At 63.3% G+C, this 56518-nt stretch carries 50 protein-coding genes and 3 tRNA genes (2 of these 53 running past the window's edge); 34 read left to right on the top strand and 19 right to left on the bottom strand.

The genetic code is table 11. The features are described 5' to 3' along the window. Positions 1–2239: the 5' portion of an ATP-binding protein gene (locus ACODSZ_RS03345; RefSeq protein WP_175343886.1), read on the bottom strand. The gene continues 1199 nt to the left of window position 1, outside the view; 2239 of the gene's 3438 nt are visible here — the first part of the coding sequence; it begins with the start codon at positions 2237–2239; its stop codon lies beyond the left edge, outside the window. A 502-nt stretch (positions 2240–2741) separates the two neighbouring features. Here ACODSZ_RS03345 and urtA point away from each other — a divergent pair. From urtA to ACODSZ_RS03305, 8 genes are all read left to right on the top strand, one after another. Next, positions 2742–3998 carry an urea ABC transporter substrate-binding protein gene (urtA, locus tag ACODSZ_RS03340; protein WP_008329498.1) on the top strand — a complete coding sequence of 419 codons (1257 nt, stop codon included), beginning with the start codon at positions 2742–2744 and terminating at the stop codon, positions 3996–3998. A gap of 118 nt (positions 3999–4116) precedes the next feature. Continuing rightward, entirely contained in the window at positions 4117–5034 is a 918-nt protein-coding gene (gene urtB, locus ACODSZ_RS03335) for an urea ABC transporter permease subunit UrtB (protein ID WP_008329495.1), read from the top strand. Between the two features lie 43 nt (positions 5035–5077). After that, on the top strand, positions 5078–6283 hold the full coding sequence (gene urtC / locus ACODSZ_RS03330; RefSeq protein ID WP_488927095.1) for an urea ABC transporter permease subunit UrtC: 1206 nt from the start codon (positions 5078–5080) through the stop codon (positions 6281–6283). After that, positions 6280–7047, top strand: a complete 768-nt coding sequence (gene urtD / locus ACODSZ_RS03325) for an urea ABC transporter ATP-binding protein UrtD (protein ID WP_175343887.1) — start codon at positions 6280–6282, stop codon at positions 7045–7047. The genes urtC and urtD overlap by 4 nt, the downstream gene beginning before the upstream one ends. A 25-nt stretch (positions 7048–7072) precedes the next feature. Further along, complete coding sequence (gene urtE, locus ACODSZ_RS03320; protein WP_008329487.1) at positions 7073–7762, top strand: urea ABC transporter ATP-binding subunit UrtE; 690 nt, start codon at positions 7073–7075, stop codon at positions 7760–7762. 29 nt (positions 7763–7791) lie between these two features. Further along, the gene (locus tag ACODSZ_RS03315) at positions 7792–8823 is read left to right on the top strand and encodes an aliphatic amidase (protein WP_488927034.1); all 1032 of its coding nucleotides are present in this window, start codon (positions 7792–7794) and stop codon (positions 8821–8823) included. A gap of 50 nt (positions 8824–8873) precedes the next feature. Continuing rightward, positions 8874–10052, top strand: coding sequence for a formamidase (fmdA, locus tag ACODSZ_RS03310; RefSeq protein ID WP_175343888.1), 1179 nt, complete (start codon positions 8874–8876; stop codon positions 10050–10052). Between the two features lie 82 nt (positions 10053–10134). Beyond that, a complete protein-coding gene (locus ACODSZ_RS03305; RefSeq protein WP_175343889.1) occupies positions 10135–10431 on the top strand; it encodes a zinc ribbon domain-containing protein in 297 nt (98 codons plus the stop codon). A gap of 21 nt (positions 10432–10452) precedes the next feature. Here the strand turns inward: ACODSZ_RS03305 and ACODSZ_RS03300 are convergent, their stop codons facing one another. Together ACODSZ_RS03300 and ACODSZ_RS03295 are read right to left on the bottom strand one after the other, a co-directional pair. Further along, entirely contained in the window at positions 10453–10689 is a 237-nt protein-coding gene (locus ACODSZ_RS03300) for a hypothetical protein (protein WP_488927033.1), read from the bottom strand. Positions 10690–10701: 12 nt separating this feature from the next. Further along, on the bottom strand, positions 10702–11574 hold the full coding sequence (locus ACODSZ_RS03295) for an HDOD domain-containing protein (RefSeq protein WP_175343891.1): 873 nt from the start codon (positions 11572–11574) through the stop codon (positions 10702–10704). Positions 11575–11713: 139 nt separating this feature from the next. Between ACODSZ_RS03295 and ACODSZ_RS03290 the strand changes: the two genes are divergently transcribed. Next, positions 11714–14068 carry a DUF3141 domain-containing protein gene (locus ACODSZ_RS03290; RefSeq protein ID WP_175343892.1) on the top strand — a complete coding sequence of 785 codons (2355 nt, stop codon included), beginning with the start codon at positions 11714–11716 and terminating at the stop codon, positions 14066–14068. A gap of 24 nt (positions 14069–14092) precedes the next feature. Here ACODSZ_RS03290 and ACODSZ_RS03285 read toward each other — a convergent pair whose 3' ends face one another. The 4 genes from ACODSZ_RS03285 to phnX all read right to left on the bottom strand — a co-directional run bounded on the left by ACODSZ_RS03285 (position 14093) and on the right by phnX (position 18802). Continuing rightward, positions 14093–14638: a glycerol-3-phosphate responsive antiterminator gene (locus ACODSZ_RS03285; protein ID WP_008329474.1), complete on the bottom strand. Its 546-nt coding sequence runs from the start codon at positions 14636–14638 to the stop codon at positions 14093–14095. 174 nt (positions 14639–14812) lie between these two features. Beyond that, positions 14813–16339, bottom strand: a complete 1527-nt coding sequence (locus ACODSZ_RS03280) for an FGGY family carbohydrate kinase (protein WP_488927032.1) — start codon at positions 16337–16339, stop codon at positions 14813–14815. Continuing rightward, on the bottom strand, positions 16326–17798 hold the full coding sequence (locus ACODSZ_RS03275; RefSeq protein WP_175343894.1) for an MFS transporter: 1473 nt from the start codon (positions 17796–17798) through the stop codon (positions 16326–16328). Before ACODSZ_RS03275 ends, ACODSZ_RS03280 begins: the two co-directional genes overlap by 14 nt. Before the next feature lie 176 nt (positions 17799–17974). Next, positions 17975–18802, bottom strand: a complete 828-nt coding sequence (gene phnX, locus ACODSZ_RS03270) for a phosphonoacetaldehyde hydrolase (RefSeq protein ID WP_175343895.1) — start codon at positions 18800–18802, stop codon at positions 17975–17977. Positions 18803–18960: 158 nt separating this feature from the next. Between phnX and ACODSZ_RS03265 the strand changes: the two genes are divergently transcribed. From ACODSZ_RS03265 to ACODSZ_RS03250, 4 genes are all read left to right on the top strand, one after another. Further along, on the top strand, positions 18961–19821 hold the full coding sequence (locus tag ACODSZ_RS03265; RefSeq protein ID WP_008329467.1) for a LysR substrate-binding domain-containing protein: 861 nt from the start codon (positions 18961–18963) through the stop codon (positions 19819–19821). A 73-nt stretch (positions 19822–19894) separates the two neighbouring features. Continuing rightward, entirely contained in the window at positions 19895–20197 is a 303-nt protein-coding gene (locus ACODSZ_RS03260; RefSeq protein WP_008329455.1) for a Dabb family protein, read from the top strand. 7 nt (positions 20198–20204) lie between these two features. After that, positions 20205–20639 carry a PaaI family thioesterase gene (locus ACODSZ_RS03255; RefSeq protein ID WP_008329454.1) on the top strand — a complete coding sequence of 145 codons (435 nt, stop codon included), beginning with the start codon at positions 20205–20207 and terminating at the stop codon, positions 20637–20639. A 42-nt stretch (positions 20640–20681) separates the two neighbouring features. Next, positions 20682–21113: a GNAT family N-acetyltransferase gene (locus tag ACODSZ_RS03250; RefSeq protein WP_175343896.1), complete on the top strand. Its 432-nt coding sequence runs from the start codon at positions 20682–20684 to the stop codon at positions 21111–21113. Positions 21114–21126: 13 nt separating this feature from the next. On the opposite strand, the gene ACODSZ_RS03245 is transcribed toward ACODSZ_RS03250, so the two are convergent. Further along, positions 21127–22710: a methyl-accepting chemotaxis protein gene (locus ACODSZ_RS03245; protein WP_488927031.1), complete on the bottom strand. Its 1584-nt coding sequence runs from the start codon at positions 22708–22710 to the stop codon at positions 21127–21129. Between the two features lie 310 nt (positions 22711–23020). Between ACODSZ_RS03245 and ACODSZ_RS03240 the strand changes: the two genes are divergently transcribed. Then, positions 23021–24346, top strand: coding sequence for a dicarboxylate/amino acid:cation symporter (locus ACODSZ_RS03240; protein WP_008329451.1), 1326 nt, complete (start codon positions 23021–23023; stop codon positions 24344–24346). An 89-nt stretch (positions 24347–24435) separates the two neighbouring features. On the opposite strand, the gene ACODSZ_RS03235 is transcribed toward ACODSZ_RS03240, so the two are convergent. Then, positions 24436–25347, bottom strand: a complete 912-nt coding sequence (locus tag ACODSZ_RS03235) for a LysR family transcriptional regulator (RefSeq protein ID WP_488927030.1) — start codon at positions 25345–25347, stop codon at positions 24436–24438. Positions 25348–25481: 134 nt separating this feature from the next. Between ACODSZ_RS03235 and ACODSZ_RS03230 the strand changes: the two genes are divergently transcribed. Continuing rightward, positions 25482–26180 carry a type 1 glutamine amidotransferase domain-containing protein gene (locus tag ACODSZ_RS03230; protein WP_488927029.1) on the top strand — a complete coding sequence of 233 codons (699 nt, stop codon included), beginning with the start codon at positions 25482–25484 and terminating at the stop codon, positions 26178–26180. Positions 26181–26371: 191 nt separating this feature from the next. Here the strand turns inward: ACODSZ_RS03230 and ACODSZ_RS03225 are convergent, their stop codons facing one another. Genes ACODSZ_RS03225 through ygfZ form a run of 3 tightly spaced genes read right to left on the bottom strand, consistent with a single transcriptional unit; the run spans position 26372 to position 28628 of the window. Beyond that, on the bottom strand, positions 26372–27220 hold the full coding sequence (locus ACODSZ_RS03225) for an NRDE family protein (protein ID WP_175345015.1): 849 nt from the start codon (positions 27218–27220) through the stop codon (positions 26372–26374). Continuing rightward, positions 27211–27510 carry a DUF4936 family protein gene (locus tag ACODSZ_RS03220; RefSeq protein WP_488927028.1) on the bottom strand — a complete coding sequence of 100 codons (300 nt, stop codon included), beginning with the start codon at positions 27508–27510 and terminating at the stop codon, positions 27211–27213. Before ACODSZ_RS03220 ends, ACODSZ_RS03225 begins: the two co-directional genes overlap by 10 nt. A gap of 44 nt (positions 27511–27554) precedes the next feature. Beyond that, positions 27555–28628, bottom strand: coding sequence for a CAF17-like 4Fe-4S cluster assembly/insertion protein YgfZ (gene ygfZ, locus ACODSZ_RS03215; RefSeq protein WP_175345013.1), 1074 nt, complete (start codon positions 28626–28628; stop codon positions 27555–27557). Positions 28629–28773: 145 nt separating this feature from the next. Here ygfZ and mltG point away from each other — a divergent pair, with 145 nt between their 5' ends. The 7 genes from mltG to ACODSZ_RS03180 all read left to right on the top strand — a co-directional run bounded on the left by mltG (position 28774) and on the right by ACODSZ_RS03180 (position 35018). Then, on the top strand, positions 28774–29754 hold the full coding sequence (mltG, locus tag ACODSZ_RS03210; protein WP_175345012.1) for an endolytic transglycosylase MltG: 981 nt from the start codon (positions 28774–28776) through the stop codon (positions 29752–29754). Positions 29755–29796: 42 nt separating this feature from the next. Next, a complete protein-coding gene (gene tmk / locus ACODSZ_RS03205; RefSeq protein WP_008329443.1) occupies positions 29797–30405 on the top strand; it encodes a dTMP kinase in 609 nt (202 codons plus the stop codon). A 10-nt stretch (positions 30406–30415) separates the two neighbouring features. Further along, positions 30416–31453, top strand: a complete 1038-nt coding sequence (locus ACODSZ_RS03200) for a DNA polymerase III subunit delta' (protein WP_175345011.1) — start codon at positions 30416–30418, stop codon at positions 31451–31453. A gap of 74 nt (positions 31454–31527) precedes the next feature. Then, the gene (locus ACODSZ_RS03195; protein ID WP_175345010.1) at positions 31528–32856 is read left to right on the top strand and encodes an ATP-binding protein; all 1329 of its coding nucleotides are present in this window, start codon (positions 31528–31530) and stop codon (positions 32854–32856) included. Between the two features lie 79 nt (positions 32857–32935). Continuing rightward, entirely contained in the window at positions 32936–33484 is a 549-nt protein-coding gene (locus ACODSZ_RS03190) for a response regulator transcription factor (RefSeq protein ID WP_175345009.1), read from the top strand. A gap of 86 nt (positions 33485–33570) precedes the next feature. Beyond that, the gene (locus tag ACODSZ_RS03185; RefSeq protein WP_488927027.1) at positions 33571–34350 is read left to right on the top strand and encodes a TatD family hydrolase; all 780 of its coding nucleotides are present in this window, start codon (positions 33571–33573) and stop codon (positions 34348–34350) included. After that, complete coding sequence (locus ACODSZ_RS03180; RefSeq protein ID WP_008329438.1) at positions 34347–35018, top strand: ankyrin repeat domain-containing protein; 672 nt, start codon at positions 34347–34349, stop codon at positions 35016–35018. The genes ACODSZ_RS03185 and ACODSZ_RS03180 overlap by 4 nt, the downstream gene beginning before the upstream one ends. Positions 35019–35104: 86 nt before the next feature. On the opposite strand, the gene ACODSZ_RS03175 is transcribed toward ACODSZ_RS03180, so the two are convergent. From ACODSZ_RS03175 to hpnD, 3 genes are all read right to left on the bottom strand, one after another. Further along, complete coding sequence (locus tag ACODSZ_RS03175) at positions 35105–36247, bottom strand: alpha-hydroxy acid oxidase (RefSeq protein ID WP_175345007.1); 1143 nt, start codon at positions 36245–36247, stop codon at positions 35105–35107. A 150-nt stretch (positions 36248–36397) separates the two neighbouring features. Then, a complete protein-coding gene (hpnE, locus tag ACODSZ_RS03170; protein WP_488927026.1) occupies positions 36398–37729 on the bottom strand; it encodes a hydroxysqualene dehydroxylase HpnE in 1332 nt (443 codons plus the stop codon). A gap of 15 nt (positions 37730–37744) precedes the next feature. Next, positions 37745–38578, bottom strand: coding sequence for a presqualene diphosphate synthase HpnD (gene hpnD / locus ACODSZ_RS03165; RefSeq protein ID WP_008329435.1), 834 nt, complete (start codon positions 38576–38578; stop codon positions 37745–37747). Positions 38579–38903: 325 nt separating this feature from the next. Here hpnD and ACODSZ_RS03160 point away from each other — a divergent pair, with 325 nt between their 5' ends. After that, positions 38904–39743, top strand: coding sequence for an HDOD domain-containing protein (locus ACODSZ_RS03160; RefSeq protein WP_008329433.1), 840 nt, complete (start codon positions 38904–38906; stop codon positions 39741–39743). Positions 39744–39819: 76 nt separating this feature from the next. On the opposite strand, the gene hpnC is transcribed toward ACODSZ_RS03160, so the two are convergent. From hpnC to ACODSZ_RS03140, 4 genes are all read right to left on the bottom strand, one after another. After that, on the bottom strand, positions 39820–40629 hold the full coding sequence (gene hpnC, locus ACODSZ_RS03155; protein ID WP_488927025.1) for a squalene synthase HpnC: 810 nt from the start codon (positions 40627–40629) through the stop codon (positions 39820–39822). A 12-nt stretch (positions 40630–40641) separates the two neighbouring features. Continuing rightward, positions 40642–40926 carry a hypothetical protein gene (locus ACODSZ_RS03150; RefSeq protein WP_008329431.1) on the bottom strand — a complete coding sequence of 95 codons (285 nt, stop codon included), beginning with the start codon at positions 40924–40926 and terminating at the stop codon, positions 40642–40644. Positions 40927–41181: 255 nt separating this feature from the next. Continuing rightward, positions 41182–43185: a calcium-binding protein gene (locus ACODSZ_RS03145; RefSeq protein WP_488927024.1), complete on the bottom strand. Its 2004-nt coding sequence runs from the start codon at positions 43183–43185 to the stop codon at positions 41182–41184. Between the two features lie 511 nt (positions 43186–43696). Then, positions 43697–43783, bottom strand: a tRNA-Leu gene (locus tag ACODSZ_RS03140). Positions 43784–43987: 204 nt separating this feature from the next. Here ACODSZ_RS03140 and ACODSZ_RS03135 point away from each other — a divergent pair. From ACODSZ_RS03135 to ACODSZ_RS03085, 11 genes are all read left to right on the top strand, one after another. Then, a complete protein-coding gene (locus tag ACODSZ_RS03135) occupies positions 43988–44182 on the top strand; it encodes a DUF1653 domain-containing protein (protein WP_175345002.1) in 195 nt (64 codons plus the stop codon). Between the two features lie 136 nt (positions 44183–44318). Further along, positions 44319–44816 (top strand): CreA family protein, encoded by a 498-nt coding sequence (locus ACODSZ_RS03130; protein ID WP_175345001.1) that lies wholly within the window; start codon positions 44319–44321, stop codon positions 44814–44816. A gap of 283 nt (positions 44817–45099) precedes the next feature. Further along, on the top strand, positions 45100–46449 hold the full coding sequence (gene tig / locus ACODSZ_RS03125; RefSeq protein ID WP_488927023.1) for a trigger factor: 1350 nt from the start codon (positions 45100–45102) through the stop codon (positions 46447–46449). A 51-nt stretch (positions 46450–46500) separates the two neighbouring features. Further along, positions 46501–47127, top strand: coding sequence for an ATP-dependent Clp endopeptidase proteolytic subunit ClpP (gene clpP, locus ACODSZ_RS03120; RefSeq protein WP_008329424.1), 627 nt, complete (start codon positions 46501–46503; stop codon positions 47125–47127). Positions 47128–47392: 265 nt separating this feature from the next. Continuing rightward, positions 47393–48658 (top strand): ATP-dependent Clp protease ATP-binding subunit ClpX, encoded by a 1266-nt coding sequence (gene clpX, locus ACODSZ_RS03115; RefSeq protein ID WP_008329422.1) that lies wholly within the window; start codon positions 47393–47395, stop codon positions 48656–48658. 293 nt (positions 48659–48951) lie between these two features. Next, on the top strand, positions 48952–51360 hold the full coding sequence (lon, locus tag ACODSZ_RS03110; protein ID WP_175345000.1) for an endopeptidase La: 2409 nt from the start codon (positions 48952–48954) through the stop codon (positions 51358–51360). 293 nt (positions 51361–51653) lie between these two features. Further along, positions 51654–51926, top strand: coding sequence for an HU family DNA-binding protein (locus ACODSZ_RS03105; RefSeq protein ID WP_008329418.1), 273 nt, complete (start codon positions 51654–51656; stop codon positions 51924–51926). Between the two features lie 48 nt (positions 51927–51974). Further along, positions 51975–52050, top strand: a tRNA-Val gene (locus ACODSZ_RS03100). Between the two features lie 25 nt (positions 52051–52075). Further along, positions 52076–52152: transfer RNA gene (locus tag ACODSZ_RS03095), tRNA-Asp, on the top strand. A 592-nt stretch (positions 52153–52744) separates the two neighbouring features. Further along, on the top strand, positions 52745–54376 hold the full coding sequence (locus tag ACODSZ_RS03090) for a methyl-accepting chemotaxis protein (protein WP_008329416.1): 1632 nt from the start codon (positions 52745–52747) through the stop codon (positions 54374–54376). Between the two features lie 238 nt (positions 54377–54614). Continuing rightward, on the top strand, positions 54615–56518 hold the 5' portion of the coding sequence (locus ACODSZ_RS03085) for a 2-oxoglutarate dehydrogenase E1 component (protein WP_488927022.1). The gene runs 688 nt beyond the window's last position; only the first 1904 of its 2592 coding nucleotides appear in the window; its start codon is at positions 54615–54617; its stop codon lies off the right edge, out of view.

The following is a 56518-nucleotide window of genomic DNA, read 5'->3' as shown; positions in this document are numbered from 1 at the left end:
TGTCGAGCAGGCCGTCGATGAGGCTCAACAGGTGTTCGCCACTGCGGCGGATGATGGCGATGGCTTCCTTGCGGGCCGGCGGGATGGTGGCGTCCACGTGCAGGATCTGCGCATAGCCGAGGATGCTGTTCAAGGGCGTGCGCAATTCGTGGCTCATGCCGGCCACGAAGCGGCTCTTGGCCAGGTTGGCCGATTCGGCCGCTTCCTTGGCGCGCTGCAGTTCGGCATCGGTCTGCTTGTGGGCTTCGATTTCCTGCAGCAACAGATTGGTCTGGCGCTCTGATTCTTCCTGGGCCACGGCGCGGCTTTCGTTGGTCAGCACCAGCCACCAGGCACCCACGCCGACCACCACCAGCAAGAGGCAGAACAGCTTGATGAAGACGCCGCGCAGCGAGTCGGGGGCTGAGAGCGTCAGTCCGGAGAGATCGGCCATCTGCTGGAAATACAGCATCCACAACACAATCGCCAGTCCGCCAGCCAGCAGACCGAACACGCTCAGGTAATGCCCGAGGCGGGTATTGAGCTTGACCGCGAAGCGCGCCGGGATCAGCTGGCGCAAGGTGTGCAGGATCTGGTTGGGCAACCGTGCGCGCGGTGTCTTGCAGCGGTCCTTGCAGCGCGCATCCAGCGAACAGCACAGCGAGCAGATGGCGCCCTGGTAGGCCGGGCAATGGGCCATGTCCGGTGTTTCGAAGGCATTGCCGCAGATCACGCAATCGAGCACTGAATGCGTCTGACCCGGCGTGACGGGGCGATAGTTCTGTTCGGACAGCGTATCGCGCCGCGCGATGTAGTAGCGGCTGCCGGTGGCCCAGGCAATGAGCGGGGCCGTCACCAGCGCGGTACCCAGGGCGATGAAGGGTGCCATGGCCGCCACCGTCTTGCCCAGCACGCCCGACATGGCCAGCGTGGAGAGCAGGGTGGCGATGGCCATCGAGCCGACGCCGACCGGGTTCACGTCATACAGGTGGGCACGCTTGAATTCGATGTGGGCCGGGCTCAGGCGCAGCGGCTTGTTGATGACCAGGTCGGCCACCACGGCGCCGATCCACGAGATGGCGACCAGGCTGTAGAGCGCCAGTACATGTTCCAGCGCATTGAAGACGCCCAGTTCCATCAGCAGCACCGCAATCAACACATTGAACACCAGCCACACCACCCGCCCCGGATGGCTGTGCGTGAGGCGCGCGAAGAAATTGGACCAGGCCAGCGAGCCGGCATAGGCGTTGGTGACATTGATCTTGATCTGCGACACCACCACGAACAGTACGACCGCCCCCAGCGCGAAGGCCGGATTGCCGAACACGTACTGGTAGCCGATCAGGTACATCTGGGTCGGTTCCACGGCCCGCGCCATGGGCACCTCGTGCTGGATGGCGAGGAAGGCCAGCAGCGTGCCGCCCAGCATCTTGGCCCCGCCCAGCAGGATCCAGCCAGGGCCGGCCAGCAACAGCGCACTCCACCAGCGCCCGCGATTGGCGGCGGTCTTCTGCGGCAGGAAGCGCAGGAAGTCGACCTGCTCACCCACCTGCGCGATGAGCGAGAAGGCCACCGTGGCAGCGGCCCCGAACAGGGTGAGATTGAAGGAACTGCCTTCCTCGGCGCGGCCGGCGAAGCTCAGGAGGTTCGACAGCGCTTCCGGTTCCTTGTAGAGCACGCAGGCATAGGGCAGCACCAGCAGCACCAGCCATAGCGGCTGGGTCCACATCTGCAGGCGGTTGATGAGGGTGATGCCGTAGGCCACCATGGGAATGATGATGAGCGAACAGAGCACGTAGCCATATACCAGCGGCAGACCGAAATAGATCTCGATGGCCTGGGCCATGATGGCCGCTTCCAGCGCGAAGAAGATGAAGGTGAAGCTGGCATAGATCAGCGAAGTGATGGTCGAGCCGATGTAGCCGAAGCCGGCACCGCGCGTGAGCAGGTCCATGTCCACCCCGTAGCGCGCGGCGTAGTAGCTGATGGGCAGGCCGGTGGCGAAAAACAGCACCATCACGCAGACGATCGCCCAGAAGGCATTGGTGAAGCCATAACTGAGGGTAATGGCGCCGCTGATGGCTTCCAGTGCCAGGAAGGAGGTCGCGCCCAGGGCCGTATTGGCCAGGCGGAATTCGGACCAGCGGCGGAAGGATAGCGGCGTATAGCGCAGCGCGTAGTCTTCCAGCGTTTCGTTGGCGACCCAGGTGTTGTAGTCGCGCCGGACCTTGACGATGCGTTGTGTGGCGGGATGGGTCACGTTGGCTCTTGGTGAGGTCGGGGATCCGGACGGTCGTTGTCGTCAGTGCCTTGTCTGTCTCGTTGCGCCGCACACGATCTGCGTTGTGCGTGTTTATGGTGAAGCAATTTTCAAACCATTCGCAGCGCGAGGGCATACGTCAAATGACGTAGATGCCGCATGGCATCCCATGGGAATTCACCAAAACGCAGCGGTTTTTGCAAGCCCTGTCGCTGCATCCCGACGCCGTGCGGCGGCAGTGCGCACCAACAGCAGGCAAATCGTGGGCGAAAGCTGTGCAGGCGCGTGTGGCGCACCAGCTGGGGGCTTACGTCAAACAACGTATTGTTGCGCTGCACCGGCGAACCTATTCTGCGTCCCAGAACGAAGGGCAGACGGCAGGTGCGGTGCGCATCTTTCTCACCTTGCGGGCAGTACCTCGCCGGGGCCTTCGTTTCATCGCCTGCATGACGCCACGATGGCCCAGACCGAGTCCAACAACAACGCCCGAAAGGAGTACCGCATGTCGCATTCCTCGTCTTCCAATCCTCCCTCGTTCCCGCGCCGCAAGATCTTGATGGGCCTGGCCGCCGGGGCGGCAGCAGCGGCCCTGCCGGGCATGGCCTCGGCCCAGCAGTATCCGACCGCCAAGGTCAACACCACCAAGCTGGCCATCACCGATACCGAAGTGACCGTCGGTCAGTTGCACTCGGCTACCGGCACCATGGCCATCAGCGAGACCGGTTCGATCCAGGCTGAACGCCTGGCGATTGACCAGATCAACGCGATGGGCGGCATCCTTGGCCGCAAGATCAAGATCATCCAGGAAGACGGTGCCAGCGACTGGCCGACCTTCGCCGAGAAGGCCAAGAAGCTGCTGGAGAACGACCGTGTGGCAGCTGTCTTCGGCTGCTGGACCTCGGCCTCGCGCAAGGCGGTGCTGCCGGTGTTCGAGAAGGACAACGGCCTGCTGTATTACCCGACCTTCTATGAAGGCCTGGAGCAATCCAAGAACGTGTTCTATACCGGGCAGGAGGCGACACAACAGGTGCTGGCCGGCCTGAACTGGGTGGCCAAGGAAAAGAAGGCCAAGACCTTCTTCCTGGTCGGCTCCGACTACATCTGGCCGCGCACCTCCAACAAGATCGCCCGCAAGCACATCGAGAACGTGCTCAAGGGCTCGGTGGTGGGCGAGGAGTACTACCCGCTGGGCAATACCCAGTTCGGTTCGCTCATCAACAAGATCAAGCTGAAGAAGCCGGACGTGATTTTCGCCGACGTGGTCGGTGGGTCCAACGTCGCCTTCTACAAGCAGTTGAAAGCGGCAGGTGTGACCGCCAAGACCCAGAACCTGCTGACCATCTCGGTGACCGAGGATGAAATGCTGGGCATCGGTGGCGAGAACGTGGAAGGCTTCTTCGCCTCGATGAAATATTTCCAGAGCCTGGACAACCCCAACAACAAGAAATTCGTGGCCGAGTTCAAGGCCAAGTTCGGTGCCAATTCGGTCATCGGCGACGTTACCCAGGCAGCCTATCTCGGTCCCTGGCTGTGGAAAGCGGCGGTGGAAAAGGCCGGCAGCTTTGATGTCGACAAGGTGGTGGCCGCTTCGCCCGGTATCGAACTCAAGACCGCGCCGGAAGGCTACGTCAAGGTCCACGAAAACCATCACCTGTGGAGCAAGACCCGCATTGGCGAAGCGCAGAAGGATGGCCAGTTCAAGGTGGTCTACGAGTCCGAGCTGATCGAGCCGAATCCTTTCCCGAAGGGCTATCAGTAAGGCGTATCGGCTGGTCAGGGACCAGCCCCTCGTGCAGCAAAGCGGCGGCGTCTGTTGTGACATGCGGGCGCTGCCGCCCCTTCGTCCTCTCTCCAACTCTGCCCCGTCGGGAGTCATCATGGTTTCTCTATCCGAATTCGGCGCCATCTTCGCCATGCAGGGCTTCAACGGCCTCTCGGTCTTCTGTGTGCTGCTGTTGATGGCATTGGGCCTGGCCATCATCTTCGGGCAGATGGGGGTGATCAACATGGCCCACGGTGAATTCCTCACCATCGGTGCCTACATCACCTACCTGCTGTCGCACCTGACCACGACCTATGCACCGGCCTTGCAGCCGTTCTATTTCTTTGCGGCCATCGTCCTGTCCTTTGTGGTGGCGTATGGCATCGGTTATCTCACCGAATTGTTGCTCATCAGTCGCCTCTACAAGCGTCCGCTCGATACGCTCCTGGCCACCTGGGGTCTGTCGCTGGCGATGCAGCAGACCTTCCGGTCCATCTTCGGCGCCAAGGAAGTCAGCGCTACCTTGCCGGACTGGCTCATGGGTTCCTTCAAGCCCACCGATGCCATCGACATTCCCTTGAATGGTCTCTTCATGATGGGTCTGACGGTCTTGCTGACCGGTGCCATCTTCGTGCTGCTGTTCCGTTCGCGCTGGGGTCTGCAGGTACGGGCCACGATGCAGAACCGGGTCATGAGCGGGGCGGTGGGCATCAACACCCGCAAGGTGGACCGTACCACCTTTGCGCTCGGCTGCGGGGTGGCCGGGGTGGCGGGTGCGGCCTTCACGACCATCGGCTCCACCGGTCCGACCAGCGGTTCGCTCTACATCGTCGATACCTTCCTGGTGGTGGTCTTCGGTGGCGCGCAAAGCCTGATCGGCACCATCGCCTCGGCCTTCTCGATTGCCCAGACCCAGTCTACGGCGGAGTTCTTCCTGACCGGTTCCATGGCCAAGGTGCTGACCTTGTCGGCGGTGATCCTGATCCTGATGTTGCGGCCGCAAGGACTGTTCTCGGCCAAGGTGCGCAAGTGATGAAGAGCCTCTACCGATCCCACAACATGAGCGAGGTCCGATGATGAATGCAGCCTATGAAAAACTGTTGGGTGGGCGCTCCGGTGCGCTCGGCCTGCTGGTCATGGCGGTGTTGCTGCTGCTGGTGTTTCCGCTGACGATGGACATGTTCCGTCTCAACCTGGTCGGCAAATATCTTTCCTATGCCTTCGTGGCGGTGGGCCTGGTGCTGTGCTGGGGCTATGGCGGCATCCTGAGCCTGGGGCAGGGCGTGTTCTTCGGCCTGGGTGGCTACTGCATGGCCATGTTCCTCAAGCTCGAAGCCTCCGACCCCATCAGCACCAAGATCCAGTCCACGCCGGGCATTCCCGACTTCATGGACTGGAACCAGATCACCGCCTTGCCGGCCATGTGGGAGCCTTTCCACAGCTTTGCCTTCACGATCCTTGCGGTGCTGGCGGTGCCGACCGTGCTGGCCATGCTGATCGGCATGGCGATGTTCAAGCGCCGCGTGGGGGACGTGTATTTCTCCATCGTCACGCAAGCCATTGCGGCCATCCTGTCCATCCTCATCATCGGCCAGCAGGGCTTGACCGGGGGTGTCAACGGCATCACCGACCTGCGCACCCTGATGGGCTGGGATATCCGCACCGACCACGCCAAGCTGGTGCTGTATTTCGTCAATGCAGGACTGCTGTTCGGCTGCATCCTGGTCGGCCGTTACATCCTCGGTTCCAAGCTGGGCCGCCTGCTGGTGGCCATGCGCGACAAGGAAGAACGGGTGCGCTTTTCGGGCTATGACGTGGCCAGCTTCAAGGTCTTCGTGTTCTGCGTGGCGGCCATGTTCTCGGCCATCGGCGGGGCCATGTTCACCTTGCAGGTGGGCTTCATGTCGCCGTCCTTCGTGGGCATCGTGCCCTCCATCGAAATGGTGATCTTTGCTGCGGTGGGTGGCCGTATGTCGCTCTTGGGCGCGGTGTATGGAACGCTGCTGGTGAACTTCGGCAAGACGTATTTCTCGGAGACCTTCCCGGAACTGTGGCTGTTCCTGATGGGCGGTCTCTTCATCGCGGTGGTGATGTATTTCCCCAATGGCCTCGCTGGTCTGTGGCAGACCCAGGGCAAGCGCCTGATGGGCAGGCTGCGTGGTGAACCCAAGCCGGTGATGCCGGCTGCGCCCGAACCGGTCAAGACTGCGGCCCGTCCGGCCAACCCTGAAACCAAGCGTGACGGCATCGAGCCGGGCGCCACCCTGGAGGCCAGCAAATGAGCGAGAACCCCATCGGTTTCGAATCGGATGCCCATCCGGTCCTGGCCATCGAAGACCTGACGGTCTCTTTCGACGGCTTCAAGGCAGTCGATCAGCTCAATCTCTACGTGCAGCGCAATGAAGTGCGCGTGGTGATCGGCCCCAATGGCGCAGGCAAGACTACGGTGCTGGACCTGATCTGCGGCAAGACCCGCGCCACCTCCGGCAGCATCAAGTTCAACAACCACGAACTGACCAGGATGAGCGAGCACGCCATCGTGCGCGTGGGGGTAGGGCGCAAGTTCCAGACCCCCTCCATCTACGAAAACCTTTCGGTGTTCGAGAACCTGGAAATGTCCTTCCCGCGTGGCCGCAAGGTGTTCGGCGCGCTGACCTTCAAGCGTTCGCCGGATGTGGTGGCGCGGGTGGAGGCGGTGGCTGCCGACATCTTTTTGGAAGAGCAACTGCACACCCAGGCTGATCTGCTCTCGCACGGCCAGAAGCAGTGGCTGGAGATCGGCATGCTGCTGATGCAGGAGCCGGAGTTGCTGATGCTGGACGAACCGGTGGCCGGCATGAGCGTGTCCGAACGCGAAAAGACCGCCGAGCTGCTGGGCCGCATCAGCCAGGGCCGTTCGGTGGTGGTGATCGAGCACGACATGGATTTCGTCAAGAGCATCGCGCACAAGGTCACCGTGCTGCACCAGGGCAAGATCCTGGCCGAAGGCAGCATGGAGAAGGTGCAGTCCGATCCCAAGGTGATCGATGTCTATCTCGGTCACTGAACGCCCATCACCCTCGGAGCCTGCCATGTTCAAAGTCTCGCAACTCGCTTCCGGCTACGGCCAGAGCAAGGTCATCCACGACGTCGATCTGTCGGTGGCCAAGGAAGAAATCGTCGCCGTCATGGGCCGCAACGGCATGGGAAAGACCACGCTGTTCAAGACCCTGATGGGCATCCTGCCGCTGCGCGGCGGCAGCATCAGCATCGATGGCGTGGAACTCGGCGGCCTGGAAAGCCACCAGCGCGTCGAGCGCGGCGTGGCCTACGTGCCGCAGGGGCGCATGATCTTTTCGCATATGACTGTGCTGGAAAACATCCAGACCGGCTTGCCCGCCTCGGCCAAGGGCAAGGTGCCCGACGAACTGTATTCGCTGTTCCCGGTGCTCTATGACATGCGCACCCGCAAGGGCGGCAATCTCTCCGGTGGCCAGCAGCAGCAACTGGCCATTGCGCGCGCACTGGCGACCAATCCTCGCGTGCTGCTGCTGGATGAACCCACCGAGGGCATCCAGCCATCCATCATCAAGGACATCGCCAGGAGCCTCAAGGAAATCCGCAAGATCCGCGCGCTCACCATCGTGGTCTCGGAGCAGGTGCTGAGCTTCACGCTGGAGATTGCCGATCGCTTCCTGGTCATCGACAAGGGCCGCTTCGTCTATGAAGACACGCGCGAGAACGTCGATGCGCCCACCATCAGCAAGTATCTGTCGGTCTGATCTGACCGTCTTTTCAGAGGAGCAAGCCCATGCGACATGGAGACATTTCAAGTAGCCGCGACGCCGTCGGCGTGGCCGTGGTGAACTACAAGATGCCGCGCCTGCATACACGCGCAGAGGTGCTGGAGAACGCCAGGAAGATCGCCGCCATGCTGGTCGGCATGAAACAGGGATTGCCGGGGCTGGACCTGGTGGTGTTTCCCGAGTATTCCACCCACGGCATCATGTATGACCGTGAAGAAATGTTCGAAACCGCCGCCACCATCCCCGGTGACGAGACCGCCATCTTTTCCGAAGCCTGCCGCATCGCCGGTGTGTGGGGCGTGTTTTCGCTGACCGGCGAGCGCCATGAAGAGCATCCGCGCAAGGTCCCTTACAACACGCTGATCCTCATCAACGACCAGGGCGAGATCGTGCAGAAGTACCGCAAGATCATGCCGTGGACGCCCATCGAGGGCTGGTATCCGGGCGATACCACCTATGTCTGCGACGGCCCCAAGGGCCTCAAGATCAGCCTCATCATCTGCGACGACGGCAACTATCCCGAGATCTGGCGCGACTGCGCCATGAAGGGCGCGGAACTGGTGGTGCGCTGCCAGGGCTACATGTATCCGGCCAAGGAACAGCAGATCATGGTCTCCAAGGCCATGGCCTGGATGAACAATCTCTACGTGGCCGTGGCCAATGCCGCCGGGTTCGATGGCGTCTATTCCTATTTCGGCCATTCGGCCATCGTCGGTTTCGATGGCCGCACGCTGGGCGAATGCGGCACCGAGGAGATGGGCATCCAGTATGCCGAACTATCGGTCTCGGCCATCCGCGATGCGCGCTGCCACTGGCAGTCGCAGAACCACCTCTACAAGCTGCTGCATCGCGGCTACACCGGCAAGATCAATTCGGGTGAATCGCCGGCGGGCGTGGCCGAGTGTCCCTTCGACTTCTATCGCACCTGGGTCAATGATCCGCAGGCGGCGCGTGCCCAGGTCGAGGCGCTGACCCGCAACAGTGCCGGCACGCCCGAATGTCCGATGCCGGGGATTCCTACCGAGCCGGCGGCCTGAGGCCCACTGTCCCAAGGTCGCCATCACACACCCACCACCAAGGAGATCGCATGCAGCACTTCAAGATCAAGCCCGGCGTCCCGCTGGCAGAGCAGGCCGAACTGGGCCATAACCGCTGGCATCCCGACTTGCCGTTCCTGGCCTCGGTCAAGCCGGGCGAATCCATCCTGATCGAGTCGCTGGACTTCCTCGACGCGCAGATTCAGGACACCGATGACGTCTCCGACGTCAAGAACGTCGACCTGACCCGCGCCCATCCGCTGACCGGTCCCTTCCACGTCGAAGGCGCCGAGCCGGGTGACCTGCTGGTGATCGACCTGCTGGACATCAAGCCGGTGACACCCGTCGGTTTTTCGGGCGTGTTTGCCAAGGAAAACGGTGGCGGCTTCCTGGCCGATTATTTCCCCGAAGCCGACAAGGCCATCTGGGACCTGAAGGGCTTGTATGCCACCTCGCGCCACATCCCTGGCGTGCGCATCGCCGGCCTGACGCACCCGGGCCTGATGGGGTGCCTGCCCTCGCATGACTTGCTGGCCGAGTGGAACCGCCGCGAAGCGCCGCTGGCCGCCAAGGGCCTGGCGCAGCCGCCCAACCCCAGCACGGCGGTGCTGCGCGGCTTGACCGGCGCCAAGTTCGAGGAGATGGCCAAGGTTGCTGCCCGCACCGTGCCACCGCGCGAGCATGGCGGCAATACCGACATCAAGGATCTGTCGGCGGGTACCCGCATCTTCTTCCCGGTGTACGTGAAGGGGGCCGGCTTCTCGATGGGGGACCTGCACTTCTCGCAGGGCGATGGCGAGATCGGCTTCTGCGGCGCCATCGAGATGGATGGCGTGAGCCACGTCGGCTTCGATCTCATCAAGGGCGGCATGGCCAAGTACAACATCACCTCGCCCATCTTCATGCCCAGCATCGTCAAGCCGCATTACGAGCAGTGGCTGACCTTCGAAGGCATCAGCGTGGAAAACGGCGTGAACTATTACCTCGATGCCACCGTGGCCTATCGCCAGGCTTGCCTCAAGGCCATCGACTACCTGACCCACTTCGGCTACACCGGCAGCCAGGCCTACATGCTGCTGACCGCAGCACCGGTGGAAGGGCGCATAGGCGGCATCGTCGACATTCCCAACTGTGCCTGTACGGTGGCCTTGCCGACCTCGATCTTCGATCAGGACATCACCCCCAAGGGCATGCTCAACGATAAATCCTATTGGGGTCGCAAAGCGTAGCGATCAACGCAGTGACGTGTGTGTTCCCGGCCGGGCGCAGGCCTGGTCAGGTTTTTTGTCGCAGATTCTTGAGGAGGACAACATGCCTTTGTACGACATCCGCTGCAGCCATTGTGAAGGCATTTTCGAACGGCTCATTGCCCTGCAGGGCCTGCATGGGCAGACCACCTGTCCTTACTGCAAGCAGGAGACCGCAGCCTCGCCCATGCCCACGGGTGGCCATGTGGGATTGCAGGTCAAGTATCGCTGGCAGCCGCGCAACGGGGCCGAACAACTGGCCGGGCAGGGCGCGACCGGGCCCGGCACGCATGCGGGCGCAGGGCGCAGCAGCGTACTGCACAACTGCAAGGGACATAGCTGCAGCATCTGTGCCACCTGAGGCGCAATCCGACGTGGCAGTTCAGGCGAAGAGATAGGCGGCCGGCACCAGCAGGCCCACGCCGGCGAGGAACCCGAACAGGGCGACCAGATCGAAATCCCCTGCCTGCGCACGCCAGTGACCCGCGCGCAGAGGCAGCCAGCGGGGATAACGGCCCAGCGTGAGCAGCTTGAGCAGACCGGCGCCGAGCAGATAGAACACGGTATTGAAGGCCAGGTAGCGCAGCAATCCCATGATCAGAGCGATGAGACTGTCCATGTCGGGTAGTCCTTATTCCAGCATGGCGTCCAGCCCTGCTGCCAGTTCGGTAAGCGAAGGCATGGCGCGCTCGGCCTTGTCGGCGGCGTGCTTGACCAGCACCGGCATCCACGCCGGATCCACGCCCAGTTTCTTGGCCACGGCAATCGGATAGGTGGCCAGCGCGGCCTCGTCATCGAGCGACAGCACGTTCACGCGCGCAGCCCATGCGCCCAGGTGGACCCAGGCAGCGGCGCGATCGAGGCGGCTGGCGGCCAGCGGATCGGGCACCGAACGCAGGGCGGTCACCAGTGCATCCGGGAAGTGCCAGATCGCCGCCAGTTCGGCCGAGACGTCGGCGTAATCGAAGCCCCAGGTCTGATTTTCCCGTGCGGCACGGTCGGCATCGAGTACATTGCACTGCTTGTCCAGCGAGGCGACGGTAGCAGCAGCGACCGCATGCAGTTGCAACTGGCCGATGCCGTGCATCATGCCGACCGTGAAGACGGCGTCGCCATTGTCCTCGCCGTTGATCCCGGCGTGCATGGCCAGCCAGCGCGCCGCCACCGCGGTATGGAGCGTATGGCGCCAGAACTGCGGCAGGTCCATGCCGCGCGTGCTCTTGAAGGCGGCCACCATGCCATTGCCCAGCACCAGGTTGCGCACCATGATGAAACCCAGCATGCGCAGCGCATCGTCGACCGTGCCGATGGTGCGCGAAGCATGAAAGAACGCTGAATTGGCCAGCCGCAATACCTTGGCCGTCAGTGCCGGGTCCGCCGCGATCTGCTGGGCGATCTCGTGGGCGGAGACTTCCTCGCTGTCGAAGCTGGCCATCAATTGCTGGACCACCTTGGGGATGGTCGGCAGTTTGCCAGGCTGGTCCACCAGGCTCTTGAGTTCCATGAAAGTTCCTCCGTGCAATGGTTTTCAGGGGATTTCATCCCCAATTCCGGGAATTGCGGTTCCATTGTCGCAGAGATCGAACGATTTGCTGACGATCTGCATCAGTATGATGGATGTCTCACTTGACCGGAGTGCACCCATGGCAAGCCGCAAGACCCCCGATTCCCCCGCCCTCGACCATCCGGCTGCCCCCGCTGCGGCCTGGAACGACGTGCCGCTGTATGTGCAGGATTGCGTACAGCGCAGTTTCCTGTTCCTCGATACCTTGCTCGACCGTGGCAATGACTATCTGCAACATCTGGAACAGGGTACGCCACCGCTGCTGAAGTTCGAGCATGAGCTGGTACTGGACGGCCACGACCTGCCGCAACCCTGCAACTACGCGCTGTTGCGCCTGCAGCCGCCGCCCGGGCTGGCGGTCGATGCGCAGGCGCGGCCGGTGGTGGTGGTCGATCCGCGCGCCGGGCATGGTCCTGGCATCGGCGGTTTCAAGTTCGATTCCGAAGTGGGCATGGCGATGAAGGCGGGGCATACGGTCTATTTCGTCACTTTCCGTCCCGAGCCGGAAGATGGACAGACGCTGGTGACGGTGATGGACGCCGAGGCGATGTTCCTGGAAGAGGTGATTCGTCGCCATCCGCAATGCCCGGCCAAGCCGGTGGTGATCGGCAACTGCCAGGCCGGCTGGGCCATGATGACGCTGGACGCAGTCCGGCCCGAACTGTTCGGCCCGCTGATGATGGTCGGGGCGCCGGCGTCCTACTGGGCCGGCAGCTCCACGCTCAATCCCATGCGCTACAGCGGCGCCACCCTTGGCGGGACTTGGCTGGCTTCGCTGGCGGCCGACCTCGGGGCGGATCGTTTCGATGGCGCCTGCCTGGTGGAGAATTTCGAGAAGCTCAATCCGGCCAATACCTTCTGGAGCAAGTACTACAACCTGTGGGCCGGGGTCGACCAGGAGGCGCCACGCTTCCTGGAGTTCGAACGCTGGTGGGGCGGTTTCTTCCGCATGACCGGTGCCGAGATCGAAGCCATCACCGAGAACCTGTTCGTGGGCAACAAGCTGGCGCGCGGCGAGCTGGAGGTCAGAGGCCGTTCAGTGAATCTGCGCGACATTACTGCGCCCATCGTGGTCTTCGCCTCCTGGGGCGACAACATCACGCCGCCGCCGCAGGCGCTGAACTGGATCATCGATGTCTGGGGTGACGAGCGCGCCATCGCCGCCGCCGGACGCACCATCATCTACGTGCTGCATGAAAGCGTGGGGCATCTGGGCATTTTCGTGGGCGGTTCGGTGGCGCTCAAGGAGCACGACCAGTTGGTCAGCTCGCTGGACGTGATCGAGAGCCTGCCGCCGGGCCTCTACGAAATGAAGCTGGAGCGCAAGGATGGCCGTCCGAGCCAGCGCTGGGATGCGCTGGAGCCAGGCGACTATACGGTGCATTACCAGCACCGCACCATGGAGGACCTGCGCAAGCTCAATCCGGAAGGACGCGAGGAAGAGTCGATCTTCTCGACCATCAGCCAGTGGTCACAGATCAATGCGCAGTGGTACAAGACCTGGATGCGGCCCTGGGTGCGCATGACGGCCACGCGCGAGAGCGCCAGCGCGCTCATGCGCATGAATCCCCTGCGCATGCAGCGGCAACTGTTCTCGGACACGCATCCGGCGGCAGCCTTCATTCGCCAGCAGGCCGCGGCCGCCCGCGCCCAGCGGGTGCAACTCGACCCGGATCATCCGCTGAAGCAATACGAGCGCCGCATGGCGCAGAAGATCACCGACGAACTCAATGCCTGGCGCGACCAGCGGGATGCCCGTACCGTGCGCATGACGCGCCAGCTGTTCGGCCCGACCGGCCTGGGGGCCTGGCTGCCGCCGCACGAGCCCGATGCCGACGTGGCCCAGCGCTGGGCGCAGCAGGAGCTGGGGCGCTACCGTGAGAGTGTCATCGACCAGATTGCCGAGGGCAGTTTTGCCCAGGCGGTATGCCGCATCGTCATCGCCGGCATGGTCTCCATTGGTGCGTTCGAGCGGCGCAGCCTGCGTCTGGCGCGGCTGCTGGCGCAATTGCCGAACATGCACGCCAGCGTTTCACCGCAGACCAACTGGGTGCAATTGCTCAAGGAGCAGGCGCGCATCACGGCGGTGGCACCGGTGGAGGCGCTCAATGCGCTGGGGCAGATGCTGCCCGATACCGCCTCGCGCGAGCGTGCGCTGGCGCTGGCGGCGGCGGTGATGATGATCGAGCCGACGCTGGCCAATCCGCGCTCGGAAATCATCGAGCTGCTCATGGGTACGCTCGACGTCGATCCCGATCGCGTGATCGCGCTGGCGCGCAAGCTCACCAAGGCCATCGGCGAAGACGGCGGCGATGCGGCACCCACGCGCAAGCGTAGCGCGCGCAAGCCAGTCGTGGCGGCGCCGACGGCCAAGCCGGCCGCTACGAAGAAAAAGGCGACCGGGCCGACCAGGTCGCGTCGGCGCACTGCATAGCCGCTGCATACGCCCGCCACTTGCTCATGGCGCGCTGATCGCGCCGGTCGGCAGGTTCCACAAGCGCTGTTCGCTGCTGGACAGGGCCACCGCCCCGGCCGCCAGCGCCGCACGCGCATCGTCTTCATTGCAGACGAAGCCAGATGCCACGATGGGCGGCAGCACGGCCCGGTCGGCCTGCTGCAGTTGCGTGAGCATAGGCGCCGGCATCAATTGCACCAGGTTGGGTTCGCTCTGTTCCAGTGCCTTCAGGCTGCGTGGCCAGGTGGTGCGATCGGTGACGAATACCTTCTGCATGGTGATCATGCCGGCACGGTTGGCGCGCACCAGAGTGGCCACCCGGGTCGAGACCAGCGCCGGGACGCCGATGGCGACCAGGTAATCGATGGCAGCCTTGTCCTGGGCCAGCCCTTCACAGGTGTCCACATTGAGCAGGGGGAATTTGCCGGCCGCCTTGAAGCTGGCAATGACCGCCTGCAACTCGCGCAATTCCACATGCGCCATGATGCCGACTTCGGCGGCGCTGTCGAGGAAGGCGGTCAGATGCTGCATACCATAGATGGCCGCCATGACCGGCTGGCGCCGCAGCCTGGCTTGCAGTGACCGATCATCGGTGGCGGGCGTGGCAGGGATTGGCGAGGGGCCTGAACGTGTGGAGACACGAGGGGGAGGGGTGGGAGAGCGCATGCGGGGTTCCAGAGTGAAAAAAGAGAAATGAAAACAGCAGGGAAAAGGGCGGTGCCGCTAGTACGCGTTTTGCTGGCGGACGTGTTCCAGCTCGGCGTACAGGCGTGCCTGCCACAGACTGCGACGGCGGCTGCGCTCGGCGGCGTCGATACGCGGTTGGAAGACGGCTTGCAGCCGGGTGCGGGCGCAGGCTAGCGGCAGATCGTCCCACAACAGGCCGTGGCTGCCCGCCAGGTAGGCAATGCCGCGCAGACTGGCGTGGGCGCTCTGATGCGTGCGACAGGTCGGCACGCCCGAGAGGTCGGCCTGTAGTTGCAGCAGCAGATCGCTGCCGGCCAGGGTACCGCCACTCATCATCTGCGTGACCGGCAATCCGGCCTGGTCGGCATTGGCGCTGAGGCTGGCGGCCACGGTCTGGGCGATGCCTTCCACCAGCGCATGCGCGATGTCGGCACGGCTGGTGGCCAGCGACAAGCCTTGCAGGGCGGCCCGCGCGGCGCTGTGACGCAGCGGCGCCTGTACCCCGGCCAGGGCCGGGATGAAACTGACACCACCTGACGAACTCACGCTGGCCGCCAGGGCCAGCAGGCAGCGTGCATTGGGGAACCAGTGCTGGCGCTGGCAGGCCCAGTTCAGGGCGGCACCGGTAGTGGCGCAGTAGCTTTCCAGTGCGAAGTGCGAGACATGGTCGCGACGGCGGGCAGTGACTACGACGCCGTTGCCGTCGCTCTGGCTTGCACCGCCCAGCGCGGCGCGGGTACCGATCAGCACATCGATGAAGCTGCCGGTGCCGTGCTGGCACAGTGCCTGGCCTGCCTCCAGGCAGCCCAGTCCGATCGCGGCGGCCAGCTGGTCACCGGCGCAGGCGCGGATGGGCAGCGCCACGCCGGTGAGGCCGGCGTCGCTGCTGCCGTAGTCGTCGGCATCCTGATACAGCGCCGGCAAGAGCGCGACGGGGAAGCCCAGCGCCTCCAGCCAGTCCAGCGCATAGGCATGGCGATCCAGCACATAGGCGTTGCAGGCCGTGGCATTGGTGGCGCTGGTGGCCAGCAGGCGTCGCCCGCTCAACTGCCAGAGCAGCCAGGTATCGATGCTGCCGAAGCCCAGCCTTCCCCGCTCCCAGGCGCGTGCCACACGCGGGTGGCTGCGCAGCAGCTGTGCCGCCCACAGATAGGGCGAGCGGCTGCCCGTCGGGCGTCCCAGGTGCAAGCGCAGGCAAGGGTCCCAGCGTGGGGCCAGGGCCGCCAGGTCGGCGGCATGGCGGCTATCCTGCCAGGCCAGTACCGGCACCAGCGGTTCGCCGCTGACGGTATCCCACAACACGGCGCTGGCGCGCTGGGTGCTCAGGCCGATGGCGCGCACCTGCAATCCCTTCTGGTCAGCTTGCTGCAGGGTGGCGCGACATACGGCCAGGGTGCGCTGCCAGATCTGGTCGGCATCCTGTTCGACCACGCCGCTGCGGGGTGAATGCGTGGTCAGCGCATGCCGCTGCAGGCAGGAGACCAGGCCATCTGCCGTGACCACTGCGGCGCGCGTGCTGGAGGTGCCGGCATCGATGGCGAGGATGCCGTCACGGCCTTTCATGGCGTCTTCTGTCGGTACGCGCGGGTGGCGTCATGGCGACGTCGGGTGTCGTCATTGCTTCGAGATCGGGATGGAATCCTGATCGTTGCGGATCCCAGCGTATCAGGCAGCAGGCCAGTGCCGCCAGCAGCGCCAGGGCGGCAACCAGCAGCAGGCAAGCGGCCGTGCCCAGGGCGGACTGCAGCAGCGGAAAGAGAAACAGGGCCAGCGTTGCTGACGCTCCTCCCAGGCTGCCCATCACGCCATTGGCACGCGCGCGCAGTTCGCTGGGAAACGAGAGCGACGACAGGCTCTTGCCGTTGGCGCCCGGACCGGCCGCGTGGCACAGCAGGAACAGCGAAGGAAGCAGCAGGGCCTGCCATCCCGCGAGCTGCCGCCAGGACCCGGCCAGCACCAGCAGGACCAGGCAGCACATCGCAAAGCCCCAGGCCGCCGCCTGTCTCAGGCCCAGTCGACGCGCCAGGGCGGGCGCCAGCAGGCCTCCCGCGAGGCCGCATACGTTGAAGATCAGCACGCCCAGGGCGGCCTGGGAGAAATCCTCGCCAAAGAGCTCCATGCCCAGCACCGGCAGGTACCAGCCGATGGCGAAGTATTGCACCGCCTGGCCGATCTGCACGCTGGCGGCCAGCATGATGCGGGCACGGTAGGGGCGACGCAGCAGCGAGCGCAGACCCGGATCCGAGCGACGTGGCATGCCTGCCAGACCGAAGCCGGGGGCGTCCGGTGGGTGCAGCAGGGCCTCGGGGATCTGGAAGGATTGGCCGGGATAGAGCCGTTCCAGCGTGTCGGACAGTGCCTGCCAGCGCTGGCGGCGGGCCAGCCAGCAGGGGCTTTCCACCAGCAGCAGCATTTGCAGGTTCAGCAGCAACAGCGCGGCGGCGGCGGTGAAGGCGAGCGGGTAGCGCCACAGGCTGTCGCCGACCTCCCATTGCTCTACCGCCAGTGTCAGCAGCAGGTTGCTGCACACGGCCAGATACCACAGGGCTTGCCACAGGTTCAGGCGATGGCGCAGTCGTTGCGGCGTCAGTTCGGCCAGCATGGCCATGGCGACGGCAAAATCCAGGCCAAAGGCCAGACCGGCGATGACGCGTCCGGTCACGAGGGTTCCAAACTCTTCGCCGAAGGCGACCAGCAGGGCCGCCGCCAGGACCAGCAACTTGGCTGCCAGAAGCGGGCGGACCCGGCCCCAGCGGTCGGCCAGCCAGCCACCCAGGGGATTGGCCAGCAGGGCGGAGAATGCCGCCGAGGACGCCAGCAGGGCGACCTCGGACGGCCCCAGGCCGAGCTGGCGGATCATTGGCGCCAGGCCGACGCTCAGGGCGGAGTGCGAAAGGGCCTCGAGGAACAGGCCGCCCAGCAGCAGCCACCACACCAGGCCGGCGTGGCCAGAGAGGGCGGAACGGGAATCGATGAAGGCGACGACATCGTCAATGCCGCGCAGGGGGACTGCGGTGTGCACAGGGCTCTCCTGATGTTGTCTGTAAGAGGCCGTGGCAAACTGCGCGCGTGATGAGACCATCTTACAGATGGTCTCTTGTATGAATTATCTGCCGGGCAATTCTATGAGTCCGGCGCCGGGCTTGTCAACGACCGTGAAAGCCGTGCAACGGCCCGTCCGGTCTGCCCGCGCTGACTTCAGGGACGCTCGCCCATGGCCAGGCGCGAGCGCACGTGGGCGACGATCTGCGGCAGGTCGGCCACCGAGTCGATCACGTAGTGGGCGCCCGCGGCACGCAGGCGTTGTTCGGCTTCCTCCTTGCGGTGGGCGGCTTCTTCGGTCGGTAGCGCTTGCAGTTGCGCGCGTGTCAGTCCGACTTCATTACCCGAAAGAGAGACGCCTACACTCCACATCCCGGCGCGCAAGCCTTCCTCGATGCCGGGCACGGTGTCGTCGACCTTGATGCAGCCGGCCACGTCGTCGATCTGCAGCGCCAGCATGTTGGCCAGGGCCATGTAGGGGCCGGGGCGGCCACCGGCCGGCAGTTCATCGCCGGCCACCACGTGGTCGGGGCGGATGCCTTCGGCCGCCGCCATGGGCAGCAGCACGTCCAGTACCTGGCGCGGATAGCCGGAGCAGGAGCCGATCTTGAGGCCCTGGCCGCGCAGCCAGGCCAGCACCTGTGCAGCGCCCGCGATGGGCTGCGAATACTGGCCGACCTTGGCGATCTGCATCGGCATGAAGTGGGCATAGATGGCGTCAATGTCGGCCTGGGTGGGCGCATGGCCGGTGCGCTGCCGCCACTGGGCCGCCAGTGACGGATCTTCCAGCAGCAGGCGGATATGCTGCCACTTGGACAAGCCCATGGGTCCGCGTGCCTGTTGCAGGCTCAGTTCGATGCCAAAGCTGTGGAAGGCGTCCACGAAGATCTGGGTGGGGGCCAGCGAGCCGAAATCGACCAGCGTACCGGCCCAGTCGAAGATGACGGCTTGCAGGGGGCGGCCGGGGCCGGAGGCGGATTGCATGGATTCTCCTTGGAGGTGTGCTGAGGCAGGGAAGGGACGGCGCGGGCCCGCCCGAAGCGTGGCAAGCTGGATGGGAAGAGAGCTTAACGAGACTTTGTGACGCCGCTGTTATCGATATAATCCTGGAAATTGGATAAAGCTATTGACTGGATCTATAGATGACCCCTTCGCAACTACGCGCTTTCCTGGCGGTGGCGCGCCATCGCGGTTTTTCTGCCGCCGCGCGTGCCCTGGGCGTGAGCCAGCCCACCCTGACGACCCAGGTGCAATCGCTGGAGCGAGAACACAACGTGGAGCTGTTCTTCCGCCGGGGCCGTCGGGTGGATCTGTCGGAGACGGCACAGCGCTTGCTGCCCATCGCTCAGAACATCGCCGAACTGGAACTGGATGCGCTGAACCTGCTGGTCAATTCGGGTGCGCTGCACGTGGGTCATCTGCGCATCGGTGCGGTCGGGCCGTTCCACGTCATCGAGATGGTGGATGCCTATCGTGCCCGCTATCCCAAGGTGGAACTGTCGATCAAGCTGGGCAATTCGGCGCAGTCGCTGGCGGACCTGGCCAATTACGTGACGGACGTGGCGGTGCTGGCCAGCTTCAATGACGATGCGCGCTTTCATGCGGTGCCCTACGCCGACCATGCGGTGGTGCTGTTCGCCCATCGCAGCCATCCGTTCTACCAGCGCACGGCGGTTTCGCTGGCCGAACTGGAGCAGCAGCCGCTGATCATGCGGGAGCAGGGGTCGACCACGCGGCTGGCGCTGGAGCAGGCCTTGCAACAGGCCGGCGTGCGTGTGCAGGTGGTGATGGAAATCGGCAGTCGTGAAGCCTTGCGCGAGGCCGTGGCGCGGGGCCTGGGCCTGGGGGCGGTGTCGGAGGCGGAGTTCATTGCAGATGAACGTTTCCGCATGGTGCGCATCGAGGGCGATCCGGTGACCACGCATACCTATGTGTATTGCCTGGCTGAACGCCGCGAAGGGCGACTGGTGGGTTCCTTCATGAAGATCGCCCGACGATCCTGAGGCGCCCGGCACTGAGCACGGGGCTTTGGCTTATCATTACGGATTGTTCATTTTCTGACCAGGAAGAGCTATCGTGATCAAGCATATCGTCATGTGGAAACTGAAGGACCATGCAGAAGGCGCCGACAAGGCCACCAACCTGCGCAAGATGAAGCAATTGCTGGACAGCTGCGCCAACGTGGTTCCCGGCATCCTGAAGTTCGAGGCCGTGCTGGCACAACCTGGCCTGGAAGCTACCTATGACGTGGTGCTCTACTCCGAATTCGCTTCGCGCGAGGCGCTGGATGCCTACCAGGAGCATCCCGACCACGTGGCCATCAAACCTTTCATCGGTGCCGTACGCGAAGCGCGCCAGTGCATGGATTACGAAATCTGAGGCAGGCATGAGTCTGCCCATCACCGAGGTGTTCCCGCAGGGGAATCCCTATCTGGAAGCCCTGGGCGTGGAGGTGCTGGAATACGGCAATGACCGCGCCGTCATGGCACTGCGGCTCAAGCCCGAATTCATGAACAGCTGGCATGTGGCCCAGGGCGGCATCAGCATGACCCTGCTGGACGTGGCCATGGGCTTGTCGGCCCGGGCCGGCGCGCCTGATGCCAAGTCCTCGGCGACCGTCGAGATGAGTACCAGCTTCCTGCAGCCCGCCGGCCGTGCCGGCGAGACCCTCATTGCGCGCGGCCATACTTACCACCGCTCGACCACCATGTGCTTCTGCCAGGCCGAACTGTTCAATGGCGACCGCCTGGTGGCCAAGGCCATGGGCACCTTCAAGCTGATTCGCCGCCTGGACATCTCGCGCAAGCTGGATCACGAGTGAGTGCACGAGCGTATCCCTTTTCTTTTTCGCAGGAAATCCACCATGGAAATCATCACCGGCAGCTGGGAGCAGCTGCGTGCGCAGGCCCAGCCTATCCGTTTCGAGGTCTTCGTCGATGAACAGAAGGTGCCGGCCGAGATCGAGCTCGATGACATGGACCCGCACTGCGTGCATGCCGTCGCCTATGACGCCGCCGGCCAGCCCCTGGCCACCGGTCGTCTGCTGCCCGATGGCCACATCGGTCGCATGGCCGTGCGCAAGGCCGGACGTGGACAGGGCGTGGGCGGCGCGGTGCTGCAGGCGCTGATGGCGGCTGCCCGTGCGCGCGGCGATGCGGAAGTGATCCTCAATGCCCAGCTGCATGCCGAGGGCTTCTACGGGCGCTACGGCTTTGTCCGCGAGGGAGAACCATTCATGGAAGCCGGCATTGCCCACATCACCATGCGCGCCCGACTGCCAGGCACGGGTACCTGAGTTGATCGCTTCTTCAGGCTGACCGGGGGAGTGGCGGCGCGCTCTGCCGCTGTTGGGCCAGTCTGAAGTAACACAGCAGGGCGTTCAGCTCGCGCGCCCGTTCGGCCACCGCTTCGGCGGTGCAGGCCAGTTCCTCGGAGGCAGCGGCGTTGCGCTGGGTGGTGTCATTGAGTTGGATCACGGCCGAGCCGATCTCCTGCACACCTTCCTCCTGCATGCGCGCCGACAGCGTGATCTGGTTGATCTGCTGCGAGGCGTCGCGGATTCCCTGCAAGGTCCCAGCGGCCAGACGCTGGCTGGTCGCCTCGGCCAATTCCACGCTTTGCTGGGCAATCGCGCTGATCTCCTGTGCGCTGTACTGGCTGCGCTCGGCCAGCTTGCGGATTTCCGCTGCCACCACTGAAAAACCGCGCCCGTGTTCACCGGCCCGTGCCGCCTCGATGGCTGCGTTGAGGGCCAGCAGATTGGTCTGATAGGCAATGTCGTCGATGACCCCGACCTGGCGCGCAATGCCACGCATGGCAGCCACCGTGCTCTGCACTGCCGCGCCGCTCTGGTCGGCATCGGCAGCCGCTTTCAGGGCAATCTGGTCGGTGCGGCGCGCGTGTTCGCCGGTCTGGCCGATGGCCTGGCTGATGTTGCTGATGGCACTGTGCACTTCTTCCACGGCGGCGGCCTGCTCGCTGGAGGCGTTGGCCAGGTCTTGTGCGGTGGCGTTGAGCTGGCGGGTGGAGTGATCCAGGGCGTGGGTCAGCTCAGTGACACTGCGCATGATCTCGGTGAGCCGTTCGCGCATGCCGTGCATGGCGTGGAGCAGGCTGCTGCGGTCGCGGCGGCGCAGGGTCACGGCGACGCCGAGATTGCCCTCGGCGATCTGGCGCACGATATCGGCGGCGTAATCCGGCTCGCCGCCCAGTTGGCGACGCAGGCTGAAGATGATCCAGAGGGCAATGGCGATGCCGATGGTCAGCGCCAGACCCGCAATCTGCAGGTTGTGACTGCGCAGTTGCCGGTAATCCTGGTGTGCCGCTTCATAGGAGCTGCGCGTAAAGCTTTCCTGCAACTGGCCCAGCGTGGCCAGCTGGCTCGCCAGGCCGGCCAGTTGGCCGGTCAGCTGCGTCCACCGCCGATTGGCCTGCAGCGGTTCGTTGCCGCGCAGCAGATCCAGCACCTGGGCGCGGTCGCCGACGTACCGCCGCCAGTTCTGCTCGAAGCGCGCCGCCTCGGTCTGTTCCTGCGGCTCCAGTCGGGTCGCCCGGTAGGCCTGCCAGCCTTGCTCGAAGGTGGCATCCAGGGCGGGAATGCGGTCCAGCAAGGGCTTGATGCGCTCGCTGCTGCTGTTGCTGTCTTCACCAGTCGGAGCGGGCAGGTTGGCCAGCATCAGGGCGCGACCCATGACGTCGCGGTTCAGGTAGAGCGCGTCGCGTACCCGGGCGATATGGATCAGCGCCATGGTGCGATCTTCATAAACGTAGCGCAGCTTGTCATTGCTTGCGGCCATGCCCTGCATGTCACGCCAGGCCAGCAGGACCACGCTGCCGCACAGTACCGCCACCAGGATGGCCAGGCGCGCGGTGACCGTCAGTTTTGCTTGCACGATGTTTTCCTTATGAGTGCCGACTGCCCCGGAAAAAGAGAGTTCCGTTCAGTCCGGCACAGAATATAGCGAAGATTGTTGCTTTGCAGAATGAAGAATAAAGCATTTTGCATGCCTCTTTAGTGAAGCTATGTGGTTTCCCACAATACCCGCCCGGAAATGACTGCGCGATACTTGCGGCCGCACCGGGGAGGGGGGAGTTCTCCCGGACCAACAACAAGCACCCGCCAGAACGGACGACGATCCGACCACGGCAGGCGGCAGGTCTCTGCAGGCCCGCTGGTCATCCATGTTTCAAGGAGAAAGCACTATGTCGGCGCCAAAACCGCCCCTTTACAAGTCCCTGTATTTCCAGGTCCTGTGCGCCATCGTGATCGGTATCGCGCTGGGCCATTTCTATCCGTCCACGGGTGAAGCCATGAAGCCGCTGGGCGATGGTTTCGTCAAGTTGATCAAGATGATCATCGCGCCGGTCATCTTCTGTACGGTCGTCATCGGTATCGCCGGCATGGAAGACATGAAGAAGGTCGGCAAGACCGGTGGCCTGGCCCTGCTGTATTTCGAAGTCGTCAGTACCGTGGCACTGCTCATCGGCCTGTTGCTGGTGAACTTCCTGCAACCGGGTGTGGGCATGAATGTCGATCCGGCGTCGCTCGATACCAAGAGCATCGCGGCCTACACTGCGCCCGGCAAGCTGGGTTCGGTCACGGACTTCGTGCTCAGCATCATCCCCAGCAGCATGTTCGACGCCTTTGCCAAGGGTGACGTGCTGCAGGTGTTGCTGGTGGCGGTGCTGTTCGGCTTCGCTCTGCACAAATTCGGTGGCCGCGGCACGCTGGTGTTCGACTTCATCGAGAAGATCTCGCACGTGCTGTTCTCGGTGGTGGGCGCGATCATGAAGGTGGCCCCGATCGGCGCCTTCGGTGCGATGTCCTTCACCATCGGCAAGTACGGTGTGGGTTCGCTGTTCTCGCTGGCCAAGCTGATGGGTACCTTCTATCTGACCTGTCTGCTGTTCATCTTCGTGGTCTTGGGTATCATCACGCGCCTGCACGGCTTCTCGATCTGGAAGTTCGTCAAGTACATCAAGGAAGAACTGCTGATCGTGCTGGGCACCTCGTCCTCGGAATCGGTGCTGCCGCGCATGCTGGCCAAGATGGAAAACGCCGGGGCCAAGAAGACCGTGGTGGGTCTGGTGATCCCGACGGGTTACTCCTTCAACCTGGACGGCACCGCGATCTACCTGACCATGGCGGCCGTGTTCATCGCCCAGGCGACCAACACGCCCATGACCTTCGTGCAGGAGCTCACGCTTCTGGGCGTGCTGTTGCTGACGTCCAAGGGGGCCGCGGGCATCACGGGTTCGGGCTTCATCGTGCTGGCAGCGACGCTGTCGGCGGTGGGCCACGTGCCGGTGGCCGGCCTGGCGCTGATCCTGGGCATTGACCGCTTCATGTCCGAAGCCCGTGCACTGACCAACACCATCGGCAACGGGGTGGCCACCCTGGTGGTGGCCAAGTGGAGCGGCGAACTGGATAGCGCACGCCTGACCAAGGTCCTCAACAACGAGACCGTGGAAGACGCGCAGGCACCGGAAGCGGTGCTGGATCGTACGGAAGCGAAGATGCACCATTAAGCAGCGGCGGGCCTTGCGCCCGCAGCACCGGCTTGACTGATCGGCCCCATCCTCATGTCGTGTTCGGCGTGGCGGTGGGGCCGAAGTCTTTACGGCCGCACTGCCTGCATCAGAAAATCGACAAACGCCCGTACCCGCGCCGACAGGTGCCGGTTGTGCGGATACAGGATGGAAAAGCGCCGGGTGCGATGCCCGGCCGACTGCAGTACTTCCACCAGTTCGCCGCGCTGGACCGCTGCCTGCGCGATGAAGTGGTAGATCTGGAACAATCCACCGCCCGCCATGGCCCAGTTGACGCAGCCCAGCACGTCGTCATGGATGCGCTGGCGGCTCCGGAAATGAAAATCCATGTCGCGCCCCTGGGCATCCTTGAAGATCCACGGCATGGCGCGCCCGGTACCGGGCAGGATGAACTGGATGCAGTCATGCTGCTTGAGCGCTTCCACGCTGTCGGGCCGACCGCGCCGCGCGAGATAATCGGGCGCTGCAAAGACCCCCAGCGTGGCCTCTTCCAGGGTATGGGCGATCAGCCGTGAATCCTGTGGCACACCCAGCCGGATCGCGAGGTCATATCCCTCTTCGACGAAATCGATGACGCGGTTGGCAATGCTCAATTCCACTTCGATCTGCGGATACGCCGCCTGGAAACGCGGCAACAAGGGCAGCAGCCGATAGTGCGCGTAAGGGCTGCCCACACTGATGCGCAAGGGGCCGCTGGGCACTTTCTGCTGGCCGGTGAGGATGCGTTCGGCCTGGGCGATCTGTTCCAGGGCCTGGCGGCATTGTTCGTGATACAGCTCGCCCTCGCGCGTGAGCCGGATCTGGCGCGTGGTCCGGGCAAACAGACGCACGCCCAGTCGCGCTTCCAGCCGACTGATGGAGCGGCTCACCGACGCCGGTGTCAGTCCCAGTGCCTCGGCGGCCGCCGTGAAGCTGCCCAGTTCGGCAGCCTTGCAGAACAGTTCGATGCTGCCTAGCTGGACGGGATCAAAGCTGCGCATTTGTTCAATGATGTAATGAATGAATTGATGGTTGCCTAGTTTATCTTCGATAACGACAGGAATACAGTGCGGTCCACGTTGGCAATGTCGTTTTGCTTCATATGCCATCCATCCCTCATGAAGAAAGGAATAGCATGACCAAGCCCGATATCCTGATGATCGTCACCTCCAGCAGCCGCATGGGGGACACCGACAAACCCACCGGCCTGTGGGCCGAGGAACTGGCCGCGCCTTACTACGCCCTGGTGGATGCCGGGGCTTCGGTGCTGATCGCTTCCACCGCCGGTGGCAAGGCGCCGATTGATCCGGGTAGCGTCAAGCCCCAGGGTCAGAATGAGGCCATCGTCGAACGCATGCTGGCCGATGCTGAACTGCAGCAGCGCATCGCCCAGACGCCTGCCTTGGGCGAGATCGATGTGAGCACCTTTGATGCGGTGTTCTTCCCGGGCGGTCACGGCACCATGTGGGACCTGCCCGACGACGCCAACGTCAAGGCCATCGTCGAGAACGCCTATGCCGCCGGCAAGTTCATTGCTTCAGTCTGCCACGGTGCCGCCGGCCTGGTTTCGGCCGTGAAGGCCGATGGCAAGCCGATGGTGGCGGGCAAGCGTGTCAATTCCTTCACAGATGCCGAAGAGCGCGAAGTGGGGCTGGCCGAGGTCGTGCCGTTCCTGCTGGAGAGCCGTCTGCGTGCGCTGGGGGGTATTTTTGAAGGTGCCGACAACTGGCAGGTGTTTGCCATCCGCGACGGCCAGCTGATTACCGGCCAGAATCCGCAGTCGTCCGAACGCGTGGCGGAGATGCTGCTGGAAGCGCTGGAAATGCACGTCTGACCGTGCTGCGCTGGACGGACGAAAAAAAAGCCCACATCCTTGCGGTGTGGGCTTGAATCCAATTCTTTAGGAGGAAATTGGAGGAGACAGGTGTAACTTTACTGCTCCGCATCAAATTCATCCAATTTATCTTCTGTATATCAGATATTCGATCTGGTTATGTCAGCAAGGCCGTGTGTGAAGTCTTCCACTCAGATGGTGCCTGCTTTTCCATCCGGCAGGTGGTTGTCGGATGGCATTTCCTGCAGGCGCGGCTTGCAGGGTATCTTGCACGCTTTGTCCGTGGCCGGCTCGGCGCTATATTGCATCGCCATAGGATCAACCACCTGCTCGGTCAGCACCGGCTCGCCGACGATGGGCACGCGCAGAACCGTCGAGCAGCGCGTGCCATAGTCCGGCGAGCGGATGAAGATGGGCGAAAGCATGCGCTCCTTTTCCAATCCCACGCCGGTATCGGGCAGGCGGCAATCATTGGCACGGGTGCCATCGGTCAACATCTCGAAGAAGGTTTCCTCCGGCGCGCCCTGGCACAGCAGGCTGGCAAACTGCGCCTTGGCCCGGGTGAGCTTGGGCCAGGGCGTGTCCAGCAAGGCATTGGAGACGCCGTAGACCCCGTACTCCAGCGGCTGGCCGTTGCGCGGATCTTCCTGGCCCCGGTTGGAATACCACACCATGGTTTCCCGATCGCCCAGCAGCAGGTTGAAACCGTTGTAACGCTGCGCCTCGGGTTCGATCCGTCGCAGGTATGCCTGCACATCGAGGTCGCTGGCCAGATAGTCGGCCACCAGCTGGCCGCGGGTGGGCGCGTCGGTGCGACGCTCCGAGGGTGCGCGCACATTGGTCAGGGCGGCAAAGCGCCCGTCCCTGGTTACACCCAGCCAGGTGCCGCCGCCTTGCAGGTCGCGTCCGGCATAAATCTTGGGATGGTCGTTCCACCAGTCGGCATGGGCCGCCGGGCGGGCGTAGAACTCGTCGCGATTGGCCGCCATGATCAGGGGCATGCCGGGGATCACTTTCCAGGCGAAGATGATCAGGCACATGGCGCAACATCCTCGAACTGTTCAATGTGGCGCTGGCCGCTGATGAGCGCGGCGGCGCCCGAGTCTTCCAGGGCGCGCGCCAGCGTGGCGGTGAATTCGTCGAGGCCGGAGGGCAGGATGCCCTGGTAGATTTCCATCCAGGTCTGCAAGCCTTCCTGTTCGCCGGGGCGGCGCTTGAGGCCACCGGCGATGCCCAGGCGCGCTTGCAACATGGCCTGTACGCCCTTGATCTTGCCGAACAGGGGCGTCGCGTGTGCAGTGTCGACCCGATAATAAATGTAGAGATCCATGGATGCGTCCCTATGGCTGCGGTGTGGCTCGGTCGGCGCGCCGCTTATTGCGGATCGGCCAGCTCATAGGGCAGGGCATGCCAATGCAGTGCCGGACCGTCGGCCGCGCCCAGGTGCACGCTGTCTTCGGCGGCGGCCAGCTTCATTTCCACCAGGGCCAGGGCGTGGCCCTCATCCAGCGCTTCGGCGTTGACCACCATGCCACAGGGCTGGCCAGGATCGGCGGCGGCAAACACTTCCTGTCCCGCGTGCGCCTGGCTGCTGGCGATGGTGGCCAGCATGGTGCGGCGCTTGAGCTTGCCCAGGTACTGGCTGCGCGCCACGATTTCCTGACCGGGGTAGCAGCCCTTCTTGAAGTTGACCCCGCCGATCAGTTCGAAATTGATCATCTGCGGCACGAACTGCTCCTGGGTGGCTTGCACGATGCCCGGCACGCCCGCACGGATCTCCGAAAGCCGCCAGGCCAGGCCCGCCGTCGGAGTCAGATGCCGGGCCAGTTCGGGCCAGGCGGCGGTGAGGATGTCCACGGGGGCGATCCATTGATAGCGCGGACTGTCGACGGCATCGGCCAGGCGGATCAGGGTGCCGTGGCTGTTGTCGATCTTGTCGTAGGGGGCCGCCGGCAAGACCGGGAACCATTGTGCCAGTGCGTTGGCGGTAGCCGGGCCGACCAGGCCGAGCACGGCGCGCTCGGTGCTGGCGTCGGCCAGCCTGGCCTTGGCGCGCATGACGAACATCTGCAGACGTTTCTGGATGGCCGGCTGCAGGGCGCGCGGCAGTTGCAGCCAGATGGCCTGCTCGTCGCGCCACATCAGGAAGGTCGCCAGCAGGCGTCCCTTGGGCGAGCAGTAGCCTGCCAGTCGCGCCACACCGGTATCCAGCTGCGCTACATCGTTGGTGAGCTGGCCATGCAGGAAGCTGGCGGCGTCCTCGCCGGTGACGGCGATCAGGCCCAGCGTGGTCAGCGGGGCCATGAAGCTTTCCAGGCTTTGCGGTGCGGGGGAGGCGGAACCGAAGCCGATCACGTCGGCCTGGTCGGCACTCTCGGCGTCGAACCGGGCGCCTTGCTGTGCCAGGAAGTCGCGCCAGCCGGAGGACGAAGAAGTCATTTCTGTCATAGGGGAAATCTTTTACGGATTACGTCTTGCCGGGTCATTCGGTCCGGCAAATTAGGCAACTGTCGTGCCAGCGATTATCATTGATGCCTCGATTATAGTGATCTCCGAAAAATCGCGTCGGAGCAACAAGGATTTCGCCTCTGGTATGAAGAAGTTATTTGTGACATTGCTGGTACTGGCCGCCCTGGTGGCGGGAGCCGGAGTGTATTGGTCGCGGCAGCCCATCATCGACCCGAACGCCCAGGTGATTGCCTTCACGATCATGCCGGGCGCCGGCGTCAATGGTGCGGCCAAGCAGATCGCCGCTGCCGGCGTGCCGGTCAATCCGGATTTGTTTGCGCTCTATGCGCGCCTGTCCGGCGAAGGCAGTCGCATCAAGGCGGGCAGCTACGAGATCAAGCCCGGCTACACGCCGCAGCGCCTGCTGCAACAACTGGTCCGCGGCGAATTCGCGCAGGAAGCGCTGACCGTCATCGAGGGCTGGACCTTCAAGCAGATGCGCCGGGCCATCGCCGAACAGCCCGCGCTCAAGCACGATACCGCCAGCTGGACCGACCAGCAGATCCTGGCCAAGCTGACCAACGAATACACCAATCCGGAAGGCCTGTTCTTCCCGGATACCTATCTCTTCGCCAAGGGGGCCAGCGACATGCAGGTCTACAAGCAGGCCTTCACCCTCATGAGCAAGAAATTGAACGAGGCCTGGGCGCAGCGCGATCTGTCGCTGCCGTATCGCACGCCCTATGAGGCGCTGATCATGGCGTCCATCGTCGAGAAGGAGACCGGTCAGAAGTCCGAGCGCGGCATGGTGGCCGGGGTCTTCGTCAACCGTCTGCGCACCGGTATGCTGCTGCAGACCGACCCGACCGTGATCTATGGCATGGGCGACCGTTACCAGGGCAAGATCCGCAAGATCGATCTGCTCACCGACACGCCCTACAACACCTACACCCGCGCCGGCCTGCCGCCCACGCCGATTGCCCTGCCCGGTGCGGCCTCGCTGGCGGCTGCCATGAACCCGGACAAGACCGAAGCCTTATACTTCGTGGCGCGCGGCGATGGCACCAGCCATTTCTCCAGCAACCTCAACGAGCACAACCAGGCCGTCAACCGCTACCAGCGTTGAGCCGGCCTTCCTTTTACCGATTTAGTGAGTAGCGATACCTTCATGGCATCAGGCAAATTCATCACCTTCGAAGGCATCGACGGCGCCGGCAAGTCGACCCATATTCCTTTCGTCACCCAGCTGCTGCGTGAGCGCGGCCTGTCCGTGGTCGCCACCCGCGAGCCCGGCGGCACCGAGCTGGGCGAACGCCTGCGCGAACTGGTCCTGCATCACAGGATGCACCTGGAAACCGAAGCCCTGCTGATGTTCGCCTCGCGCCGCGAACACCTGGCTCAGGTCATCGAGCCGGCTCTGGCGCGTGGCGACTGGGTCATCTCGGATCGTTTCACCGATGCCACCTTCGCCTACCAGGGCGGTGGTCGCAAGCTGGCGCTGGACAAGCTGGACAGCCTGGAACAATGGGTCCACCCCCATCTGCAGCCGGACCTCACGCTGCTCTTCGACGTGCCGCTTGAGGTGGCGCGGGCGCGCCTGGATGCCGAACGCACGCTGGACAAGTTCGAGCAGGAAAAGGCCGATTTCTTCGCCAATACCCGCGCCGAATACCTGCGCCGCGCCGCCCAGTTCCCGCAGCGCTTCCGACTCATCGATTCCACCCGGCCCATCGCCGTGATCCAGGAAGAACTGCGCGCCATCATGGCGGCGCTGTGAGGGAGACCGCATGTCCGTGACTTCTTCCGAGGCGCTGCTGCCCTGGCAGGGCGAGAGCTGGCGCCAGTTGCAGCAACTGCGTGAGCGTCTGCCGCATGCGCTGCTCTTCTATGGTGCGGCCGGCACCGGCAAGACGCAGTTCGTCGAAGCCTTCGCCAAGTCGCTGCTGTGCGAATCGCCCACGCCCGAGGCGCATGCCTGCGGTGTGTGCGCCTCCTGCAACTGGTTCTCGCAATCGAATCATCCGGACTACCGGCGCGTGCGCCCGGAGGTCCTGGAGGAAGAAGGCGGCGAGGATGAGGCAGGTGAAGAAAAGAAAACCGCCAAGGCCAGCAAGGCCCCGTCCAAGGACATCAAGATCGATCAGATCCGGGCCCTGGCCGATTTCATGAACGTTTCTACCCACCGCTCGGGCTTGCGGGTGGTGATGCTGTATCCGGCCGAGGCGCTCAACACCGCCGCCGCCAATGCCTTGCTCAAGACCCTCGAAGAGCCCCCGCCGGGGACCATGTTCCTGTTGCTGTCCAATCGTCTGGACCGCTTGCTGCCCACCATCCTCTCGCGCTGCCGCAAGTTTGCCATGACCGCGCCCGGCCACGACGAGGCGTTGGCCTGGCTCAGGCAGCAAGGCGTCAAGGATGCCGATGCCTGGCTGGCCGAGCAGGGTGGGGCGCCGCTGGCTGCGCTGGAAGCGGCCCAGGGCGAAGGACGGGAGGCGCTGGATGAATTGCTGCGCCACCTGGCCCAGCCCGGTGTGGACGGCGCCTTGCGGGCGGCCGACAAATTGCAGAAGACGCCGGCGGCCGACCTGGTCGGCTGGGTGCAGCGCTGGCTGTATGACCTGCTGTCGCTGCGGTCGGCGGGCGTGGTGCGCTACTACCCGCGTTACGGCAAGGAACTGGGCCGGCTGGCCGAGCGCGTCGATGCCCTGGCCCTGTCGCGCGCACTGCGCGGCATGGGCGAGCGCCGTGCCATAGCGGATCATCCCTTGTCGGCCAAGCTCTTCATCGAGGAAATGCTGATCGATTACGCCCGCCTGTTCGATTGAGCGGGCACAGGATGCCCCCTGCGGCAAATCGCCGCAGGGGGCGCAAGCCGGGTGCCGGACCGTATAATCCCGGCATGATCTCGCCGACCACTTTCTTCATCCCCGTCTCCGAGCAGATGAACCAGCCCCAGCATCTCTTGCTGTCGCGGCTGTTCTGGTTGCGCTGGGCCATGGTGGCGGGGGAGCTGCTGGTGCTGGCCGGTGCCCATGTCTGGTTGCACATTGCCTTGCCGCTGTCGGCCCTGCTGGCCCTGATCGCCCTGCAGGCGCTCATCAATGGTCTCACCTGGCTGCGCATGCGCTGGGCGCGCCCGGCCGAGCAGGCCGAACTGTTCCTGCAATTGTTGCTGGATGTGGCGGTGCTCACGGCGCTGCTGTATTTCTCGGGCGGTTCGACCAATCCCTTCGTCTCCTTCTACCTGCCGGCACTGGCGGCGGGCGCGGCCACGCTGGCCTGGCCCTATGCCTTGCTGCTGGCAGTATGTGCGTTGGGTTGCTATTCCGGTCTGGTGTACGTCTACCAGCCGCTGCACATCCACGACCAGGGCCAGGCGATGGCCTATCACCTGGCCGGGATGTGGATCAATTTCTCGATCTCGGCCCTGCTCATCACCTGGTTCGTCAGCCGTATCGCTGCCGCCGTGCGCTTGCGGGACGGCCAGCTGGCGCAGGCGCGCGAGCGCCAGTTGCAGAGCCATCGTATCGTCGCCCTGGGGACCCAGGCCGCCGGCGCTGCGCATGCGCTCAATACACCGCTGTCGACGGTGGCCGTGATCGCCGGGGAATTGCGCCGCGACATGGCCTGCAATGCGGCGCTGGCGGCCTATGAAGAAGACGTGCGCGTGGTCGAGGAACAGATCGCCGTCTGCAAGGCCGCGCTGGAAAACATGCGCCTGGACGCCGATGCCCAGCTGCGCAACGAAGACAGCGCCGCCATCACCCCCTGGCTCACCAGCCTGCTGGAAGGCTGGCGCCTGCGTCATCCGGCCGTCCTGCTGGTGGCCGAGGTGCATCAGCCCGGCTGGAAGGCCAGCCAGCTGCAGGACCTCTCGCAGATCATCCTGACCCTGCTCGACAATGCCGCCCATGCGGTGCGTACACTGGGCCACCATGGCGAAATCCGCATTACCCTGGCCTCGGCCGGGGCGGGTGAAGGTGGCCCGGTCAGTACCGCCAGGCCGGGCCGCAGCATGGCGATCATCGAAGTCTCCGACAACGGTGCCGGAATCGCCCCGGAGCTGTTGCAGCGCCTGGGGCACGGGCCGGTACCGAGCTCGTCGGGTGGCTCCGGTATCGGCCTCATGCTGGCCTTCGCCAGCGCCACGCACCTGGGCGGCAAGCTGCGCCTGCGTTCGTTGCCAGGGCAGGGTACGGTGGCGCAGTTGCGCTTCCCGCTGGTGTGATCGGGCCGCAGATGGCGGCTGCGGCTGCATCACGGTGCAATAGGCTATCCTTCATTTACCAGTTTTTTCTGATGTTCTCATGAGTGCCGCCTTCCTGATTCTCGATGACAATGATGTCTTTGCCAGCACGCTGGCACGTTCGCTGGCCCGGCGCGGCTTTCGCGCCACCGTGGCGCATAGCGGCGAGGAGGCGCTGGAAGCCGCGCGCCGCGAACGCTTCGATTACGTCACCATCGACCTGCAACTGGAAAAGGATTCCGGCCTGCAATGGGTGGCGCCGCTGCGCCAGGCGCTGCCGCAGGCGCGCCTGCTGGTGCTGACCGGCTATGCCAGCATCGCCACCACGGTACAGGCCATCAAGTCGGGTGCCGACAATTACCTGGCCAAGCCGGCCAATGTGGATTCCATCCTCTCGGCGCTGTCCCATGTGAGTCAGGGCGAGCCGGTGGCCGAGCCGGTCCTGCCGGTGGAAGAGGCTTCGCCGCTGTCGCTGGAACGCCTGGAGTGGGAGCACATCCAGCGCGTGCTGGCCGAGCATGAGGGCAATATCTCGTCAACGGCGCGGGCGCTGAACATGCACCGCCGCACCCTTCAGCGCAAGCTGGCCAAGCGCCCGGTGGCGCGCTGAGCACATCGCGTGGCCCTCTGTAACGAAAGGTAAGCGCCCGGCAAGCAGGGGCGACAGCCTGTCGGCATGGCTTTACAATAGCGGCCATGTATATCGATTCCCATTGCCACATCAATTTTCCCGACCTGGCCGCCCGCCTGCCGGAGATCTTCGGCAAGATGGCCGAGAACCAGGTCAGCCACGCGCTGTGCGTCTCGGTGGACTTGCCGGACTACCCGCAGGTGCTGGCCCTGGCCGAGCAGTATCCCAATGTCTATGCCTCCGTGGGCGTGCATCCGGACTATGAAGACACGCCCGAGCCCTCGTTGGAGGAGCTCATCCGCCTGGCCGACCATCCGCGCATCGTCGCCATCGGCGAGACCGGGCTGGATTATTACCGCCTGCAAGGCGATCTGGAATGGCAGCGCGAGCGCTTCCGCACCCATATCCGCGCCTCGCGGGCCACGGGCAAGCCGCTCATCATCCATACCCGCGCGGCCTCCGAAGACACCATCCGTATCCTGCAGGAAGAGGGGGCAAGTCCGCAGGCAGGCGGTGTCGCAGGGGTCATGCACTGCTTCACGGAATCCCAGGCGGTGGCCGATGCAGCCATCGCGCTGGGCTTCTACATCTCGTTCTCGGGCATCGTCACCTTCAAGTCGGCCAAGGACCTGCAGCAGGTGGCGCGCACCATCCCGCTGGAGCGCATGCTCATCGAGACCGATTCGCCCTACCTGGCGCCGGTGCCCTTCCGCGGCAAGACCAACGAGCCCGCTTATGTGCGCCATGTGGGTGAATTCATCGCCGACCTGCGCGGCATCAGTGCGGCCGACGTGGCGCGCCAGACCTCTGACAATTTCTTCACGCTGTTCGGAATCAAGCCATGAATCTGCTGGACAAGCTGCGCAGCCGCTTCGGCGGCATCGGTCGCATCGTGCTCTATACCTCGCTGCTGCTGCCCGGCGCGGCGCGTGCGGGTGCCTATGAAGAATATTTCCAGGCCATCCGCATGGACAATGTCTACTTCCTCAAGCAACTGATGCAGCGTGGCATGGGCCCCAATCTGATCGAGCCCAAACGTGGCTACACCGGCCTGATGCTGGCCATCCGCGAGGATTCGATGCAGGCTTTCGACGTGCTGGTCAATGCCCCCGACGTCAATCTGGAAGCCCAGGCCACCAATGGCGACACGCCCCTGATGCTGGCGTCCTTCTACGGCAACATCCCGGTGGTGAAACTGTTGCTCTCGCGCCAGGTCGAGGTCAACCGCCCCGGCTGGACGGCGCTGCATTACGCGGCCATCAATGGCAGCTCGGAGATCGTCAAACTGCTGCTGGATGCCTCCGCCTATGTGGATGCCGAATCGCCCGACGACAAGATGACCCCGGTCATGCTGGCCGCCATGCGTGGTCGGGTGGCGGCGGTGGCCGTGTTGCGCGACAACGGTGCCGACCTCACGCTCAAGAACAAGGATGGCCTCACCGCCATGGATCTGGCGCGGCGCTACGGCCAGGATGCCGTCATCGACGTACTCAACGAGAAGCCGCAGCCGTAACCGCAAGCACTTCGCTCGTTGCTGCGCCAAAGCAAACGTCCCGGCCACCTTGCGGTGGACCGGGACGTTTGCGTTGAGGAGGGCGTTCAGCGCACCAGGATCTGCGGACCGACGTCCTTGATGTCCTTGGTACCGGTCAGGGCCATGCTGACGTCGAGTTCCTTGCGCATGATTTCCAGCATCTGCGACACGCCCTCTCCGCCCATGGCGCCCAGGCTGTAGAGGAAGGCGCGGCCGATCATGGTGCCACGCGCGCCCAGCGCCACCGCCTTCAACACGTCCTGGCCGGAGCGGATGCCGCCGTCGAACCAGACTTCGATCTGGTCGCCCACGGCCTCGGCAATGGCCGGCAGGGCTTCGATGGAGGACATGGCGCCATCCAGCTGGCGACCACCGTGGTTGGAGACCACGATGGCATCGGCACCGCTCTGAACGGCCAGCTTGGCATCTTCCACATCGAGGATGCCCTTCAAGATCAGCTTGCCGCCCCATTGCTGCTTGATCCAGGCGACATCGTCCCAGTTCAGGGTCGGGTCGAACTGGCTGGCGGTCCACTTGGAGAGGGTCTGCACCCCGCCGGCGCCTTCGCCGCCCTTGATGTGACCGGCCAGGTTGCCGAAGGTCTTGCGGCCGCCCAGGGCACGCAGTGCCCAGCCGGGCTTGCTGGCCAGGTCCAGCAGGGTGTCCAGGGTCAGCTTGGGCGGCACCGACATGCCATTCTTGAGATCCTTGTGACGCTGGCCGAGGATCTGCAGGTCCAGCGTCAGCACCAGGGCCGAGCACTTGGCTGCCTTGGCGCGATCGATCAGGGACTGCACGAAGCCACGGTCGCGCATCACGTAGAGCTGGAACCAGAACGGCTTGGTGGTCACGCTGGCGACGTCCTCGATGGAGCAGATGCTCATGGTGGAGAGGGTGAAGGGAATGCCGAATTTTTCCGCGGCAATGGCACCCAGCATCTCGCCATTGGCCCACTGCATGCCGGTCAGGCCGGTCGGGGCAATGGCCACCGGCATGGTGACGTCGTGGCCGATCATGGTGCTGCGGGTGCTGCGTTCGTCGACGTTGATGGCCACGCGCTGGCGCAGCTTCAGGGTGGCCAGATCACGGCTGTTGGCGCGATAGGTGCTCTCGGTGTAGGAACCGCTGTCGGCGTAATCGTAGAACGCCTTGGGAACGCGCTTCTTGGCCAGCAGGCGGAAGTCTTCGACACAGGTCATGACCGGCATGGTGTTTTTTCTCCGTTGTGATGGGGTGCGGCCGGAGCCGCCTTGCAGTGAGATTGCGGACAAAGGGATTGCAGCATGCCCGTTATGCTAGTGCATACCCGTCGCGCTTGGGGTGAATCCCTTTGCCGCCATCCATGAAAAATTTAGCCCCTAGGCGGCCAGCAGCCGTGCCGCCGCCAGGCCGCTGCGCACAGCACCCTCCAGCGTGGCGGGATAGTCGCCGGCCACGTAGTCCCCGGCCAGGGCCAGCCCGGAGGGCATGCCGGTATTGTCGGGGCGCTGCAAGCCCGGGGTGCAGGCGAAGGTGGCCCGTTTTTCAGTGATGACCCGGTGCCAGCCGGGCGTGGCCAGGGCCGGATTGCCGAAGTCCTGCGCCAGCTGGCGGGCGATGCCCTCGGTCAGGGCGGTATGGCCATCGGCCACGGCCTGGCCGGCTGTACTGACGACGACGGCCAGCAAGCCTGCTTCGCCCCCCAGTTGGCCCCGGTCAAAGACGAACTGGCCCCAGCCCCGGGCTTGCGGATCGTCCGCCAGGGCCAGGAAGGGGGCGGGCAGACGCACCTCGGGCGGGTACTGCAGATAGCAGGTGGTGATGGATTCATGCTCCAGCGCCCGCAGCAGGGCGGTGTCGTGCAGGCCCTCCAGCAATTGCGCGGCGGCATCCGGGCCGGTGGCCAGCACCACCCCGGCGAATTCACCCAGGCTTTCGGCTGCGCGGTCTTCCAGGCGCCAGGTGCCCGGGTCATTGCCGGGCAGCAGCTGCGCCACGGTCACACCCGGCTGCACCAGGCCGCCGCGCTTGCCCAGATAGGCGGCGGCCGCATCGGGCAGCAGGGCGCTCAAGTCCAGACGCGGGATGAGCATGTCGGAGGCGGCGCGGCGCGCGCCCAGGCTGTCGCGCAACACGGTCAGGAAGACTTGCGCCGAGGCCCGCTCGGGCGGGGTGTTCAGCGCGGCGATGCACAGCGGACGCCACATCAGGCGGATCAGGCGCGGCGTTTGTTCGTAGCGCTCCAGCAGCTCGGCCACGCTGCAATCCTGGTGCAATTGCCAGCCCATCCAGCGCGCCGTAGTGGAAAAGCGCGCCAGCGCCATCTTGTCGTCGCGCGCCAGCCCCTTGGCGCGCAGCAGCGCCACCGCCACATGCCAGGGCGCCGGCAGACGCGGCGCCACGAAATCCATGCCTTCGCCTCCTGCACCCAGCGGATAGCGCATCTGCAAGGGCAGGCGCAGCAGGGCGCTGGCCGGATCGACGCCGACCTGTTTCATCAGGGCCAGCGTGGACCGATAAGCGCCCAGCAGGATGTGCTGGCCGTTGTCCAGCACCCGTTCGTCCAGCGCCACCCGACGCGCCCGCCCGCCCAGGGTGCGCGCCGATTCGAACAGGCTCACACGATGGCCGCCGGATGCCAGCGCCACGGCGGCGGCACATCCGGCCCAGCCGGCACCGATGACGGCGTAATGGCGTGGTGCGTTGTTCATCGGCGGGTGGAGCGGTCAGCCGAAGACATAGGTCTTCCACGCCAGCCAGAGCTTGCGGATGGGGGTGAGCGAGATGCGCTGGTTGAGCACGTGGTAGCCGTCACGGGCGATCTCGTCGAGCAGGGTGCGGTAGATGGCGGCCATCATCAGGCCGGGGCGCTGGGCGCGGCGGTCTTGTTTGGGCAGCAGGGCAAAGGCTTCGTCATAAACGGCCTGGGCGCGCTCGACCTGGAACTTCATCAGCGCCTCGAAGCGCTCGCTGTGGCGGGCATTGAGGATGTCGGCAGCCGTGACGTTGAATTGCTGCAATTCATTGACCGGCAGGTAGATGCGACCCTTGCGACCATCTTCGCCGACATCGCGGATGATGTTGGTGAGCTGGAAGGCCAGCCCCAGCTTCTCGGCAAAGAGCAGGGTCCCCGGCTGGGTATGGCCAAAGATGCTGGCCGAGAGTACGCCCACCACGCCCGCCACGTGCCAGCAGTAGCGCTGCAGGCCGGGGTAGTCGAGGTAGCGGGTCTGGTCCAGGTCCATTTCCATGCCATCGATGATGGCTTGCAGGTGTTCGCCCTTGAACTGGTAGGTGGCCACGTGCGGGTGCAGAGCCTTGGTGACCGGGTGGGTCGGCTGCCCCTCCAGCATGGCGGCGATTTCCTTGCGCCACCACATCAGCTTGGTCCGGGCCACCATGGCATCCTCGATTTCATCGACGGTATCGTCGACCTCGCGGCAAAAGGCATACAGCGCCGTGATCGCCAGCCGGCGCTGGGGCGGCAGGAACAGGAAGCTGTAATAGAAACTGGAACCGCTGGCGGCGGCCTTCTGCTGGCAGTATTCGTCTGGAGACATGGATGCGTGGCGGGGCGGTTGAAGCAGTGGGGCAGGCGGCCAAGGCCCCCTGCGGCAAAGGCGCTATGCTAGCCGAGTGCGCCCGGCAGGGCAAATGCCCATGGTCGTTGGCCCGGCCTTGAACCCCCTCTATTGCGGCCCTTGGCGTTGTCCTTTAAGCTCAGGTCAGCGCATTCCGGAAAAACAAATTCACATGACATCAAATCCGGATGAATTCTGCCGTTAATCTGAACAGACGTGGCGCAGCAGCGGGCAAGCCCGGTCGCAGCGCGGCACATCGGCAACCCTGGCCATCGACGATGGCCCCCTGGAGGCTGGAGACAATATGGACAGACTGGAAATCTTTCGCAATATCGCCTCGCAGGCCGGTCGCGGCGAGCTGGTATTCCCCGCCAACGTCAGCGCCTCGATCAAGCTGCAAAAGGCGCTGGCCGACCCGGACTGCCACCTGGAACTGGCGGCCAAGCTGGTGATGGCCGAGCCGCTGGTCTCGGCACGCACCGTGGCCATTGCCAATTCGGCGGCCTACAACCGGTCCGGCGGCGAGATCAACAACGTGCGCGCGGCCGTGATGCGGCTGGGTTTTCGTACCTTGAACACCATCACCACCTCGGTGATCGTGCGCCAGCTCGGCCGCACCATCAACAATCCCGGCATGCGCATCAAGTCGGCCCAGTTGTGGGAGCACTGCGCCCACGTGGCCGCCACCGCCTATGTGCTGACCTCCAAGCTGACCAAGGCTGATCCCGAGACGGCCATGTTCGCCGGCATCGTGCATGAAGTGGGCGGCTTCTACCTGCTCTCGCGCACGGATGACTTCCCCGGCCTGCTCGACGGCGGCACCGAGGACTGGATGGAATACGGCGAGAAGATGATCGGCCGCGCCGTGTTGAAGAAACTGGGCGTGCCGCAGCCGGTGGTCGATGCCATCGAATCCCTGTGGCACGGCGTACGCGTGCTGCCGCCCCAGACCATCGGCGACGTGTTGCTGCTGGCCAAGGAACTCTCGCCGGTACCCTCGCCGCTGCAGCGCACCGTGGTGGCCGAAGCCGGCATCGGCGGCGAGACCCTGGTGGATGACTACATCGGAGACCGTTCCCTGCGCGAACTGCTGGATGACTCCGAGGAGCAAATCCGTACGCTGACGGCGGCCTTGCTGGTCTGACACCGCTTCCCGTCGTTTCTTCCCGCAGCCCTGCCGGCCTTTGTGCCGGGCGGGGCTTTCTCATGGCGGACCGGATTTACCGGGTCAGGCCGCGCCAGCCCACGATGAGCCAGTCGCGCTTGCCCAGCTTGGGGCGTTGGCCGAAGACGTCGCCCCGGACCGCTTCGATGCGCTCCAGGATGCGCAAGCCGCCTTGCACCACCATCCGCAATTCCAGCCCGATGCGGCCCGGCAGGCGACGTGCCAGCGGGGCACCGGAGAGCATCAGTGCACGGGCCCGGTCGATCTCGAACTGCATCAGCTGTTGCCAGCGCTGGTCATTGCGGGCCTGGTCGATATCGTCTTGTTCCACGCCAAAGCGGGCCAGATCTTCCAGCGGCAGGTAAATGCGTGCCTTTTGCCAGTCGATGGCAACGTCTTGCCAGAAGTTGATGAGTTGCAGGGCGCTGCAGACGGCATCCGAATCCCGGAGGTTTTCTTCATTCGCTGCGCCATACAGATGAAGCATCAGGGTTCCTACCGGGTTCGCAGAGCGACGGCAGTAGTCCAGCAGGTCCGTGTAGCGCGGGTAACGGGTGGTCACCACATCCTGGCTGAAGGCCGAGAGCAGGTCACGGAAGGGTTGCAGCGGCAGGGCGTGGTCGGCGATGGTTTGCGCCAGTCGCGTGAAGATGGGATGGGTGCAGGGGAGCTGCTGCGCGATCAGATCCAGCTCTGCCTCATAGGCGTGCAGGGCGGCCAGGCGTTCTTCCGGGCGGGCATCGCCTTCATCGGCGATGTCATCGGCGCTGCGGGCAAAGGCATAGATGGCGGTCACCGCCGGGCGCAGACGCGCCGGCAGCAGCAGCGAGGCCACGGGGAAGTTCTCGTAGTGATCGACGGCCATGGGGCGCGCTACTCAGTCGAACTTGTCCTTGAGCAGCGCCTCGATGGTGGCGATGCGGGTTTCCACCGTCTCCAGCAGCGCCTTGGGCATGGTGCCGCCGGCATTCAACTGTGCCGCCAGCGAACGCGCAATGCCCATGGCGCCTGCGGTGAACTGCTTGCCATCCTTGGACAGCACGGCCGCCGCCGTGAAGAGGGTGGAGAACAGGATCTGGTCGGCGGTATTGTTCTCGATGAACTTGTTGAGCAGCGCGTTGTGGCTTTGCTTCAAGGCGTCGAATTCTTCCTGGGTAGGCATAAAGGCTCCTGCGATGATGAGACGGCACGGCCGCCGGGCCGGCAAAGGCGCGGATTGTAGCAGTTAAGCGCGAGGGGACGGTGAAACGGGCGCGAGGATGCCCGTGAGGATGCCCGCATCAGGCTGATTCAGGCCGGAAATGAAGGTTTTTGTAGAGGGGTGCGGGATGCCGCCCTTGGACGGCATCCCTGTTGGGCCCTGGTGAAGCTTTTTGTCAAAATCCGGCAGATTTCCCGGTCCTGGCGGCGCCCGTGATCAATGAGAGATGGTCAGCAGCACCTTGCCATCGCCGCCCCGGGTGGCTGGCCAGCTGGTCTGGGTGGCCGCTGGTGGGGCGAAGCTGGCCATGGCCTGTACCAGCTTGTCGACGTCGGTGTCGTAGAGGGTCTTGCCGTCGGCGGTCTTGATGCGTTCGATGTGGTTGTCGCTGCCTGTACCCTGATACCAGTCCTTGACCAGTACTTCGTCGGTCCCGCCCAGCACATCGATGCGCAGATCGTTCCCGCTCTTGCTGAACCAGAGATTGGTTTGTCTGGCATCCGTGAAGCTGAGCGTATCGAGGTTGCCCTTGGTCGCATCGTGGTCGTAGAGCACATCCTGTCCGTCGCCCCTGGCAAAGGTATAGCTGTCGTCGCCGGCGCCGCCGATGAGCAGGTCGTTGCCCCGCCCCCCGGTGATGAGGTTGTTGCCGCGATTGCCGACCAGGATGTTGTTCAGATCATTGCCGCTGGCATCGAGATCCTGATTGCGCAGCTTGATGGGATCATCGGTGGTGACGGTATCGGCTCCGTAGACCTGGGTGGCCTCGCGCAGGCGTTGCAGCGGGACGAAGCGGCACATGTCGCTGGCCAGGCCGCGTCCCGAGTCGGTGATGTAGAACCCGACCGTCTTGCCGGTGGCCGCCGAACAGGCCACGCCGGTGACGGTGATGGCGTGGTCGCTGGTGTCCTCGTTCTCTTCGTGCAGATCCCACAGCTTGCTGGCGCTGACACTGATGATGACGCCCTTGCCGTCCTTGATGCTTTGGGCGACTGCCGTGAGATCGACCCGCTCGTCGATGGTGCAGGCAAAACCGAAGTGCTCCAGCAAGGCCTGGCGGTCATCTTCGGAGGTGGCACCGCGCATATCGGCGGATTCGGCAGCGGTATCGCAAAGGTTTTCCTTGATGGCGCACTGGACTACTTCCTTTTCGGAGACGGCACGGCCCCCCATCAGGGTGACGTTGGCCACACTGGTCTCGCCGCAGGTTCCCCAATAGCCCTCGACTTCGCCGCCCTGGTCGTAATCCAGCTGATACGAACGTGGCATGCCATAGACCAGCACCTTGACGCCATTGACCACTGCGCTTTGCGGTTTGCTGGCATCGAGCAGCACCAGGTTTTCGACATTGGCCGAGAGCGTGCTGCTGGCCGTGGCATAGACCGTATCGACGCCTTCATCGGCCTGTTCAATGATCTGGTCGCCGGCATTGTCGAGGTAATAGCTGTCGTCGCCCTTGCCGCCAACCATCGTATCGACCCCGCCCATGCCGTCGAGGATGTTGTTCCCGGCATTGCCGGTGAGACGGTTATCCAGGCCATTGCCGATGCCGGCGAGGCTGCTGCCCAGGGAAAGGTCGTCCGTATCTTCATCCAGGCTGAGGAATTTCGGTGAGGCCGCTGGCTTGTCCTTTTTGGGTTTTGGGGCTTCGTCGCCGAAGGGAGCGGGCGCGTAGAAGTTGTCCTGGTAGCGCGCGGCATTGGCCTGGGCGATCAGGTCGGGGGAAGGCGCGGCGGGAGCGGGTGTCAGGTTCACTGTACTGGTACTGGCAGGCCCGATGGCCGCAGGTGTGCTGACCACTGGCATGGGAGTCAGCGGCGGCGGTGTACTGCTGGTGGCAGGCACAGACGGGGCGCCTGGTGTGATGGGCGGTGCAATGATGGGAGGGGTGTACGGTGTCACGGGCGGCGCAATGGCCGGCTTGCTGGTGATGGCCGATGGAGGTGTCAGGGGAGGTGTATCGCTACTGGCAGGTACTGTACTGACTGGTTTGCTGGTGACGGTGACCGGGGTGACAGCGGGTGTACTGGTGGGAGTCGTGCTGACTGGTTTGGGCTGGCTGGGTAAGGTGATGTTGGCAGGCGGGTTGATGCTGACGATGGGGGGCGGTGTATCGAACAGTTTGATGCCCGGCCTGATGGGGGAGAAGATCACTTTGAAGACGCTGCCGGTGCGAATGCTGACAAAGCGGTCGTCGATGCGTCGGATGACTGGCTCCATCGGATCTACGGCAGGGGTGGAAACGCTTGCGGTGGCTGAGGTGGTTGAGGTGGTTGACACGGGTTCCCTTTCAAATGCGCCATGGATGGCGTTGTCATGCAGGGCGGGTCTTCGCGCGTGGCGTCCCGCCCTGGGGACCTGTTTCCTGTCCGTCCTGGTCATGGACAATGGCCGGGCGGACAAGTCTTGTTTTGTTGGTCCCGCAGGGATTCAATCCGATAGAAATACTTCGGTAAATCGCACGAAAGTACCGTTGGTTGCTTGACAAGCTGAAGCGAACGAGGAAGAAGACAACCCTAGTCAACCGAGGGTCGCTGAAAGAGGTGGGGATGACTGCGGAAGTGGTTGCGCGCTGTGGGGCGCTCGGGATGAGGGGAGTGGTTTTTTTCGCTGCCGGCAGGGTTCGGCGCGCTTGCACCCGTATTGGCCGGGATCGGATGTGCCAGGCACGCGGAAAATGCCGGTGCGGACGGGGCTGTCAGGTCAAATCGATGATTTGAAACGGATTGTCTGGTGCGAGGAGGGGGACTCGAACCCCCACACCATTGCTGGCGTCAGGACCTAAACCTGGTGCGTCTACCAATTTCGCCATCCTCGCAAAAGGGGGTCGGGCACCGGTGCGATAGCAGTCTGGCAGCGCGCTTGCTGCAGACCTGCCGCTACCGATGCAGGTAGCAATTTGTCAAAGCGCGCCATTGTACTGCAAGGCGTTGTCAATGTGGGCGTTTTTCTGTGCGGACACGTCGGGGTGCCGATGATCGGTAGTACCATGCCGCTTTTTCTTCGACCCAGCAGGATTGCCATGACACGCTATCGTCACTACAAGGGCGGCATCTATGAATATATCGACGAGGCCATCCTCGAAGCCGACCTCACGCCCATGATCATCTACCGCGCCGCCGATGGCCGTCTCTGGCTGCGGCCGCGTGAAGTCTTCTTCGAGAAGGTGGAGGTCGATGGCAGGCAGGTGCCGCGGTTCGAAAAAATCGAGGGCTGATCTTTTCTCCGCCCCTGGTACGCACCTGCGAGACCATGCAAAGCGGCGTCAACGCCAAGGGAAGCTGAACAATGCGCCGCCCTGGCGGTCTACTGCGTTCGTCAATAAATTCACTTCACTTCATTTGGGCATCTACATGAACCATCAAGCACGCGCCCTGGTCGGGGCGATCTTCTCCGTCTTCGCCTTCGCCGCTGCCGTTCCCCACGTCGCCAGCGCCGAAGAACTGGCCGATGTCAGCACCGCCTTCCGCTGGCTGGGCAAGAACGACCGTGTCGTCATCGAAGCCTATGATGACCCCAAGGTGCAGGGAGTTACCTGCTACGTGTCGCGCGCCCGCACCGGTGGTGTCAAGGGGACGGTGGGCCTGGCCGAGGACAAGTCCGAAGCCTCCATCGCCTGCCGCCAGGTGACGCCCGCCCTGCAGTTCCAGGAAAAGCTGCCGGTGCAGGAAGATGTCTTCAGCGAGCGCATGTCCATCCTCTTCAAACGCCTGCACGTGGTGCGCGTGGTCGATACCAAGCGCAATACGCTGGTCTACCTGACCTATTCCGACAAGCTCATCGACGGCAGCCCGATGAATGCCGTCACCGCCGTGCCGGTGGCAGCTTCCACGCCGATTCCGGTGAAATGAGGGGAATTCTCTAAATTCTTTACGCCGGACTTTGCTGGCAGGCAATCCGTCGGCTGCCGTGATGCGTTTGCGGGCCGCTCCGGGGCTGGTCCGGCGGGCTTCGGAGGGGATTTTCCCCTGTTTGCACCGTGGCAAGCCCATTTTTGGACTATCGGCGCTTTTTGCGTATAAAATAGCGAGCTTTAGCGCGGCCGGGCAGGGCGCTTTTCGTCTGCAGTCTATCGATTGGGAGGAGAAGCAGCATGTTCCGGCTTACGGAATTCTTAACATTTGGACGATTTAAATGGCAACTGCAGTCGAAACCCTGAGCAAACTCGAACGTCGTATGACCCTGTCTTTCCCGCTGGCCGATGTTCAGGCTGAAGTGGAAAAGCGCCTGAAGGTGCGTGCCCGTACCGCCAAGGCACCGGGTTTCCGTCCGGGTAAAGTGCCGATGAAGATGGTTGCCGCCCAGTTCGGCTACCAGGTCGAAACCGAAGTCCTGAACGACAAGGTCGGCCGCGCATTCAATGATGCCGCCGTCGAAAACAACCTGCGTGTGGCAGGCTTCCCCCGCATCGAACCCAAGACCAGCGAAGAAGCCGGTGAAGGCAAGCTGGCCTTCGACGCCACCTTCGAAGTCTATCCGGAAGTCACCCTGGGTGACCTGTCGGGCGCTGAAGTCGAGAAGACCACCGCCGCCGTCTCCGACGCCGAAATCGACAAGACCATCGACATCCTGCGCAAGCAGCGCGTGCACTACCACGTCAAGGGCGAGCAAGGTGCGCACGGCGACGGCGGTGCCGACCAGTCGGCCCAGAACGGCGACCGCGTGACCGTGGACTTCGTCGGCAAGATCGACGGCGTCGAATTCCAGGGCGGCAAGGCCGATGCCTTCCCGTTCGTGCTGGGCGAAGGCCGCATGCTGCCGGAATTCGAAGCCGCTACCATCGGCCTGAAGGTCGGTGAATCCAAGAGCTTCCCGCTGGCTTTCCCCGAGGACTATCACGGCAAGGACGTGGCTGGCAAGACCGCTGAGTTCACCATCACCGTCAAGAAGATCGAATGGGCGCACATGCCTGAAGTCGATGCAGCCTTCGCTCAATCCCTGGGCATCGAAGACGGCGACCTGACCAAGATGCGCGAAGACATCAAGAAGAACCTGGAGCGCGAAGTCACCGCCCGTACCAAGGCCAAGACCAAGGACAGCGTCATGAACGCCCTGATCAAGGCCTCCGAGCTGGAAGTGCCCAAGGCCCTGATCGACCAGGACGTCGAGCGTCTGTCCGAAATGGCCCGTCAGGACATGGCCCAGCGCGGCATGGACCCCAAGGTCATGCAGCTGCCCAAGGAACTGTTCACCGCCCAGGCCGAGCGCCGCGTGCGCCTGGGTCTGATCCTGGCTGAAGTGGTCAAGCAGAACAAGCTGGAAGCCACCGAAGAACAGGTCAAGGCGCAGATCGAAGACTTCGCCCAGAGCTACGAAGATCCGCAACAAGTGCTGAAGTACTACTTCTCCGACCGTCGCCGTCTGGCCGAAGTCGAAGCTCTTGTTTTGGAAGAAAACGTCGTCAACTACGTTCTCGGCAAGGCCAAGGTCTCGGAAAAGCCGGTTTCGTTCGACGAACTGATGGGCAATCAGGCGCAAGCGTAATCCGGTTTTCTCTAGTAGTATCAGAAAACTCTTACGCTTAAGGAAGCATACATGACAGGTCTGATGAAGCAATCTGCACTGGATACGCAAATGCTCGGCATGGTGCCGATGGTGATCGAACAGAGTGGTCGTGGCGAACGCGCTTACGACATCTATTCGCGCCTGCTGAAGGAACGCATCATTTTCCTGGTCGGACCGGTCAATGATGCGATGGCCAACCTGATCGTGGCCCAGCTGCTGTTCCTGGAAAGCGAAAACCCGGACAAGGACATTTCCCTGTACATCAATTCGCCTGGTGGTTCGGTCTCGGCCGGCATGGCGATCTTCGACACGATGCAGTTCATCAAGCCGCAAGTGTCGACGCTGTGCACGGGTCTGGCCGCCTCCATGGGTGCTTTCCTGCTGGCCGCCGGCGCCAAGGGCAAGCGTTTCTCGCTGCCGAACTCGCGCATCATGATTCACCAGCCTCTGGGCGGCGCCCAGGGCCAGGCATCGGATATCGAGATCCAGGCACGTGAAATCCTGTACCTGCGTGAGCGTCTGAACACCATCCTCGCTGAAAAGACCGGCCGTACGGTCGAGCAGATCAGCAAGGACACCGATCGCGACAATTTCATGTCGGCCGAGGCCGCCGCGGAATATGGCCTGATCGACCAGGTGCTGACCCAGCGCGCTTGAGTTTGCGTCATCGCATTGGCGACATTCCAAGGCGAAAAATGCCCGAACGTAACACCGTTCGGGCATTTTTTTTTGGCAAATTCTGGTGAAATTGGCACAGAGCGGGTTTTCTGGTTCTGTTTGCTTGATAAATGCCCCTTGTGCTGACATATAACGGTCATACGGCAGTCCTGTGAAGCATTTTGGGACAGCAAAAATGACCAAGCCGTGACGAATCCGGATTTCACGGGTATGATCGGGTCGTAACTTCTATCCTAGTAGCTCTATGTCTGAGAAAAAATCCTCCAGCGGCGAAAAACTGCTTTACTGCTCCTTCTGCGGCAAGAGCCAACATGAAGTCAAGAAGCTCATCGCCGGTCCTTCGGTCTTCATCTGCGACGAATGTATCGATCTGTGCAACGACATCATCCGTGATGAAGCCGCCAGCGTGGAAAGCGTCACCGGCGCCAAGTCGGACCTGCCGACCCCGCAGGAAATCACCGACCTGCTGGACCAGTACGTGATCGGACAGGCTACGGCCAAGCGTATCCTGTCGGTGGCGGTATACAACCACTACAAGCGTCTGAAGCATCTCGGCAAGAAGGATGACGTCGAGCTGGCCAAGAGCAACATCCTGCTGGTGGGCCCGACCGGCTCCGGCAAGACCCTGTTGGCGCAGACTCTGGCGCGCATGCTCAACGTTCCCTTCGTGATCGCCGATGCGACCACGCTGACCGAAGCCGGCTATGTCGGCGAGGACGTCGAGAACATCATCCAGAAGCTGCTTCAGAACTGCAACTACGAAGTCGAAAAAGCCCAGAAGGGCATCGTCTACATCGACGAGATCGACAAGATTTCCCGCAAGTCGGACAACCCGTCGATCACCCGTGATGTCTCCGGTGAAGGCGTGCAGCAGGCCCTCTTGAAGTTGATCGAAGGCACCATGGCTTCGGTGCCTCCGCAAGGCGGCCGCAAGCATCCGAATCAGGATTTCGTGCAGATCGACACGACCAACATCATGTTCATCTGCGGCGGCGCCTTCGATGGCCTGGCCAAGATCATTTCCGACCGTTCCGAAAAGAGCGGCATCGGTTTCTCGGCCAGCGTCAAGAGCCAGACCCAGAAGAGCAATTCGGAAGTGCTGTTGAATGCCGAGCCGGAAGACCTGGTCAAGTTCGGCCTGATTCCGGAACTGGTCGGTCGTCTGCCGGTGATTGCCACCTTGAACGAGCTGGATGAGGAAGCCCTGATCCAGATCCTGGTCGAGCCCAAGAATGCGCTCATCAAGCAGTACGCCAAACTGTTGCAGATGGAAGGCGCCGAGCTGGAAATCCGTCCGGCCGCCATGCACGCCATCGCCAAGAAGGCGCTGGCGCGCAAGACCGGTGCCCGCGGCCTGCGTTCGATTCTGGAACATGCCCTGCTGGATGTGATGTATGAACTTCCGAGCGAGCAGAACGTGGCCAAGGTGGTGATCGACGAGAACACCATCACCAACGGCGCCAAGCCGCTCTTGATCTATCACGACCAGCCGAAGGTGTCGGGCGGCTGATTGCCCGGCAGATGAAGGAAAAAGCAGGAAAGCAGGAAAAGGAGGGCGCCCGTAGTGGGGGCCTTCCGGTAGCAAGAAGCCACCACGAAGTCCGGTCACCGCAAACACGGTAAAATAAACCGGCGCACTTACTTGGCTTCCATCGAAAAGCCACCCGGAGCTAGCTTCGCGTGTGGCTTTTTTATTTTGTTGCGATCATGACAACGCACAGCCGGCGAATATTTAGTCTGCCGGACTTGTGTTTTGGTCACTCGTGCCAACATCATCCACAGTACTTATTGATAAGGCCCGCCATGACGACTCCTATACTTACAGAACAATCGCAATTGCCGCTGTTGCCCTTACGGGATGTGGTTGTCTTCCCGCATATGGTGATTCCGCTCTTCGTCGGCCGCCCGAAGTCGATCAAGGCGCTGGAAGCGGCCATGGAGCAGGGCAAGAGCATCATGCTGGCCGCCCAGAAGGCTGCGGCCAAGGATGAGCCTTCGGCCGAAGACATTTATGAAATCGGTTGCGTAGCCAATATCCTGCAGATGCTGAAGCTGCCCGACGGTACCGTGAAGGTGCTGGTTGAAGGTGCACAGCGCGCCCGTATCCATCACATCAGCGAACTGGAAACCCACTTCGTCGCCGACCTGACCCCGGTGGAATCCGAGCAGGGCGATGAAGCCGAAGTCGAAGCCATGCGCCGTACCATCGTGCAGCAATTCGACCAGTACGTGAAGCTGAACAAGAAGATCCCGCCCGAGATCCTGACCTCGCTGGCCGGCATCGACGACGCCGGTCGCCTGGCCGACACCATCGCCGCGCATCTGCCGTTGAAGCTGGAGCAAAAGCAGGTGATCCTGGAGATCTTCAACGTCACCAAGCGCTACGAGCATCTGCTCGGTCAGCTGGAAGGCGAACTGGACATCCTGCAGGTGGAAAAGCGTATCCGTGGCCGCGTCAAGCGCCAGATGGAAAAGTCGCAGCGCGAGTACTACCTGAACGAACAGGTCAAGGCCATCCAGAAGGAACTGGGCGAAGGCGAAGACGGTGCCGATCTGGAGGAGCTGGAAAAGAAGATCGTCGCCGCCAAGATGCCCAAGGAAGCGCTGGAAAAGGCGCAGTCCGAGCTGAAGAAGTTGAAGCTCATGTCGCCCATGTCGGCCGAAGCGACCGTGGTGCGCAACTACATCGACACGCTGGTCGCACTGCCCTGGAAGAAGAAGTCCAAGGTCAACAACGACCTCACCAATGCCGAGAAGGTCCTCGAAGGCGATCACTATGGCCTGGACAAGGTCAAGGAACGCATCCTGGAATACCTCGCCGTGCAACAGCGCGTGGACAAGCTGAAGGCACCGATCCTGTGCTTCGTCGGTCCTCCGGGCGTGGGCAAGACCTCGCTGGGCCAGTCCATTGCACGCGCCACCAACCGCAAGTTCGTGCGCATGGCACTGGGCGGTGTGCGTGACGAGGCCGAGATCCGTGGCCACCGCCGCACCTACATCGGTTCCATGCCGGGCAAGATTCTGCAAAGCCTGTCCAAGGTCGGCGTGCGCAATCCGCTGTTCCTGCTGGATGAAATCGACAAGCTGGGCATGGACTTCCGTGGCGATCCGTCCTCGGCCCTGCTGGAAGTGCTGGACCCGGAGCAGAACCATACCTTCTCCGACCACTACATCGAAGTCGACTTCGACCTGTCGGACGTGATGTTCGTGGCCACCTCGAACTCCTTCAACATCCCGCCGGCGCTGCTGGACCGGATGGAAGTGATCCGCCTGTCGGGTTACACCGAGGACGAGAAGACCAGCATTGCGCAGCGCTATCTGCTGCCCAAGCAGATCAAGAACAACGGCTTGAAGGAAGGCGAGATCAGCGTGGCCGAATCGGCCATCCGCGACATCATCCGCTATTACACCCGTGAAGCCGGTGTGCGGTCGCTGGAACGCGAAGTCTCCAAGATCTGCCGCAAGGTCGTGAAGCTGCTGTTGCTGAAGAAGCAGGAGAAGAAGGTCACCGTCACCTCGCGCAATCTCGACAAGTTCCTGGGCGTGCGTCGTTACGACTTCGGCATCGCCGAGAAGGAAAACCAGATCGGCCAGGTGGTCGGCCTGGCCTGGACCGAAGTCGGTGGCGATCTGCTGACCATCGAAGCGGTGAACATGCCCGGCAAGGGCCAGATCATCCGCACCGGTACGCTGGGCGACGTGATGAAGGAATCGATCGAAGCGGCGCGCACCGTCGTTCGCAGCCGTGCCCGCAAGCTCGGTATCAAGAACGAGGTGTTCGAGAAGAGCGACATTCACATCCACGTTCCCGAAGGTGCGACACCCAAGGATGGTCCGTCTGCGGGTATTGCGATGACTACGGCGCTGGTGTCCATCTTCAGCGGCATTCCGGTGCGTGCTGATGTGGCCATGACCGGTGAAATCACCTTGCGTGGTGAAGTGTTGCCGATTGGTGGTCTGAAGGAAAAGCTGCTGGCGGCGCATCGTGGTGGCATCAAGACCGTGCTGATTCCTGAGCAGAATGTGAAGGATCTGGCCGAGATTCCGGACAACGTCAAGAACAAGCTGGAGATCATCCCGGTGCGCTGGATCGACAAGGTCCTGGAAGTTGCTCTGGAACGCCAGCCGGTGCCTTTGACGGAGGAAGAAGCCATCGTCGAAGCGGCGGTCAAGCCGAAGGAAGGTGTGACCGATCCGGTAGTGAAGCATTGAGTCTGAAGCGGTAGTTGTTGCCGCCACGGCTTGAAGGGCGCCTCGCAAGAGGCGCCTTTTTTATGGGGAAAAGGTTCAGATATCGCTGCATGGGAATGAAGGCTTGAAACGTGCTTTTAAATCGCTTGAAGGCTGGAAACCCGCTTGACACGGGCTTGTGCGGCTTGTTTAATAGCCGCTGCGGAAGATTTCCGCCAGGCAAGCGATGGTGAGCGGGGCTCTGTCGCGAGGTGTTGGAGCCGCCGCGCTGTCGTTTGAAATCAAACAACCAGAAACTTGTTCGAGGGGCGTAAGTGAATAAAGGCGAACTGATTGAGCACATTGCCGGCGAGGCGGACATCTCCAAGGCAGCGGCAGGGCGAGCGGTAGACGCATTCATTGGTGCGGTGAAGACTACGCTGAAGAAGAACGGCACGGTCACGCTGGTGGGCTTTGGTACGTTCGCGGTGGGCAAGCGCGCAGCGCGGACCGGCCGCAATCCACAGACCGGCGCTGCCTTGAAGATCAAGGCATCGAAGGTCCCCAAATTTAAAGCTGGCAAAGCTTTAAAAGATGCTATAAAATAACGTTCTTTCGTTGCTGAGGTAACAAGCAACGAGACTGTCAAGGTTGCCGGGCGCTTAGCTCAGTTGGTAGAGCGGAGCCCTTACAAGGCTTAGGTCGGGAGTTCGAGCCTCTCAGCGCCCACCAGCATCTTGCAGTCGGCACCAGTTTAGGAGCGGTAGTTCAGTTGGTTAGAATACCGGCCTGTCACGCCGGGGGTCGCGGGTTCGAGCCCCGTCCGCTCCGCCAGATAAAACGCCTCATTCGCAAGAATGGGGCGTTTTTGTTTTTGCGCAGCAAAAACCTGCGGAGTGGAGGGAGCCGCCTGCGCGGCTCCCGGCGGGGCGAGAAGGGAATCGCTTGCAAGCGATTCCGCGGCCTGCGCTTGTGTAGGAGAGCCCCGTCCGCTCCGCCAAATAAAACGCCCCATTCGAAAGAATGGGGCGTTTTTGTTTGTACTCGGTATTCACCATGCAACGATTGCTGCTCAGGTTGAATGACAAATTTACGCGACACTCCCCAAATAAATGTGAGTTTCATGTATTTTTTCTCTATGGAAATGTTTAAACTAAGCCTGAATTTGCAGTTTCTCAAAAAACAGGAGACCGGCACACGCCGGGGCAGACATGTGTTTGAGGGAACCCGGTCCGCTTTGTGCGGGCCGAGGAAGAAGGGCGTGAGCCGCTCCCCAACGATGTGAGAAGAACCCAAGAGATGGTCAGGCGGATTCGCAAGGTCGTGCAGTGTCATGGACAAACAGGGAAAGCGTGACGACGCGGGGTGATGTCGTCCGGCCTGGGCCTGCACGTAGGCATCTAATGGGATCTACAAGGGGGTAGCGATGAAGCTCGCCAATTTCAACATTGGCGTCCGCCTGGGCGGCGCATTTGCAATAGTCTTGCTGCTGATCGTGGTCACGGCCATGGTCGGCGTCAGGAACCAGTCTTCCAACAATGCTGAAATCAACAGCATCGTCAACGAGAAATACCAGCTCATCGCCTTGAGCAACCAGATCAAGAACAATGGCTACAAGGCCAACGCAGTGCTCTCCAACATCCTGCTGGCCACCACGCCGGAGGCATCGGCCCGGTACATGGACGACTATGCCGGCTTGCGCCGTGCCAACACCGAAGCCTACAAGAAGCTGGAAGGTCTGCTCGATTCCGACAAGACCAAGGCCCTCTATGCAGAACAGACCAAGGCCCGTTCGGCCTATGGGGTGACCGTCCGCAAGTTCTTCGAGCTGATGAAGACCGGCGAGCGCGCCGAGGCCACTACCTTGTACCAGGGCGACATGTCGCGCCTGCAGGTGGATTACTTCGTCATGGTCGACAAGATGGTCAACTCGCTGGCACAGGAAATGGTGGACGATTCCGCGCAGGCCGCTGAAGACGGTCAGCTTGCCGTGATCCAGATGCTCGTGCTGGCAGCCGTGGCCGTGGTGGTGGCCTCGGTGATCGGCGTGCTCATCACGCGCTCCATCACCGCTCCCGTGCGCCACGCCGTCGTACTGGCCGAAGCCGTGGCTCAGGGCGACCTGTCCTACCGCCTCGATGCCGCGGGCAAGGACGAAATCAGTCGTCTGCTGCAGGCGCTGCAGCACATGAGCGATAACCTGCATGACACCGTCTCCAACGTACGCAATGGCACCTCGGCCATCGACATGGCCGCGCGCGAACTGGCACAGGGCAATCTGAGCCTGTCGGATCGCACCGAGCAGCAGGCCAGCTCGCTGGAAGAAACCGCCTCGGCCATGGAGCAACTGACCTCGGCGGTGCGCCAGAATGCCGACAACGCCCGCCAGGCCAGCGAGCTGGCCGTCTCGGCCTCCGACGTGGCAGTGCGGGGCGGGGCATCGGTGGAGCAGGTGGTCAACATCATGAGCGCCATCAGCACCTCCTCCGGCAAGATCGCCGACATCATCACGGTCATCGACGGCATTGCCTTCCAGACCAACCTGCTGGCGCTGAACGCCGCAGTGGAAGCGGCCCGCGCCGGTGAGCACGGACGCGGTTTTGCCGTCGTGGCCAGCGAAGTGCGTGGTCTGGCCCAGCGCAGCGCCGTGGCCGCCAAGGAAATCAAGTCGCTCATCGAGGGATCGGTCGGCCACGTCAAGGCCGGCAGCACCATCGTCGAACAGACCGTGGAGACCATCGATGAAGTCATCGCCAGCATCAAGCACGCCACCGACCTGATCACCGATATCAGCGCCTCCAGCAAGGAGCAGAGCGAGGGCATCGAGCAGATCAACCAGGCCATCAGCCAGATGGACCAGATGACCCAGGAAAACTCGGCCCTGGTGGAGCAGAACGCCGCCGCCTCCAAGGCCCTGCAATCGCAGGCCGAACAGCTGTCGGCACTGATGGGGCGCTTCCGTCTGAGCGAATTGCTGGCCCATGCCTACGCCACGCCACCGCGCAATGGTCCGCGCGAAAAGATCATTCAGCCCGAGCTGTCCCTGATCCAGGGCTGATGCCTCAGCCGGGCGGCGCACCCGCCGCCTGATCCCGGTTCCGCGAGGAGACCGCGCCCGCTTCATCACTGCGGGTGCGACAAGAACAAAGCGTCCCACCATGAACAGCTGCCGCACCAGGCCATCAAGCGCCTGGCAGTCGGCTGGCGGGGGAGGGCGCGCGTCCGTCGCGCGTGTCGTCATCGCCTGCGGGGCGTTGCGCGCGGCCTGCCCACGTCCTTGCCCAGAAAGGTTCGCCATGACGCTCCACCACTCTCCCGCCGCCGCCGAGCAGTTGTCCGATCCGCGCCAGGCCCTGGCCCACGCGCGCATTCACTCCTTCATCGAGGCCTATCGCAACGAAGGCTATCGGATTGCCGATATCGATCCCCTGGGCACGCTCTCCGTGCCCGAAATCCCCGCCTTGCTGCCACAAAGTCATGATCTGAAGGATGAGGACCTGGCCCTGGCCCAGCACCGCTTTCTGGATGGGCTGGGTCTGACCAATGTGAAGGAATTGACGCATTTTCTGAGTCGGCTCTATTGCGGACCGCTCGGGCTGGACGCCAGTGGCGTGCGCGATGAAGCGCGCCGCCAGTGGCTCTTCGCCCGGCTGGCCGCACGTGACCCCGGGGCCGAGCCGGGCGCCCAGGAGCGTGCCGCCGTGCTGGCCCGACTGGCTGCGGCGCAGCAGTGGGAGCACTATCTGCAGCAAGACTATCCGCAGGCCAAGCGTTTTTCCCTGGAGGGTTGCGAAGCCCTGCTGGTGTTGATGGATGCCCTGGTCGAACGCAGTAGTTTCTATCAGCTGGAGCAATTGTTCCTGGCCATGCCGCATCGCGGCCGCCTCAATCTGCTGGTGAACCTGATGCAGATGCCGGCCGCCGACATCGTGGCCTACTTCGATGCCAGTCGCACCACGCAAGCAGCTGCCGAGGCCGTGGACCTGCCCTACCACCTCGGTGCCGAGACCGTCCGCGCCACTGCCCATGGCCCCCTGGGCCTGTTCATGGCCCACAATCCCTCGCACCTGGAGAGCGCCTATCCCGTCCTGCTGGGCATGGTGCGCGGCTATCGCGCAGCGCATCCGCAATCGGCCATGCCAGCCTCTGTGGTGATCCATGGTGACGCCGCCTTCTGCGGCCAGGGCGTGGTGATGGAGTCGCTCAAGCTGGCCCAGCATCCCGGCTACACCGTGGGCGGTACGGTGCATGTGATCGTCAACAACCAGATCGGTTTTACCACGCCCAATCCGCTCGATCCCCTCAATCATGGCTATTGCACCGACATCGCCCGCATCGTCGGCGCGCCGGTACTGCACGTCAATGCCGACCAGCCGGAGGCGGTGTTGCGGGCGGCGCGCATGGCCTTTGACTATCGCATGCAGTTCGGCGCCGATGTGGTGATCGACCTGGTCGGCTATCGTCGCTGGGGTCATGCCGAACAGGACACCGCAACCGTGACCCAGCCCCTGCTGCACGGTTTCATCGACAAGCATCCGCCCGTCACGCAGCTCTATGCCCAGGCCGGCTGGCCGGGTTCGGAGGAGGGGGCGGCGTTGCTGGCAGCCAGCAGCCAGCAGGCCCTGGCGGGGTTCCGCGGCAGCCGTGCGTCGGCTCCGGCAAGCGCTCGGAGCGCAGCCGCCTTGGCCGGCAAGCCCGCGGCGCCAGACCTGCAGCGCCTGCGCCAGTTCGTCGAACGCATGACGCGCCTGCCCGAAGACTTTGCCACCCATCCCGCCATCACGCGACTGATCGGCCAGTGGCAGGACTGCGTCAGTACGCCCGATCAGCCCTGCAGCTGGAACTTTGCCGAGAACATGGCCTATGCCTCCTTGCTGTGGGAAGGGCGGGGCCTGCGCATTTCGGGCATGGATGTGCAGCGCGGCACCTTCATGCAGCGCCACGCCGTGTGGCATGCGATCGATGCCGCGCAAGGCGTGCAGCAGGCTTTCTGGCCGCTGCGCCAGGTGGCCGCGCCCGGCACCGCGCTGGAGGTGATCAATTCGCCGCTCAGTGAAGAAGCCGTACTGGGATTCGAATACGGCTTCAGCGTCCAGGCCGCTGCCGGTAATGGCGCTGGCGCCCTGGTGATCTGGGAGGCCCAGTTCGGTGACTTCGTCAATGGCGCCCAGATCATGATTGACCAGTACATCAGCTCAGG

Source organism: Herbaspirillum sp. FG34 (assembly GCF_057809315.1).
This window is presented reverse-complemented; position numbering and strand designations above follow the sequence as displayed.

What these genes read in the sequence shown, in the direction of transcription:
- urtA (WP_008329498.1), top strand. Translation starts at nt 2,742, where the DNA reads ATGTCGCATTCCTCGTCTTCCAATCCTCCCTCGTTCCCGCGCCGCAAG.
- urtB (WP_008329495.1), top strand. Translation starts at nt 4,117, where the DNA reads ATGGTTTCTCTATCCGAATTCGGCGCCATCTTCGCCATGCAGGGCTTC.
- urtC (WP_488927095.1), top strand. Translation starts at nt 5,078, where the DNA reads ATGAATGCAGCCTATGAAAAACTGTTGGGTGGGCGCTCCGGTGCGCTC.
- urtD (WP_175343887.1), top strand. Translation starts at nt 6,280, where the DNA reads ATGAGCGAGAACCCCATCGGTTTCGAATCGGATGCCCATCCGGTCCTG.
- urtE (WP_008329487.1), top strand. Translation starts at nt 7,073, where the DNA reads ATGTTCAAAGTCTCGCAACTCGCTTCCGGCTACGGCCAGAGCAAGGTC.
- ACODSZ_RS03315 (WP_488927034.1), top strand. Translation starts at nt 7,792, where the DNA reads ATGCGACATGGAGACATTTCAAGTAGCCGCGACGCCGTCGGCGTGGCC.
- fmdA (WP_175343888.1), top strand. Translation starts at nt 8,874, where the DNA reads ATGCAGCACTTCAAGATCAAGCCCGGCGTCCCGCTGGCAGAGCAGGCC.
- ACODSZ_RS03305 (WP_175343889.1), top strand. Translation starts at nt 10,135, where the DNA reads ATGCCTTTGTACGACATCCGCTGCAGCCATTGTGAAGGCATTTTCGAA.
- ACODSZ_RS03300 (WP_488927033.1), bottom strand. Translation starts at nt 10,689, where the DNA reads ATGGACAGTCTCATCGCTCTGATCATGGGATTGCTGCGCTACCTGGCC.
- ACODSZ_RS03295 (WP_175343891.1), bottom strand. Translation starts at nt 11,574, where the DNA reads ATGGAACTCAAGAGCCTGGTGGACCAGCCTGGCAAACTGCCGACCATC.
- ACODSZ_RS03290 (WP_175343892.1), top strand. Translation starts at nt 11,714, where the DNA reads ATGGCAAGCCGCAAGACCCCCGATTCCCCCGCCCTCGACCATCCGGCT.
- ACODSZ_RS03285 (WP_008329474.1), bottom strand. Translation starts at nt 14,638, where the DNA reads ATGGCGGCCATCTATGGTATGCAGCATCTGACCGCCTTCCTCGACAGC.
- ACODSZ_RS03280 (WP_488927032.1), bottom strand. Translation starts at nt 16,339, where the DNA reads ATGAAAGGCCGTGACGGCATCCTCGCCATCGATGCCGGCACCTCCAGC.
- phnX (WP_175343895.1), bottom strand. Translation starts at nt 18,802, where the DNA reads ATGCAATCCGCCTCCGGCCCCGGCCGCCCCCTGCAAGCCGTCATCTTC.
- ACODSZ_RS03265 (WP_008329467.1), top strand. Translation starts at nt 18,961, where the DNA reads ATGACCCCTTCGCAACTACGCGCTTTCCTGGCGGTGGCGCGCCATCGC.
- ACODSZ_RS03255 (WP_008329454.1), top strand. Translation starts at nt 20,205, where the DNA reads ATGAGTCTGCCCATCACCGAGGTGTTCCCGCAGGGGAATCCCTATCTG.
- ACODSZ_RS03250 (WP_175343896.1), top strand. Translation starts at nt 20,682, where the DNA reads ATGGAAATCATCACCGGCAGCTGGGAGCAGCTGCGTGCGCAGGCCCAG.
- ACODSZ_RS03240 (WP_008329451.1), top strand. Translation starts at nt 23,021, where the DNA reads ATGTCGGCGCCAAAACCGCCCCTTTACAAGTCCCTGTATTTCCAGGTC.
- ACODSZ_RS03235 (WP_488927030.1), bottom strand. Translation starts at nt 25,347, where the DNA reads ATGCGCAGCTTTGATCCCGTCCAGCTAGGCAGCATCGAACTGTTCTGC.
- ACODSZ_RS03230 (WP_488927029.1), top strand. Translation starts at nt 25,482, where the DNA reads ATGACCAAGCCCGATATCCTGATGATCGTCACCTCCAGCAGCCGCATG.
- ACODSZ_RS03225 (WP_175345015.1), bottom strand. Translation starts at nt 27,220, where the DNA reads ATGTGCCTGATCATCTTCGCCTGGAAAGTGATCCCCGGCATGCCCCTG.
- ACODSZ_RS03220 (WP_488927028.1), bottom strand. Translation starts at nt 27,510, where the DNA reads ATGGATCTCTACATTTATTATCGGGTCGACACTGCACACGCGACGCCC.
- ygfZ (WP_175345013.1), bottom strand. Translation starts at nt 28,628, where the DNA reads ATGACAGAAATGACTTCTTCGTCCTCCGGCTGGCGCGACTTCCTGGCA.
- mltG (WP_175345012.1), top strand. Translation starts at nt 28,774, where the DNA reads ATGAAGAAGTTATTTGTGACATTGCTGGTACTGGCCGCCCTGGTGGCG.
- tmk (WP_008329443.1), top strand. Translation starts at nt 29,797, where the DNA reads ATGGCATCAGGCAAATTCATCACCTTCGAAGGCATCGACGGCGCCGGC.
- ACODSZ_RS03200 (WP_175345011.1), top strand. Translation starts at nt 30,416, where the DNA reads ATGTCCGTGACTTCTTCCGAGGCGCTGCTGCCCTGGCAGGGCGAGAGC.
- ACODSZ_RS03195 (WP_175345010.1), top strand. Translation starts at nt 31,528, where the DNA reads ATGATCTCGCCGACCACTTTCTTCATCCCCGTCTCCGAGCAGATGAAC.
- ACODSZ_RS03190 (WP_175345009.1), top strand. Translation starts at nt 32,936, where the DNA reads ATGAGTGCCGCCTTCCTGATTCTCGATGACAATGATGTCTTTGCCAGC.
- ACODSZ_RS03185 (WP_488927027.1), top strand. Translation starts at nt 33,571, where the DNA reads ATGTATATCGATTCCCATTGCCACATCAATTTTCCCGACCTGGCCGCC.
- ACODSZ_RS03180 (WP_008329438.1), top strand. Translation starts at nt 34,347, where the DNA reads ATGAATCTGCTGGACAAGCTGCGCAGCCGCTTCGGCGGCATCGGTCGC.
- ACODSZ_RS03175 (WP_175345007.1), bottom strand. Translation starts at nt 36,247, where the DNA reads ATGCCGGTCATGACCTGTGTCGAAGACTTCCGCCTGCTGGCCAAGAAG.
- hpnE (WP_488927026.1), bottom strand. Translation starts at nt 37,729, where the DNA reads ATGAACAACGCACCACGCCATTACGCCGTCATCGGTGCCGGCTGGGCC.
- hpnD (WP_008329435.1), bottom strand. Translation starts at nt 38,578, where the DNA reads ATGTCTCCAGACGAATACTGCCAGCAGAAGGCCGCCGCCAGCGGTTCC.
- ACODSZ_RS03160 (WP_008329433.1), top strand. Translation starts at nt 38,904, where the DNA reads ATGGACAGACTGGAAATCTTTCGCAATATCGCCTCGCAGGCCGGTCGC.
- hpnC (WP_488927025.1), bottom strand. Translation starts at nt 40,629, where the DNA reads ATGGCCGTCGATCACTACGAGAACTTCCCCGTGGCCTCGCTGCTGCTG.
- ACODSZ_RS03150 (WP_008329431.1), bottom strand. Translation starts at nt 40,926, where the DNA reads ATGCCTACCCAGGAAGAATTCGACGCCTTGAAGCAAAGCCACAACGCG.
- ACODSZ_RS03145 (WP_488927024.1), bottom strand. Translation starts at nt 43,185, where the DNA reads ATGGAGCCAGTCATCCGACGCATCGACGACCGCTTTGTCAGCATTCGC.
- ACODSZ_RS03135 (WP_175345002.1), top strand. Translation starts at nt 43,988, where the DNA reads ATGACACGCTATCGTCACTACAAGGGCGGCATCTATGAATATATCGAC.
- ACODSZ_RS03130 (WP_175345001.1), top strand. Translation starts at nt 44,319, where the DNA reads ATGAACCATCAAGCACGCGCCCTGGTCGGGGCGATCTTCTCCGTCTTC.
- tig (WP_488927023.1), top strand. Translation starts at nt 45,100, where the DNA reads ATGGCAACTGCAGTCGAAACCCTGAGCAAACTCGAACGTCGTATGACC.
- clpP (WP_008329424.1), top strand. Translation starts at nt 46,501, where the DNA reads ATGACAGGTCTGATGAAGCAATCTGCACTGGATACGCAAATGCTCGGC.
- clpX (WP_008329422.1), top strand. Translation starts at nt 47,393, where the DNA reads ATGTCTGAGAAAAAATCCTCCAGCGGCGAAAAACTGCTTTACTGCTCC.
- lon (WP_175345000.1), top strand. Translation starts at nt 48,952, where the DNA reads ATGACGACTCCTATACTTACAGAACAATCGCAATTGCCGCTGTTGCCC.
- ACODSZ_RS03090 (WP_008329416.1), top strand. Translation starts at nt 52,745, where the DNA reads ATGAAGCTCGCCAATTTCAACATTGGCGTCCGCCTGGGCGGCGCATTT.